Annotated in this window: 55 protein-coding genes (2 of these 55 running past the window's edge); 40 read left to right on the forward strand and 15 right to left on the reverse strand. The window is 59.2% G+C overall.

From position 1 onward, the window contains the following. The 3 genes in view from recF to dnaA are tightly spaced (at most 39 nt apart) and all read right to left on the reverse strand, a layout consistent with a single transcriptional unit that may run on beyond the window. Window positions 1–801: the 5' portion of a DNA replication/repair protein RecF gene (recF, locus tag AC1DQM_RS09050; protein ID WP_018927321.1), read on the reverse strand. Its footprint begins 303 nt before the window's first position; the window shows 801 of its 1,104 coding nt (coding positions 1–801); the start codon lies at window positions 799–801; its stop codon lies beyond the left edge, outside the window. A gap of 20 nt (window positions 802–821) precedes the next feature. Next, window positions 822–1,925, reverse strand: coding sequence for a DNA polymerase III subunit beta (gene dnaN, locus AC1DQM_RS09055; protein ID WP_007903001.1), 1,104 nt, complete (start codon window positions 1,923–1,925; stop codon window positions 822–824). A gap of 39 nt (window positions 1,926–1,964) precedes the next feature. After that, window positions 1,965–3,485, reverse strand: coding sequence for a chromosomal replication initiator protein DnaA (dnaA, locus tag AC1DQM_RS09060; protein WP_007934322.1), 1,521 nt, complete (start codon window positions 3,483–3,485; stop codon window positions 1,965–1,967). Window positions 3,486–4,053: 568 nt separating this feature from the next. Between dnaA and rpmH the strand changes: the two genes are divergently transcribed. The 26 genes from rpmH (at window position 4,054) to AC1DQM_RS09190 (ending at window position 31,646) form a co-directional block, all read left to right on the forward strand. After that, window positions 4,054–4,188, forward strand: coding sequence for a 50S ribosomal protein L34 (gene rpmH, locus AC1DQM_RS09065; RefSeq protein WP_003213577.1), 135 nt, complete (start codon window positions 4,054–4,056; stop codon window positions 4,186–4,188). Between the two features lie 16 nt (window positions 4,189–4,204). Further along, the gene (gene rnpA, locus AC1DQM_RS09070; RefSeq protein ID WP_026286513.1) at window positions 4,205–4,606 is read left to right on the forward strand and encodes a ribonuclease P protein component; all 402 of its coding nucleotides are present in this window, start codon (window positions 4,205–4,207) and stop codon (window positions 4,604–4,606) included. Next, the gene (yidD, locus tag AC1DQM_RS09075; protein ID WP_003213574.1) at window positions 4,599–4,844 is read left to right on the forward strand and encodes a membrane protein insertion efficiency factor YidD; all 246 of its coding nucleotides are present in this window, start codon (window positions 4,599–4,601) and stop codon (window positions 4,842–4,844) included. Before rnpA ends, yidD begins: the two co-directional genes overlap by 8 nt. 2 nt (window positions 4,845–4,846) lie before the next feature. Then, on the forward strand, window positions 4,847–6,532 hold the full coding sequence (gene yidC / locus AC1DQM_RS09080; protein ID WP_018927323.1) for a membrane protein insertase YidC: 1,686 nt from the start codon (window positions 4,847–4,849) through the stop codon (window positions 6,530–6,532). A 79-nt stretch (window positions 6,533–6,611) separates the two neighbouring features. Next, window positions 6,612–7,982 (forward strand): tRNA uridine-5-carboxymethylaminomethyl(34) synthesis GTPase MnmE, encoded by a 1,371-nt coding sequence (mnmE, locus tag AC1DQM_RS09085; RefSeq protein ID WP_018927324.1) that lies wholly within the window; start codon window positions 6,612–6,614, stop codon window positions 7,980–7,982. 550 nt (window positions 7,983–8,532) lie between these two features. Next, window positions 8,533–10,431, forward strand: coding sequence for a tRNA uridine-5-carboxymethylaminomethyl(34) synthesis enzyme MnmG (gene mnmG, locus AC1DQM_RS09090; protein ID WP_018927325.1), 1,899 nt, complete (start codon window positions 8,533–8,535; stop codon window positions 10,429–10,431). Continuing rightward, a complete protein-coding gene (gene rsmG, locus AC1DQM_RS09095; protein WP_064621182.1) occupies window positions 10,428–11,072 on the forward strand; it encodes a 16S rRNA (guanine(527)-N(7))-methyltransferase RsmG in 645 nt (214 codons plus the stop codon). Before mnmG ends, rsmG begins: the two co-directional genes overlap by 4 nt. An 18-nt stretch (window positions 11,073–11,090) precedes the next feature. After that, complete coding sequence (locus tag AC1DQM_RS09100; protein WP_477746047.1) at window positions 11,091–11,888, forward strand: ParA family protein; 798 nt, start codon at window positions 11,091–11,093, stop codon at window positions 11,886–11,888. A 9-nt stretch (window positions 11,889–11,897) separates the two neighbouring features. Beyond that, window positions 11,898–12,770, forward strand: coding sequence for a ParB/RepB/Spo0J family partition protein (locus AC1DQM_RS09105; RefSeq protein ID WP_007934333.1), 873 nt, complete (start codon window positions 11,898–11,900; stop codon window positions 12,768–12,770). Between the two features lie 148 nt (window positions 12,771–12,918). Continuing rightward, complete coding sequence (locus AC1DQM_RS09110) at window positions 12,919–13,326, forward strand: F0F1 ATP synthase subunit I (protein ID WP_064621181.1); 408 nt, start codon at window positions 12,919–12,921, stop codon at window positions 13,324–13,326. Between the two features lie 16 nt (window positions 13,327–13,342). After that, window positions 13,343–14,212, forward strand: coding sequence for a F0F1 ATP synthase subunit A (atpB, locus tag AC1DQM_RS09115; protein ID WP_007934337.1), 870 nt, complete (start codon window positions 13,343–13,345; stop codon window positions 14,210–14,212). A 133-nt stretch (window positions 14,213–14,345) separates the two neighbouring features. Next, the gene (gene atpE / locus AC1DQM_RS09120; RefSeq protein WP_003097235.1) at window positions 14,346–14,603 is read left to right on the forward strand and encodes a F0F1 ATP synthase subunit C; all 258 of its coding nucleotides are present in this window, start codon (window positions 14,346–14,348) and stop codon (window positions 14,601–14,603) included. Window positions 14,604–14,661: 58 nt separating this feature from the next. Continuing rightward, window positions 14,662–15,132, forward strand: a complete 471-nt coding sequence (locus AC1DQM_RS09125; RefSeq protein WP_047535495.1) for a F0F1 ATP synthase subunit B — start codon at window positions 14,662–14,664, stop codon at window positions 15,130–15,132. Between the two features lie 12 nt (window positions 15,133–15,144). Continuing rightward, window positions 15,145–15,681: a F0F1 ATP synthase subunit delta gene (locus tag AC1DQM_RS09130; RefSeq protein ID WP_064621179.1), complete on the forward strand. Its 537-nt coding sequence runs from the start codon at window positions 15,145–15,147 to the stop codon at window positions 15,679–15,681. A gap of 21 nt (window positions 15,682–15,702) precedes the next feature. Beyond that, a complete protein-coding gene (gene atpA, locus AC1DQM_RS09135; RefSeq protein ID WP_007969905.1) occupies window positions 15,703–17,247 on the forward strand; it encodes a F0F1 ATP synthase subunit alpha in 1,545 nt (514 codons plus the stop codon). Between the two features lie 50 nt (window positions 17,248–17,297). Then, window positions 17,298–18,158: a F0F1 ATP synthase subunit gamma gene (gene atpG / locus AC1DQM_RS09140; protein ID WP_007934344.1), complete on the forward strand. Its 861-nt coding sequence runs from the start codon at window positions 17,298–17,300 to the stop codon at window positions 18,156–18,158. Between the two features lie 27 nt (window positions 18,159–18,185). Next, window positions 18,186–19,562, forward strand: coding sequence for a F0F1 ATP synthase subunit beta (gene atpD / locus AC1DQM_RS09145; RefSeq protein ID WP_007969907.1), 1,377 nt, complete (start codon window positions 18,186–18,188; stop codon window positions 19,560–19,562). Between the two features lie 45 nt (window positions 19,563–19,607). Continuing rightward, a complete protein-coding gene (locus AC1DQM_RS09150) occupies window positions 19,608–20,033 on the forward strand; it encodes a F0F1 ATP synthase subunit epsilon (RefSeq protein ID WP_007934346.1) in 426 nt (141 codons plus the stop codon). Between the two features lie 117 nt (window positions 20,034–20,150). After that, window positions 20,151–21,518: a bifunctional UDP-N-acetylglucosamine diphosphorylase/glucosamine-1-phosphate N-acetyltransferase GlmU gene (gene glmU, locus AC1DQM_RS09155; RefSeq protein ID WP_477746048.1), complete on the forward strand. Its 1,368-nt coding sequence runs from the start codon at window positions 20,151–20,153 to the stop codon at window positions 21,516–21,518. A 195-nt stretch (window positions 21,519–21,713) separates the two neighbouring features. Further along, window positions 21,714–22,490 (forward strand): DeoR/GlpR family DNA-binding transcription regulator, encoded by a 777-nt coding sequence (locus AC1DQM_RS09160; protein WP_477746049.1) that lies wholly within the window; start codon window positions 21,714–21,716, stop codon window positions 22,488–22,490. Window position 22,491: 1 nt separating this feature from the next. Next, complete coding sequence (gene glmS, locus AC1DQM_RS09165; protein WP_477746050.1) at window positions 22,492–24,324, forward strand: glutamine--fructose-6-phosphate transaminase (isomerizing); 1,833 nt, start codon at window positions 22,492–22,494, stop codon at window positions 24,322–24,324. A gap of 78 nt (window positions 24,325–24,402) precedes the next feature. Continuing rightward, window positions 24,403–25,305, forward strand: a complete 903-nt coding sequence (locus AC1DQM_RS09170; protein ID WP_477746051.1) for a LysR family transcriptional regulator — start codon at window positions 24,403–24,405, stop codon at window positions 25,303–25,305. Window positions 25,306–25,436: 131 nt separating this feature from the next. Next, complete coding sequence (locus AC1DQM_RS09175; RefSeq protein ID WP_018927332.1) at window positions 25,437–26,063, forward strand: glutathione S-transferase family protein; 627 nt, start codon at window positions 25,437–25,439, stop codon at window positions 26,061–26,063. 63 nt (window positions 26,064–26,126) lie between these two features. Continuing rightward, on the forward strand, window positions 26,127–28,157 hold the full coding sequence (locus AC1DQM_RS09180) for a 2Fe-2S iron-sulfur cluster-binding protein (protein ID WP_477746052.1): 2,031 nt from the start codon (window positions 26,127–26,129) through the stop codon (window positions 28,155–28,157). A 176-nt stretch (window positions 28,158–28,333) separates the two neighbouring features. Next, a complete protein-coding gene (locus AC1DQM_RS09185; protein WP_477746053.1) occupies window positions 28,334–29,527 on the forward strand; it encodes a DUF3142 domain-containing protein in 1,194 nt (397 codons plus the stop codon). Then, window positions 29,514–31,646 (forward strand): hypothetical protein, encoded by a 2,133-nt coding sequence (locus tag AC1DQM_RS09190; protein WP_477746054.1) that lies wholly within the window; start codon window positions 29,514–29,516, stop codon window positions 31,644–31,646. Before AC1DQM_RS09185 ends, AC1DQM_RS09190 begins: the two co-directional genes overlap by 14 nt. Before the next feature lie 3 nt (window positions 31,647–31,649). On the opposite strand, the gene AC1DQM_RS09195 is transcribed toward AC1DQM_RS09190, so the two are convergent. After that, window positions 31,650–32,279 (reverse strand): LysE family translocator, encoded by a 630-nt coding sequence (locus AC1DQM_RS09195; protein WP_019651261.1) that lies wholly within the window; start codon window positions 32,277–32,279, stop codon window positions 31,650–31,652. 144 nt (window positions 32,280–32,423) lie between these two features. On the opposite strand from AC1DQM_RS09195, the gene AC1DQM_RS09200 reads away from it, so the two are divergent. After that, a complete protein-coding gene (locus AC1DQM_RS09200) occupies window positions 32,424–32,897 on the forward strand; it encodes an Lrp/AsnC family transcriptional regulator (RefSeq protein WP_019580354.1) in 474 nt (157 codons plus the stop codon). A gap of 45 nt (window positions 32,898–32,942) precedes the next feature. Here AC1DQM_RS09200 and lpdA read toward each other — a convergent pair whose 3' ends face one another. Then, a complete protein-coding gene (lpdA, locus tag AC1DQM_RS09205; RefSeq protein WP_018927339.1) occupies window positions 32,943–34,343 on the reverse strand; it encodes a dihydrolipoyl dehydrogenase in 1,401 nt (466 codons plus the stop codon). Between the two features lie 212 nt (window positions 34,344–34,555). Between lpdA and hflK (AC1DQM_RS09210) the strand changes: the two genes are divergently transcribed. The 8 genes from hflK (AC1DQM_RS09210) to cfaB all read left to right on the forward strand — a co-directional run bounded on the left by hflK (AC1DQM_RS09210) (window position 34,556) and on the right by cfaB (window position 43,872). After that, window positions 34,556–36,526 carry a protease modulator HflK gene (gene hflK / locus AC1DQM_RS09210; protein ID WP_477746238.1) on the forward strand — a complete coding sequence of 657 codons (1,971 nt, stop codon included), beginning with the start codon at window positions 34,556–34,558 and terminating at the stop codon, window positions 36,524–36,526. Continuing rightward, complete coding sequence (gene hflC / locus AC1DQM_RS09215; protein ID WP_086945235.1) at window positions 36,523–37,578, forward strand: protease modulator HflC; 1,056 nt, start codon at window positions 36,523–36,525, stop codon at window positions 37,576–37,578. Before hflK (AC1DQM_RS09210) ends, hflC begins: the two co-directional genes overlap by 4 nt. Next, window positions 37,575–38,633, forward strand: coding sequence for a protease modulator HflK (gene hflK / locus AC1DQM_RS09220; protein WP_477746055.1), 1,059 nt, complete (start codon window positions 37,575–37,577; stop codon window positions 38,631–38,633). Before hflC ends, hflK (AC1DQM_RS09220) begins: the two co-directional genes overlap by 4 nt. Further along, window positions 38,630–40,540 (forward strand): heavy metal translocating P-type ATPase, encoded by a 1,911-nt coding sequence (locus AC1DQM_RS09225; RefSeq protein ID WP_111453106.1) that lies wholly within the window; start codon window positions 38,630–38,632, stop codon window positions 40,538–40,540. Before hflK (AC1DQM_RS09220) ends, AC1DQM_RS09225 begins: the two co-directional genes overlap by 4 nt. A 119-nt stretch (window positions 40,541–40,659) precedes the next feature. After that, the gene (gene bufA2, locus AC1DQM_RS09230; RefSeq protein WP_018927345.1) at window positions 40,660–40,914 is read left to right on the forward strand and encodes a BufA2 family periplasmic bufferin-type metallophore; all 255 of its coding nucleotides are present in this window, start codon (window positions 40,660–40,662) and stop codon (window positions 40,912–40,914) included. A 65-nt stretch (window positions 40,915–40,979) separates the two neighbouring features. After that, entirely contained in the window at window positions 40,980–41,825 is an 846-nt protein-coding gene (gene bufB, locus AC1DQM_RS09235) for an MNIO family bufferin maturase (RefSeq protein ID WP_477746056.1), read from the forward strand. Further along, the gene (locus AC1DQM_RS09240; RefSeq protein WP_477746057.1) at window positions 41,816–42,616 is read left to right on the forward strand and encodes an HvfC/BufC family peptide modification chaperone; all 801 of its coding nucleotides are present in this window, start codon (window positions 41,816–41,818) and stop codon (window positions 42,614–42,616) included. The genes bufB and AC1DQM_RS09240 overlap by 10 nt, the downstream gene beginning before the upstream one ends. Before the next feature lie 71 nt (window positions 42,617–42,687). After that, window positions 42,688–43,872, forward strand: a complete 1,185-nt coding sequence (gene cfaB / locus AC1DQM_RS09245) for a C17 cyclopropane fatty acid synthase CfaB (protein ID WP_018927348.1) — start codon at window positions 42,688–42,690, stop codon at window positions 43,870–43,872. Here the strand turns inward: cfaB and cls are convergent. Beyond that, complete coding sequence (cls, locus tag AC1DQM_RS09250; RefSeq protein WP_477746058.1) at window positions 43,869–45,308, reverse strand: cardiolipin synthase; 1,440 nt, start codon at window positions 45,306–45,308, stop codon at window positions 43,869–43,871. The genes cfaB and cls overlap by 4 nt on opposite strands. 132 nt (window positions 45,309–45,440) lie before the next feature. Between cls and AC1DQM_RS09255 the strand changes: the two genes are divergently transcribed. After that, window positions 45,441–45,962, forward strand: coding sequence for a DUF3617 domain-containing protein (locus tag AC1DQM_RS09255; RefSeq protein WP_019580360.1), 522 nt, complete (start codon window positions 45,441–45,443; stop codon window positions 45,960–45,962). 78 nt (window positions 45,963–46,040) lie between these two features. Here AC1DQM_RS09255 and AC1DQM_RS09260 read toward each other — a convergent pair whose 3' ends face one another. Genes AC1DQM_RS09260 through folE2 form a run of 7 tightly spaced genes read right to left on the reverse strand, consistent with a single transcriptional unit; the run spans window position 46,041 to window position 52,177 of the window. Then, a complete protein-coding gene (locus AC1DQM_RS09260) occupies window positions 46,041–46,931 on the reverse strand; it encodes a His/Gly/Thr/Pro-type tRNA ligase C-terminal domain-containing protein (RefSeq protein WP_477746059.1) in 891 nt (296 codons plus the stop codon). 34 nt (window positions 46,932–46,965) lie between these two features. Further along, on the reverse strand, window positions 46,966–48,303 hold the full coding sequence (locus AC1DQM_RS09265) for a dihydroorotase (protein ID WP_477746060.1): 1,338 nt from the start codon (window positions 48,301–48,303) through the stop codon (window positions 46,966–46,968). A gap of 2 nt (window positions 48,304–48,305) precedes the next feature. After that, a complete protein-coding gene (locus AC1DQM_RS09270) occupies window positions 48,306–48,866 on the reverse strand; it encodes a gamma carbonic anhydrase family protein (RefSeq protein ID WP_477746061.1) in 561 nt (186 codons plus the stop codon). Next, window positions 48,863–49,738 (reverse strand): metal ABC transporter substrate-binding protein, encoded by an 876-nt coding sequence (locus AC1DQM_RS09275; RefSeq protein WP_096479338.1) that lies wholly within the window; start codon window positions 49,736–49,738, stop codon window positions 48,863–48,865. Before AC1DQM_RS09275 ends, AC1DQM_RS09270 begins: the two co-directional genes overlap by 4 nt. A gap of 11 nt (window positions 49,739–49,749) precedes the next feature. Next, the gene (locus AC1DQM_RS09280) at window positions 49,750–50,616 is read right to left on the reverse strand and encodes a metal ABC transporter permease (protein ID WP_138866549.1); all 867 of its coding nucleotides are present in this window, start codon (window positions 50,614–50,616) and stop codon (window positions 49,750–49,752) included. Next, on the reverse strand, window positions 50,616–51,284 hold the full coding sequence (locus tag AC1DQM_RS09285) for a metal ABC transporter ATP-binding protein (protein ID WP_111453097.1): 669 nt from the start codon (window positions 51,282–51,284) through the stop codon (window positions 50,616–50,618). Before AC1DQM_RS09285 ends, AC1DQM_RS09280 begins: the two co-directional genes overlap by 1 nt. Then, the gene (gene folE2, locus AC1DQM_RS09290) at window positions 51,281–52,177 is read right to left on the reverse strand and encodes a GTP cyclohydrolase FolE2 (protein ID WP_477746062.1); all 897 of its coding nucleotides are present in this window, start codon (window positions 52,175–52,177) and stop codon (window positions 51,281–51,283) included. The genes AC1DQM_RS09285 and folE2 overlap by 4 nt, the downstream gene beginning before the upstream one ends. Before the next feature lie 86 nt (window positions 52,178–52,263). On the opposite strand from folE2, the gene AC1DQM_RS09295 reads away from it, so the two are divergent. Continuing rightward, window positions 52,264–53,472: an N-acetylmuramoyl-L-alanine amidase gene (locus AC1DQM_RS09295; protein WP_086945229.1), complete on the forward strand. Its 1,209-nt coding sequence runs from the start codon at window positions 52,264–52,266 to the stop codon at window positions 53,470–53,472. On the opposite strand, the gene AC1DQM_RS09300 is transcribed toward AC1DQM_RS09295, so the two are convergent. After that, complete coding sequence (locus AC1DQM_RS09300) at window positions 53,469–53,846, reverse strand: glutamine synthetase (RefSeq protein WP_305410589.1); 378 nt, start codon at window positions 53,844–53,846, stop codon at window positions 53,469–53,471. The two genes, AC1DQM_RS09295 and AC1DQM_RS09300, sit on opposite strands and share 4 nt — an antisense overlap. Window positions 53,847–53,988: 142 nt before the next feature. Here AC1DQM_RS09300 and zigA point away from each other — a divergent pair, with 142 nt between their 5' ends. Together zigA and AC1DQM_RS09310 are read left to right on the forward strand one after the other, a co-directional pair. Continuing rightward, window positions 53,989–55,197 carry a zinc metallochaperone GTPase ZigA gene (gene zigA, locus AC1DQM_RS09305; protein WP_477746063.1) on the forward strand — a complete coding sequence of 403 codons (1,209 nt, stop codon included), beginning with the start codon at window positions 53,989–53,991 and terminating at the stop codon, window positions 55,195–55,197. Next, window positions 55,197–55,847 (forward strand): DUF1826 domain-containing protein, encoded by a 651-nt coding sequence (locus AC1DQM_RS09310; protein ID WP_477746064.1) that lies wholly within the window; start codon window positions 55,197–55,199, stop codon window positions 55,845–55,847. The genes zigA and AC1DQM_RS09310 overlap by 1 nt, the downstream gene beginning before the upstream one ends. Before the next feature lie 4 nt (window positions 55,848–55,851). Here AC1DQM_RS09310 and AC1DQM_RS09315 read toward each other — a convergent pair whose 3' ends face one another. Next, window positions 55,852–56,208 carry an NADH:ubiquinone oxidoreductase gene (locus AC1DQM_RS09315; RefSeq protein ID WP_477746065.1) on the reverse strand — a complete coding sequence of 119 codons (357 nt, stop codon included), beginning with the start codon at window positions 56,206–56,208 and terminating at the stop codon, window positions 55,852–55,854. 27 nt (window positions 56,209–56,235) lie between these two features. On the opposite strand from AC1DQM_RS09315, the gene AC1DQM_RS09320 reads away from it, so the two are divergent. After that, window positions 56,236–56,426: the beginning of a CobW family GTP-binding protein gene (locus AC1DQM_RS09320; RefSeq protein WP_477746066.1), read on the forward strand. The gene runs 775 nt beyond the window's last position; 191 of the gene's 966 nt are visible here — the first part of the coding sequence; the start codon lies at window positions 56,236–56,238; the stop codon falls past the right edge of the window.

Below are 56,426 nucleotides of genomic sequence, written 5' to 3' on the forward strand. Positions count from 1 at the left end.
GGCGTTATGTGCGCCTAATCGGAGACGCAAATCAGCCCGTTGTGGTCCGGCCTGGGTATGACCCATTTGCTGATCCCGCTGAAGGGATCCAGCGAGCACTGCACTCAACTCACGGTCTTTGTCCCAGCCTCGGTAATAGCTGAGCGTCAAGCCCTCAAGCTCAACCAGTTCGCTCAAGGTCTGTTCAAAGACTGGTTTCAAGGCTTTGATGTAAGCGCGGCGGTATTCATCTATTTCATCACTGGCCTGGCACAGTTCCCTGTCCCAAACCGCTTGCGAAACGGCGTCAAGTGTACCATGCCGCAGCCAAGAGTTTCTCTGGCGCAAGGCCTTCTGCAAGCGCTGCCACGTAGACATGAATCGCGGTTCCACGTGGAACACACCCCAGTCGAGAAACTGCCGGCGAATCTTCGGCGCGCCTTCCAGCAGGCGGAAGCTGTCCGGGTTGATCAACTGCAGCGGCAGGATCTCCGCCAGTTGTGCCGCACTACGGGCGTTCTGCCCGTCGATACGGATCTGGAACTCTCCCTGACGATCGCGAGATATCCCCAATGCGCTGTGCCCACCCTCGGCCAATTCGACCTGGCCAAATACTGTGCACGCCAATTGTTCGTACTGAATAACCGGCAACAGGCGGGTGCTACGAAACGAACGGGCAAGCCCCAGCAGATGAATGGCTTCCAGAACACTGGTTTTGCCGCTGCCGTTGGCGCCGTAAAGAATGTTGATTCGGGGGGAGGGGGAGAAGGTCACCGGGTGCAGATTGCGCACCGCGGTGACCGAGACGCGACTTAAGGACATCTAGCTTCTGCTGAGCATGATTACAGACGCATCGGCATGACAACGTAAGCCGAGTCGTCGTTGTCGGACTCTTGCACCAGCGCACTGCTGTTGGAGTCGGACAGGATCAGGCGAACCTGCTCGGTGGTCATCACGCCCAATACGTCGAGCAGATAGCTCACGTTGAAGCCGATTTCCAGAGAGCCGCCGTTGTACTCAACGCCCACTTCTTCTTCCGCTTCCTCTTGCTCCGGGTTGTTCGCCTGGATCTTCAGCTGACCGTTGGCCAGCTGCAGACGGATGCCGCGGTACTTCTCGTTGGACAGAATCGCGGTACGGCTGAACGCTTCACGCAGGGCCTGGCGATCGCCGAGTACCAGCTTGTCGCCACCTTTAGGCAGAACACGCTCGTAGTCAGGGAATTTACCGTCGACCAGTTTCGAGGTGAAGGTGAACTCGCCGGTGGTAGCACGGATGTGGTGCTGGCCCAGCACGATGCTGACGTTGCCGTCCGGTTCGGTCAGCAGACGTGCCAGTTCCAGGATACCTTTGCGTGGCACGATGACCTGATGACGATCCGGCTGACCGATATCGGCCTGCATCGAGCACATGGCCAGACGGTGACCGTCGGTCGCCACGGCGCGGATGATCCCGGCCGAGACTTCCAGCAGCATGCCGTTGAGGTAATAACGCACGTCCTGCTGCGCCATGGCGAAGCTGGTGCGTTCGATCAGGCGACGCAGTTTGCTTTGCTCAAGGCTGCAGGTCAGCGAACCCGGGCCTTCTTCCACCGTCGGGAAGTCGTTGGCCGGCAGGGTCGACAGGGTGAAGCGGCTACGGCCGGCCTTCACCACGAGCTTCTGCTCATCGACCTTGATGTCGATCAGCGCGTCGTTTGGCAGGCTCTTGCAGATGTCCATCAGCTTGCGCGCAGGCACAGTGATGGAACCCGGGTCTGCAGGCTCTTCGAGTTGCACACGACCGACCAGCTCGACTTCCAGGTCGGTACCGGTCAGCGACAGTTGCTGGCCTTCGACAACCAGCAGCACGTTGGAAAGCACCGGCAAGGTCTGTCGGCGCTCGACGACGCCTGCGACCAGTTGCAGGGGTTTCAACAGGGCTTCGCGTTGAATGGTGAAATGCATGGTCTAGTCCCTTGCCTTAATAAGCTGCGCTGGTGTTCATCAAGTGGTCAGTGTACGCAGCAGGTTCTTGTAGTCCTCGCGGATGTCCGCGTCGGATTCCTTAAGCTCGTTGATCTTGCGGCAGGCGTGCAAAACAGTCGTGTGGTCGCGGCCGCCAAACACATCGCCGATTTCCGGCAGGCTGTGGTTGGTCAATTCCTTGGACAACGCCATAGCGACCTGACGCGGACGTGCTACCGAGCGTGAACGACGCTTGGACAGCAGGTCGGAGATCTTGATCTTGTAATACTCAGCGACGGTGCGCTGAATGTTATCCACAGAGACCAGTTTATCTTGCAACGCCAACAAGTCTTTCAGGGATTCGCGAATCAACTCGATGGTGATGTCGCGACCCATAAAGTGCGAGTGGGCGATCACGCGCTTGAGCGCGCCTTCCAGCTCACGGACGTTGGAGCGAATACGCTGGGCGATGAAGAATGCCGCGTCGTGTGGCAGATCGACTTTGGCCTGGTCGGCCTTTTTCATCAGGATCGCTACACGGGTTTCCAGCTCCGGCGGCTCGACGGCAACCGTCAGGCCCCAGCCAAAGCGGGATTTAAGGCGTTCTTCAAGGCCTTCAATTTCTTTCGGATAGCGGTCACTGGTGAGAATGACCTGCTGGCCACCTTCGAGCAGGGCGTTGAAGGTGTGGAAAAACTCTTCCTGCGAACGTTCCTTGCGAGCGAAGAACTGAATGTCATCGATCAGCAACGCATCCACCGAACGGTAGAAGCGCTTGAACTCGTTGATCGCGTTCAACTGCAGCGCCTTGACCATGTCGGCCACGAAACGCTCCGAATGCAGGTACACGACCTTGGCATTCGGGTTCTTCTTTAATAGGTGGTTACCCACAGCGTGCATCAAGTGGGTTTTACCCAAACCGACGCCACCATAAAGGAAGAGCGGGTTGTAACCGTGCTTGGGGTTGTCCGCCACCTGCCAGGCCGCAGCCCGTGCCAGTTGGTTGGACTTACCTTCGACGAAGTTCTCGAAGGTGAAAGTGCGGTTCAGGTAGCTGGTGTGCTTGAGCGCACCTTCGACCTGCACCGTGCGCTGCTCGGAACGAACCGGGGCCTGTTGCGAACTGGCGCCGGCCATAGGGTCGAAGCTGTCGCGGGACGGCTCTTCACTGACCTCGGCAACTTTTTGCGTCGAACGCTTGGTCGGTGCCGCCGCCGGAGCAGGGGCTGGAGCGCTGACCGGTGCGGCCGCCGCCTGAGCCTGGGACGCCGCAGCGGCCAACGGGGCATTGGGTGCCGCACGCGGTGCCGAACTGCGTTTGCTGCCTATTAATAAGGAAAGCGCCGGCGCCATGCCATTGCCATGCTCATCCAGCAGTTCAAGGACGCGGCCCAGGTACTTTTCGTTGACCCAGTCGAGAACAAAACGATTCGGTGCGTAGACACGCAACTCGTCGCCTTCGGCTTCGACCTGTAGCGGGCGGATCCAAGTGTTGAATTGTTGGGCAGGCAGCTCATCGCGCAAAAGCTCCACGCACTGCTGCCAAAGTTCCACTGACACGGATATCCCCTAAGTTGAAAGCCGGTGAGGCAAAAACAAGCGGTCATTGTAGCGGCCAGACGCCCACTTATCCACATGCAGGTTGCGCACAGGGCATGAATTATCAACGCGTTAACCCTCAAAAAGAAGACCAACGGTATGTGCATAAGCTCTGTGGATAACCGCCCATGAGGGCACTGGACAAGTGGGGGCGAAACTCGGTGGATAACCTGCCTGTGGATAACAGACCTTTCCACACACAGCTTATCCGATAGCGCAGCACAGGCTGATCACCGTTTTCCACTGTAGTTGTCATTCTCTGTACATCACGGTTTTTAAGGGCTTAAGGCAGTTATCCACAGATGAACGCGTGCCTAGCTTTTACAAGCTTTACAGAAAAGCTTTAAATAATTCCCTTCTTTATTTCTATATCTAGCGAACGACCTGCGGACGAGCAAATCCTCTGGAGATCTATTTATAAGGAAACGTTGGTTGGAAATTGACCTAGAGGCTTGCTTTCTCTAGAATCCCCGGTCTCTTAAAACGGGGGCCATTCCGGCCCGTTGTGGACGAACCAGGTAACACGACAATGAAACGTACTTTCCAACCAAGCACTATCAAACGCGCTCGTACCCACGGTTTCCGTGCTCGCATGGCTACCAAGAACGGTCGTGCCGTCCTGTCGCGTCGTCGCGCCAAAGGTCGTGCGCGTCTGGCAGTTTGATAATCCGGCACTGGAGGTGAGTCAGGACTTCAGTCGGGATAAGCGTCTGCTTACTCCCCGGCATTTCAAGGCAGTCTTTGACTCCCCTACCGGCAAGGTTCCGGGGAAAAATCTTCTGCTCCTTGCGCGCAATAACGATCTTGATCACCCCCGTCTCGGGCTGGTTATCGGGAAAAAGAGCGTAAAGCTCTCCGTCGAGCGCAATCGCCTCAAACGTCTGATGCGCGAATCGTTTCGCCTGAACCAGGATTCACTGGTCGGTTGGGACATTGTTATCGTCGCGCGCAAAGGTTTGGGTGACGTAGAAAACCCCGAATTGATTCAGCATTTCGGCAAACTCTGGAAACGTCTGGCACGCAGCAAGCCGGTACCAGCAGTCAAAGCCGAAACTGTAGGGGTAGACAGTCCCGATGCGTAAACTGGCACTCGTTCCGATCCAGTTTTATCGCTATGCCATTAGTCCCCTGATGGCCAATCACTGTCGTTTCTACCCCAGTTGTTCCTGCTACGCGTTAGAAGCCATAGAAAATCATGGCCTTCTGCGCGGTGGCTGGCTGACCTTTCGTCGTTTAGGTCGCTGTCATCCGTGGAATCCCGGTGGTTATGACCCGGTTCCACCTATCCCTACCTCCCGTTCTTCTTCGATGGCCGAGTAATCATGGATATCAAACGCACGATCCTGATCGTCGCCCTGGCAATCGTGTCCTACGTTATGGTTCTTAAATGGAACCAGGACTATGGCCAGGCTGCCCTGCCGACTCAGAATGTTGCTTCCAGTACTACCGCACCGGGTCTACCGGATACGGCGACTGGCAATAATGCTTCCGCCAGTGACGACATCCCGCGCGCCGCAAGCGATACCAGTGCAACTGCACCTGCTGAAACGCCAGTGGCTGCAAGCAAAGACCTCATCCAGATCAAAACGGATGTGCTCAACCTGGCCATCGATCCACAAGGTGGCGATGTTGCCCAGTTGACGCTGCCGCTGTATCCACGTCGCCAGGACCATCCGGAAATTCCATTCCAGTTGTTCGATAACGGCAACGAGCGGACTTATCTGGCTCAGAGTGGCCTGATCGGCACCAACGGTCCGGACGCAAGTCCTGCCGGTCGTCCGGTTTACTCCTCCGAGAAGAAGATTTATCAACTGGCTGACGGTCAGGACCAATTGGTCGTGGACCTGAAGTTCAGCAAGGACGGCGTCAACTACATCAAGCGTTTCACCCTGAAACGTGGCCTGTATGACGTAACCGTTTCCTACCTGATCGACAACCAGAGCGCTCAGCCCTGGTCCGGTGCAATGTTCGCGCAACTGAAGCGTGACGCCAGTTCCGATCCTTCTTCCAGCACTGCCACCGGCACCGCGACTTACCTGGGCGCCGCCCTGTGGACAAGTAACGAGCCGTACAAGAAAGTGTCGATGAAGGACATGGACAAGGCTCAGCTGAAAGAAACCGTCAGCGGTGGCTGGGTTGCCTGGTTGCAGCACTATTTCGTGACCGCATGGATTCCGGCCAAGGGCGAAAACAACGTCGTCCAGACCCGTAAAGACAGCAAAGGCAACTACATCATCGGCTACACCGGTCCTTCGCTGACTGCTGCGCCAGGTGCCAAAGTTGAAACCAGCGCCGTTCTGTACGCAGGTCCAAAAAGCCAGGCTGTGCTGAAACAGTTATCCCCAGGTCTGGAACTGACCGTCGACTACGGCATTCTGTGGTTCATTGCCCAGCCAATCTTCTGGTTGCTGCAACATATCCACGCACTGGTTGGTAACTGGGGCTTCTCGATCATCTTCCTGACCATGCTGATCAAGGGGATTTTCTTCCCGTTGTCGGCCGCCAGCTACAAATCCATGGCGCGCATGCGTGCAGTGGCACCGAAACTGGCCGCGCTGAAAGAGCAACATGGCGAAGACCGGCAGAAAATGTCGCAAGCCATGATGGAGCTGTACAAGAAAGAGAAGATCAATCCACTGGGTGGCTGCTTGCCAATCCTGGTGCAGATGCCGGTTTTCCTTTCGCTGTACTGGGTTCTGCTGGAAAGTGTGGAAATGCGCCAGGCGCCATTCATGCTGTGGATTACTGACCTGTCGATCAAGGATCCGTTCTTCATTCTGCCGATCATCATGGGCGCAACCATGTTCATCCAGCAGCAGTTGAACCCGACGCCTCCGGATCCAATGCAGGCCAAGGTGATGAAGCTGATGCCAATCATCTTCACCTTCTTCTTCCTGTGGTTCCCGGCCGGTCTGGTACTGTACTGGGTAGTGAACAACTGCCTGTCGATCGCCCAACAGTGGTACATCACTCGTAAGATCGAAGCGGCTACCAAAGCAGCTGCCTGATTTACACTGTGGATAACCACTCAAAACGCCCCCTAGTGGGGCGTTTTGCTATCTGTCACTTTTGTCTGGATACCGGTTTATGAGCGTTCCTCGTGAAACCATCGCAGCCGTCGCCACCGCTCAAGGTCGCGGCGGTGTGGGCATCGTCCGTATTTCCGGGCCGCTGGCGAGTGTGGCGGCCAAAGCCATCAGCGGCCGCGAGCTGAAACCGCGGTTCGCCCATTACGGCCCGTTCCTCAGTGAAAACGAAGAGGTGCTGGACGAAGGCATCGCGCTGTATTTCCCGGGACCGAATTCGTTCACCGGCGAAGATGTGCTGGAGCTGCAGGGCCACGGCGGACCAATCGTCCTGGATATGTTGCTCAAACGCTGCCTTGAACTGGGCTGCCGTCTGGCCCGACCGGGTGAATTCAGCGAACGCGCCTTCCTCAATGACAAACTCGACCTGGCTCAGGCCGAAGCCATTGCCGACCTGATCGAGGCGAGTTCTGCACAGGCTGCACGAAATGCCCTGCGTTCGTTGCAAGGGGCGTTTTCCCAGCGTGTGCATAACCTTACCGAGCAATTAATAGGCCTGCGCATTTACGTCGAAGCGGCTATCGACTTCCCCGAAGAAGAAATCGACTTCCTCGCCGATGGCCACGTGCTGAGCATGCTGGACAAAGTGCGCGACGAATTATCCACAGTGCTTCGGGAAGCCGGGCAGGGGGCCTTGCTGCGTGACGGCATGACGGTAGTCATCGCCGGTCGGCCGAATGCCGGCAAGTCCAGCCTTCTGAATGCCCTGGCCGGACGTGAAGCCGCGATCGTGACCGAGATTGCTGGCACGACCCGGGACATTCTTCGCGAACATATCCACATCGATGGCATGCCGTTGCATGTGGTCGACACTGCCGGGCTGCGGGATACCGACGATCAGGTCGAGAAAATCGGCGTCGAACGGGCATTGAAAGCCATCGGCGAGGCGGATCGGGTATTGCTGGTGGTCGATGCCACGGCTCCCGAGGCCCTTGATCCATTTGCCTTGTGGCCTGAATTCCTCGAAACCCGCCCGGATCCGGCAAAAGTGACGCTGATTCGTAACAAGGCAGACCTGACGGGCGAAGCAATTGCCCTGGAAGTCAGTAACGATGGCCACGTCACGATCAGCCTCAGTGCCAGGTCCGCCGGCGAAGGCCTGGAGTTGTTGCGCGAGCATCTCAAGGCCTGTATGGGTTACGAGCAGACCTCTGAAAGCAGCTTTAGTGCTCGCAGGCGTCACCTGGAGGCACTGCGCCATGCGAGTGCGTCCCTCGAACACGGCCGCGCACAGCTGACGTTAGCGGGTGCCGGTGAACTGCTGGCCGAAGATTTGCGGCAAGCCCAGCAGTCTTTGGGCGAGATCACCGGGGCATTCAGCTCCGATGATCTGCTGGGCAGGATCTTTTCCAGCTTCTGCATCGGTAAATAGTCCTTCTGCGTTACCCACAGACAGGCCGTTCTGGCCTGTCTGCTCCCCTTCTTCTGAAATAGACCTCCGCTCCCGAGCAGATTTTTCTGTTCGGGCAGATTTTCCGTGCCCGGGATTTGCTCGGTCAGCCCTTTTCTGTGGATTAAGCCCTGTGAATAACTGCCGCTAAGGGCAGTTGATAACAAGGCCTCAAAACTGAAGATAACCGCCTCTGTGGATAACACCCTCTTTCATCCACAGGCTTACACCGGTTATCCAAGGGCCTCCTCGGCACATGACCACAGGGTTTTGAATCTCTGTACACATTGAAAATAAAGGCCTGTATGAATCTATCCACAGAAAGGTGGGTCAGTAGAAATAAACATAAAAACAAAGATTTAATAAATTTCTCTCTTTTTAATTTCTATAACCCCGACTTCTCCACAGCTGGTTAAATTTTGTGCAAAGGGTTCTTTAGGAAGGGCGAAGTCCCTATACTTGCCGACCAGGTCCAAGAACCTGAGCTCAAACTATTCCGGATTACCTGACTAAAGCAGGCACGAGGTGCGTGGTGGATTTCCCTTCCCGTTTTGAAGTGATCGTCATCGGCGGCGGTCATGCCGGTACCGAGGCAGCACTTGCATCAGCACGTATGGGGGCAAAAACCCTGTTGCTGACGCATAACGTGGAAACCCTCGGTGCCATGAGCTGCAATCCCGCCATTGGTGGGATCGGTAAAAGCCATCTGGTCAAGGAAATCGATGCCCTGGGCGGCGCGATGGCCATGGCTACCGATAAAGGCGGTATTCAATTTCGCGTATTGAACAGCCGCAAAGGCCCGGCCGTGCGTGCAACTCGCGCCCAGGCAGATCGGGTTCTGTACAAGGCCGCTGTCCGCGAAGCTTTGGAAAACCAGCCGAACCTGTGGATATTTCAACAGGCCGCGGACGACCTGATCGTCGAACAGGAACAAGTGCGCGGCGTTGTCACGCAAATGGGCCTGCGTTTCTTCGCCGACTCCGTGGTGCTGACGACGGGCACCTTCCTCGGTGGACTTATCCACATCGGCATGCAGAATTATTCCGGCGGTCGCGCCGGTGATCCGCCTTCGATTGCTTTGGCACGTCGTCTGCGTGAACTGCCATTGCGTGTCGGTCGCCTGAAAACCGGTACTCCGCCGCGTATTGACGGTAGGTCTGTGGATTTCTCGGTCATGACCGAGCAAGCCGGTGATACGCCGATCCCGGTCATGTCGTTCATGGGCTCCAAAGAACAGCACCCGAAACAGGTCAGTTGCTGGATTACCCACACCAACGCCCGGACCCACGAAATCATTGCCGCCAACCTCGACCGTTCGCCGATGTATTCCGATGCCGGGTTGATCGAAGGCATCGGCCCACGTTATTGCCCCTCGATCGAAGACAAGATCCACCGCTTTGCCGACAAGGAAAGCCACCAGGTCTTCATCGAACCGGAAGGGTTGACCACTCACGAGCTGTACCCGAACGGGATATCCACATCCTTGCCGTTCGACGTGCAATTGCAGATCGTGCAATCGATCCGCGGCATGGAAAACGCGCACATCGTGCGTCCGGGCTACGCCATCGAGTACGACTATTTCGACCCGCGTGACCTGAAGTACAGCCTGGAAACCAAAGTCATCGCCGGTCTGTTCTTCGCCGGGCAAATCAACGGCACCACCGGTTACGAAGAAGCCGGCGCCCAGGGTTTGCTGGCTGGAGCCAACGCCGCACTGCGAGCCCAGGGCAAAGATGCCTGGTGCCCGCGTCGTGATGAAGCGTACATCGGCGTTTTGGTTGACGACCTGATTACCCTCGGTACCCAGGAACCGTATCGGATGTTCACATCCCGCGCCGAATACCGCTTGATTCTGCGCGAAGACAACGCCGACCTGCGCCTGACCGAAAAAGGTCGCGAACTGGGTCTGGTGGATGACGCGCGTTGGGCGGCTTTCTGCAAAAAACGCGAAAGCATCGATCTGGAAGAACAACGCCTGAAAAGTACCTGGGTTCGCCCGGGCACCGAGCAGGGCGATGCGATTGCCGAGAAGTTCGGCACGCCGCTGACCCACGAATACAATTTGCTCAACCTGCTGAGCCGTCCGGAAATCGACTACGCTGGTCTGATCGCCGTGACTGGCGGGGGCGCAGAAGATCCACAGGTCGCCGAACAGGTCGAAATCAAGACCAAATACGCCGGTTACATCGACCGTCAACAGGATGAAATCGCACGCCTGCGGGCCAGCGAAGACACCAAACTGCCTGTGGATATCGATTACACGAACATCTCCGGTCTCTCCAAGGAGATCCAGAGCAAGCTCGGTGCGACCCGTCCAGAGACTTTGGGCCAGGCGTCGCGTATTCCGGGCGTGACCCCAGCGGCGATTTCGCTGTTGATGATTCATTTGAAAAAACGCGGCGCGGGCCGTCAGTTGGAGCAAAGCGCTTGAGTTCGTTGGTTACCTCGCAACATGCAGAAGAGTTATCCACAGGTGCTCGCCAGCTCGGTGTCACACTGACGGAAACCCAGCACGCTCAGCTGCTGGGTTATCTGGCTTTGTTGATCAAATGGAACAAGGCTTACAACCTGACCGCCGTGCGCGATCCGGACGAAATGGTCTCCCGTCACCTGCTCGATAGCTTGAGCGTGATGTCGTTCGTCGAAAACGGTCGCTGGCTGGACGTTGGCAGCGGCGGCGGCATGCCGGGTATTCCGTTGGCGATCCTGTTTCCTGAGTCCCAGGTGACCTGTCTGGACAGCAACGGCAAGAAAACCCGCTTCCTGACCCAGGTCAAACTCGAACTCAAACTGGATAACCTGCAAGTTATCCACAGTCGCGTCGAAGCCTTCCAGCCTGAACTGCCATTCAACGGGATCATTTCCCGGGCGTTCAGCAGCATGGAGAACTTCAGCAACTGGACTCGCCATTTGGGCGACGCCGATACACGCTGGCTGGCAATGAAGGGCGTTCATCCCGCCGATGAGCTGGTAGCATTGCCGGCAGACTTCCACCTCGATAGCGAACACGCCCTGGCCGTACCCGGTTGCCAAGGCCAACGCCATCTGCTGATACTGCGCCGCACGGCATGATTGGGAACACAAGCAAGAATGGCTAAGGTATTCGCGATAGCGAACCAAAAGGGTGGTGTGGGCAAGACCACCACCTGCATCAACCTCGCAGCTTCCCTGGTCGCTACCAAGCGTCGGGTGCTGTTGATCGATCTTGATCCACAGGGCAACGCCACCATGGGTAGCGGTGTGGATAAACACGGCCTGGAAAACTCGGTCTACGATCTGTTGATCGGTGAATGTGATCTGGCCCAGGCCATGCACTATTCCGAACACGGTGGTTACCAGTTGTTGCCGGCAAACCGCGATCTGACCGCGGCCGAAGTCGTTCTGCTGGAAATGCAGATGAAGGAAAGCCGCCTGCGCAGCGCGTTGGCGCCGATCCGTGAAAACTACGATTACATTTTGATCGACTGCCCGCCATCGCTGTCGATGCTCACGCTCAATGCGCTGGTTGCCGCCGACGGGGTCATTATCCCCATGCAGTGTGAGTACTTCGCGCTCGAAGGGTTGAGCGACCTTGTGGATAACATCAAGCGTATTGCCGAACTGCTGAACCCGAACCTGAAAGTCGAAGGCCTGTTGCGGACCATGTACGACCCGCGCCTGAGCCTGATGAACGACGTCTCGGCGCAGCTCAGGGAACACTTTGGCGATCAGCTCTACGACACCGTGATTCCGCGCAACATCCGTCTGGCCGAAGCGCCAAGCTATGGCATGCCGGCGCTGGCGTACGATAAATCATCGCGCGGCGCGATTGCCTACCTGGCATTGGCCGGTGAGATGGTTCGCCGTCAACGCAAAAATTCACGCACCGCCGCTGCCCAGGCAACTTAAGGAATCCCCATGGCCGTCAAGAAACGAGGTCTCGGACGTGGACTGGATGCACTGCTGAGTGGTCCGACTGTCAGCTCGCTGGAAGAACAAGCGGTGCAAGCCGACCAGCGTGAGCTGCAGCACCTGCCCCTGGACCTGATCCAGCGTGGCAAGTACCAGCCGCGTCGCGACATGGATCCTCAGGCGCTGGAAGAGCTGGCGCAGTCGATCAAGGCTCAGGGCGTGATGCAGCCGATCGTGGTTCGCCCGATTGGCAGCGGTCGCTTCGAAATCATCGCCGGCGAACGCCGCTGGCGCGCCAGCCAGCAGGCTGGCCAGGAAACCATCCCGGCGATGGTCCGCGATGTGCCGGATGAAACCGCCATCGCCATGGCGTTGATCGAGAATATCCAGCGCGAAGACCTCAATCCGATCGAAGAAGCGGTGGCCTTGCAGCGTTTGCAGCAGGAATTCCAGCTGACTCAGCAACAAGTGGCCGAGGCTGTGGGTAAGTCCCGCGTCACCGTGGCCAACCTATTGCGCCTGATTTCGTTGCCGGAAGTCATCAAGACCATGCTGTCTCACGGCGACCTGGAAATGGGTCATGCCCGTGCCTTGCTGGGTTTACCGGAAAACCAACAGGTTGAAGGGGCGCGACATGTTGTCGCACGGGGGCTGACTGTGCGCCAGACTGAAGCACTGGTTCGCCAGTGGTTGAGTGGCAAACCGGAGCCTGTGGAACCGGCAAAACCGGACCCGGATATCGCCCGGCTCGAGCAGCGCCTGGCCGAGCGCCTAGGCTCTGCGGTGCAGATCCGCCACGGAAAGAAGGGTAAGGGGCAGTTGGTGATCGGCTACAACTCTCTTGATGAACTTCAAGGTGTGCTCGCACACATCCGCTGAAACAATTCCTCTTGTAGCGTGAAGTCGGAAATCACTACCTGACAGTTGAATAGGGGCAGAACCGCCCCTATACTCTGCGCGCATTTTGTCGGCACAAATTATGCCAAGTTATTGAATTTCGGCAGCCGACCATTGGGGAGCAAAAGTGATGGAAAACCGCACGCCAGACCGCTTGCCTTTCCATCGATTGGCTGTTTTTCCGGTGTTAATGGCTCAATTCGTCGTTTTGCTGATTGCCGCTTTGGCGCTCTGGCGATGGTATGGAGTCGTTGCCGGGTACTCAGGACTTTGCGGAGGCCTGATAGCCTTGCTTCCCAATATTTATTTCGCTCACAGGGCATTTCGGTTTTCCGGCGCCCGAGCAGCTCAAGCCATCGTCCGGTCTTTTTATGCCGGCGAGGCGGGCAAACTGATTTTGACGGCAGTGCTGTTTGCATTGACGTTTGCAGGTGTGAAGCCATTGGCGCCGTTAGCAGTATTCGGCGTCTTCGTGCTGACCCAACTGGTCAGCTGGTTCGCTCCCCTGCTTATGAGAACAAGACTTTCGAGACCTTAGGGCGTTTGAGGCAACCATGGCAGAAACAACCGCTTCGGGCTATATCCAGCACCACTTGCAGAACCTGACCTTCGGTCAGCTACCCAACGGCGGCTGGGGCTTTGCCCACTCCGCAGCAGAAGCCAAGGAAATGGGCTTCTGGGCTTTCCACGTCGATACCCTCGGCTGGTCGGTCGCGTTGGGTCTGATCTTCGTTCTTCTTTTCCGCATGGCGGCAAAGAAGGCGACTACAGGTGTACCTGGTGCTTTGCAGAACTTCGTTGAAGTATTGGTCGAATTCGTCGATGGCAGCGTGAAAGACAGCTTCCATGGCCGTAGTCCAGTGGTTGCACCGCTGGCACTGACCATCTTCGTCTGGGTCTTCCTGATGAACGCCATCGACCTGGTACCGGTCGACTGGATTCCTCAGCTGGCCATCCTGATCTCCGGCGACCACCACATCCCGTTCCGCGCCGTGTCGACCACCGACCCGAACGCTACATTGGCCATGGCCTTCACGGTGTTCGCGCTGATCATTTTCTACAGCATCAAGATCAAGGGCCTCGGCGGCTTCATCGGCGAGCTGACCCTGCACCCGTTCGGCAGCAAGAACATCTTTGTTCAGGCGCTGCTGATTCCGGTGAACTTCCTGCTGGAATTCGTGACCCTGATCGCCAAGCCGATCTCCCTGGCTCTGCGTCTGTTCGGCAACATGTATGCCGGTGAGCTGGTGTTCATTCTGATCGCTGTGATGTTCGGCAGCGGTCTGCTCTGGCTGAGCGGCCTGGGCGTAGTTCTGCAGTGGGCGTGGGCTGTGTTCCACATCCTGATCATCACCCTGCAGGCATTTATCTTCATGATGCTGACCATCGTCTACCTGTCGATGGCGCACGAAGAAAACCATTAAGACCAGTCTCGACTGGTCTTATGTCCCACCCGGTCAAACGGGTGGGTGCCCTAACAGGGCTATGAAACGATTTGTTTTACCGCTTTAAAATCTAAAAAACCTAAACCATACGACGTAAAAGTCGGGAGGAAAGATGGAAACTGTAGTTGGTCTAACCGCTATCGCTGTTGCACTGTTGATCGGCCTGGGCGCACTGGGTACCGCAATTGGTTTCGGCCTGCTGGGCGGCAAGTTCCTGGAAGGCGCAGCGCGTCAGCCAGAAATGGTTCCAATGCTGCAAGTTAAAATGTTCATCGTTGCCGGTCTGCTCGACGCCGTAACCATGATCGGTGTTGGTATCGCTCTGTTCTTCACCTTTGCGAACCCGTTCGTTGGTCAAATCGCTGGCTAATTACTCGGATCTTCCGGGTAATTTGGTGTGATGGACAACGTAACTGCGAGGTGTTGGCGTGAACATTAATGCGACCCTGATTGGCCAGTCCGTTGCGTTCCTGATTTTTGTACTGTTCTGCATGAAGTTCGTATGGCCTCCGGTCATCACGGCTCTGCACGAACGTCAAAAGAAGATCGCTGATGGTCTGGACGCTGCCAGCCGAGCAGCTCGCGACCTGGAGTTGGCCCAAGAGAAAGCGGGTCAGCAACTGCGCGAAGCGAAAGCTCAGGCAGCTGAAATCATCGAGCAAGCCAAGAAACGCGGTACCCAGATTGTCGACGAAGCCCGTGAACAGGCTCGCGTCGAAGCTGACCGTGTGAAGGCTCAGGCTCAGGCCGAGATCGAACAGGAACTGAACAGCGTCAAAGACGCGCTGCGCGCCCAAGTGGGTAGCCTGGCCGTTGGCGGTGCTGCGAAGATCCTGGGTGCCACAATCGATCAAAACGCGCACGCAGAGCTGGTTAACCAACTGGCTGCTGAAATCTAAGCGAGGGCGATCATGGCAGAACTGACCACGTTGGCCCGACCTTACGCTAAGGCGGCCTTCGAGCACGCTCAGGCCCACCAGCAACTGGCCAATTGGTCAGCCATGCTCGGCCTGGCAGCAGCGGTGTCGCAAGACGACACCATGCAGCGCGTGCTCAAGGCCCCGCGACTGACGAGCGCAGAAAAGGCCGCCACGTTCATTGACGTGTGCGGCGACAAGTTTGATGCCAAGGCACAGAACTTCATTCACGTCGTTGCCGAAAACGACCGTCTCCCGCTTCTGCCGGAGATCGCCGCTCTGTTTGACCTGTACAAGGCCGAACAAGAGAAATCGGTAGACGTTGAAGTGACCAGTGCTTTTGCATTGAACCAAGAACAGCAAGACAAACTCGCCAAGGTTCTCAGTGCACGACTCAACCGGGAAGTGCGCCTGCAAGTCGAGGAAGACTCATCCCTTATTGGTGGTGTTGTCATCCGCGCCGGCGACCTGGTTATCGATGGCTCGATTCGCGGCAAAATCGCGAAACTTGCCGAAGCATTGAAATCTTGAGTTTGAAGGGGCAGCAGAGCAATGCAGCAACTCAATCCTTCCGAAATAAGTGAAATTATCAAGGGCCGCATCGACAAGCTCGATGTGACCTCCCAAGCCCGTAACGAAGGCACTGTCGTCAGCGTATCTGACGGTATCGTGCGGATTCACGGTCTGGCCGACGTTATGTACGGCGAGATGATCGAGTTTCCGGGCGGCGTCTTCGGTATGGCTCTCAACCTGGAGCAAGACTCTGTAGGTGCCGTTGTATTGGGCGCATACCAGACTCTGGCTGAAGGCATGAGCGCCAAGTGCACCGGCCGCATCCTCGAAGTTCCGGTTGGTAAGGAACTGCTGGGTCGCGTAGTCGACGCACTGGGTAACCCAGTTGACGGCAAAGGTCCGCTGAACAACACCGAGACCGACGCGGTCGAGAAAGTTGCTCCAGGCGTGATCTGGCGTAAGTCGGTAGACCAGCCTGTACAGACTGGCTACAAGGCTGTCGATGCGATGATCCCTGTCGGCCGTGGCCAGCGTGAGCTGATCATCGGTGACCGTCAGATCGGTAAAACCGCTCTGGCGATCGACGCGATCATCAACCAGAAAGACAGCGGCATTTTCTGCGTCTACGTAGCTATCGGTCAGAAGCAATCGACCATCGCCAACGTAGTTCGCAAGCTGGAAGAAAACGGTGCACTGGCTAACACCATCATCGTTGCAGCGAGCGCTTCGGAATCTGCAGCACTGCAATTCCTGGCACCGTACTCCGGTTGCACCATGGGCGAATACTTCCGCGATCGCGGTGAAGACGCGCTGATCGTTTATGACGATCTGTCCAAGCAAGCAGTGGCTTACCGCCAGATTTCCCTGCTGCTGCGCCGTCCACCAGGCCGTGAAGCTTACCCAGGCGACGTGTTCTATCTCCACTCCCGTCTGCTGGAGCGCGCCTCCCGCGTTTCGGAAGAATACGTAGAGAAGTTCACCAACGGCGCAGTGACCGGCAAAACCGGTTCCCTGACCGCACTGCCGATCATCGAAACCCAGGCTGGCGACGTTTCTGCGTTCGTTCCGACCAACGTGATTTCCATCACCGACGGTCAGATCTTCCTGGAATCGGCCATGTTCAACTCGGGCATCCGTCCTGCAGTGAACGCCGGTGTTTCGGTATCCCGTGTGGGTGGTGCCGCTCAGACCAAGATCATCAAGAAGCTGTCCGGTGGTATCCGTACCGCTCTGGCTCAGTACCGTGAACTGGCGGCATTCGCCCAGTTCGCTTCTGACCTGGACGAAGCGACCCGTAAGCAACTTGAGCATGGTCAGCGCGTTACCGAGCTGATGAAGCAGAAGCAATACGCGCCAATGTCGATCGCCGACATGTCGCTGTCGCTGTATGCCGCTGAGCGTGGGTTCCTGACCGACGTTGAAATCGCCAAGATCGGCAGCTTCGAGCAAGCGCTGATTGCTTACTTCAACCGCGATCACGCCGACTTGATGGCGAAGATCAACGTGAAGGGTGACTTCAATGACGAAATCGATGGCGGCCTGAAAGCCGGTATCGAGAAGTTCAAGGCCACCCAAACCTGGTAAGCCGCAGCGGGAGCCTAGCGGCTCCCGCTTGCTAACCTGATAGGTGTTACATGGCAGGCGCAAAAGAGATTCGCAGTAAGATTGCGAGCATCAAAAGCACGCAAAAGATTACCAGCGCCATGGAAAAAGTGGCGGTCAGCAAAATGCGCAAGGCACAAATGCGCATGGCTGCTAGCCGTCCTTATGCGGAGCGCATCCGCCAGGTTATTGGCCATCTGGCCAACGCTAACCCGGAATATCGCCACCCGTTCATGATCGACCGTGAAGTAAAGCGCGTTGGTTATGTCGTAGTGAGCAGTGACCGTGGTCTGTGTGGTGGCTTGAACACCAACCTGTTCAAGGCTTTGGTCAAGGACATGGCGGTAAACCGCGAAAACGGCGTCGAGATCGATCTGTGTGTCGTTGGTAGCAAGGGTGCGGCTTTCTTCCGCAACTTCGGCGGTAACGTCGTTGCAGCTATCAGCCACTTGGGTGAAGAGCCGTCGATCAATGATCTGATCGGCAGCGTCAAGGTGATGCTGGATGCCTACCTGGATGGCCGTATTGACCGCCTGTCCGTGGTGTCCAACAAGTTCATCAACACCATGACACAACAGCCTACCGTGGAGCAGTTGATTCCACTGGTGGCAACCCCGGATCAAGAACTCAAGCACCACTGGGATTATCTGTACGAACCGGACGCCAAAGAGCTGCTTGACGGCTTGATGGTCCGTTACGTGGAGTCGCAGGTCTACCAGGCGGTGGTCGAGAACAACGCGGCTGAACAAGCTGCGCGGATGATCGCGATGAAGAACGCTACCGACAACGCCGGTGATTTGATCAGCGATTTGCAGCTGGTCTACAACAAGGCGCGTCAGGCTGCGATCACCCAAGAGATCTCGGAAATCGTCGGCGGCGCTGCCGCGGTTTAACGGTTCAAATATTCAGAGGATCCAGCTATGAGTAGCGGACGTATCGTTCAAATCATCGGCGCCGTTATCGACGTGGAATTCCCACGCGACAGCGTACCGAGCATCTACGACGCCTTGAAAGTTCAAGGCGCCGAAACCACCCTGGAAGTTCAGCAGCAGCTGGGCGACGGCGTGGTTCGTACCATTGCGATGGGCTCCACCGAAGGCTTGAAGCGCGGTCTGGACGTCAACAACACTGGCGCAGCCATCTCCGTACCGGTCGGTAAAGCGACCCTGGGCCGGATCATGGACGTACTGGGCAACCCGATCGACGAAGCTGGTCCGATCGGCGAAGAAGAGCGCTGGGGCATTCACCGTCCTGCGCCAACCTTCGCTGAACAAGCGGGCGGCAACGAGCTGCTGGAAACAGGCATCAAGGTTATCGACCTGGTTTGCCCGTTCGCCAAGGGCGGTAAAGTCGGTCTGTTCGGTGGTGCCGGTGTAGGCAAGACCGTAAACATGATGGAACTGATCCGTAACATCGCCATCGAGCACAGCGGTTATTCCGTGTTCGCCGGTGTGGGTGAGCGTACTCGTGAGGGTAACGACTTCTACCACGAGATGAAGGACTCCAACGTTCTGGACAAAGTGGCACTGGTTTACGGTCAGATGAACGAGCCGCCGGGAAACCGTCTGCGCGTAGCACTGACCGGCCTGACCATGGCCGAGAAGTTCCGTGACGAAGGTAACGACGTTCTGCTGTTCGTCGACAACATCTATCGTTACACCCTGGCCGGTACTGAAGTATCCGCACTGCTGGGCCGTATGCCTTCGGCAGTAGGTTACCAGCCGACCCTGGCTGAAGAGATGGGCGTGCTGCAAGAGCGCATCACTTCGACCAAGCAAGGTTCGATTACTTCGATCCAGGCGGTATACGTACCAGCGGACGACTTGACCGACCCGTCGCCAGCGACCACCTTCGCCCACTTGGACGCCACTGTCGTTCTGTCCCGTGACATCGCTTCCCTGGGTATCTACCCTGCGGTAGACCCACTGGACTCGACTTCGCGTCAGCTGGACCCGAACGTGATCGGCAACGACCACTACGAAACCGCTCGCGGTGTTCAGTACGTGCTGCAGCGTTACAAAGAACTGAAGGACATCATTGCGATCCTGGGTATGGACGAGCTGTCGGAAGCCGACAAGCAGTTGGTAAACCGTGCTCGTAAGATCCAGCGTTTCTTGTCGCAGCCGTTCTTCGTGGCTGAAGTCTTCACCGGTGCTTCGGGTAAATACGTTTCCCTGAAAGACACCATTGCTGGCTTCAAAGGCATCCTCAACGGTGACTACGACCACCTGCCAGAACAAGCGTTCTACATGGTCGGCGGCATCGAAGAAGCGATCGAGAAAGCCAAGAAACTGTAATCCCGGCGCCCGGCAACGGGCGTTAATTTAGGTTGAGGCAATCAGATGGCTATGACAGTCCATTGCGATATCGTCAGCGCGGAAGGGGAAATCTTTTCCGGCCTGGTCGAGATGGTGGTTGCGCACGGTGCACTGGGTGATCTTGGTATCGCCCTGGGTCACGCGCCGCTGATCACCAATCTCAAGCCGGGCCCGATCCGCCTGATCAAGCAGGGCGGGGAAGAGGAGGTGTATTACATCTCCGGTGGTTTCCTCGAGGTTCAGCCGAACATGGTCAAGGTTCTCGCCGACACCGTGCAACGCGCTGCCGACCTGGACGAAGCCGCAGCTTTGGAAGCCGTTAAGGCTGCCGAGAAAGCCTTGCATGAGCGAGGCGCGGAATTCGATTACGGTTCTGCTGCCGCACGTCTGGCCGAGGCTGCAGCTCAGCTGCGCACCGTCCAGCAGATCCGCAAGAAGTTCGGCCACTAATCGGCCATCGACTTGTTGCGCGATTGATTAAAAAGGGTAGCCTCGGCTACCCTTTTTTCTTTTTCGATATTCATCACCTGGTCGCAGTTGCTGACCACCCAGGATTGGTAGCCAGTCATGTCCCTTGAAATCGTTATCCTCGCTGCCGGGCAAGGCACTCGCATGCGTTCGGCCTTGCCGAAAGTCCTGCATCCGATTGCCGGTAATTCAATGCTCGGCCATGTTATCCACAGCGCCCGGCAACTTGATCCACAGCGCATCCACGTGGTGATCGGCCATGGTGCCGAAGCGGTGCGCGAGCGTCTGGCCGCCGATGACCTGAATTTCGTCTTGCAGGACCAACAGCTGGGTACCGGTCATGCGGTGGCCCAGGCTGTGCCGTTCATCGAGTCCGATACCGTGCTGATTCTCTACGGTGACGTGCCGTTGATCGAAGTCGAAACCCTGCAACGTCTGCTCAAGCAGGCTGCACCGCAGCAATTGGGTCTGCTTACTGTCGAGTTGGATGACCCGACTGGCTACGGCCGTATTGTCCGTGATGCCGCCGGCAAAGTGACTGCCATCGTTGAGCAGAAAGATGCCAACGCGGTTGAGCGTGCGATCACCGAAGGCAATACCGGCATTTTGGCGGTGCCTTCCCAGCGTTTGGGCGATTGGCTGAGCCGTCTATCCAACAATAACGCCCAGGGCGAGTACTACCTGACCGACGTGATCGCCATGGCGGTCAGCGATGGTCTGGTGGTGGCCACCGAACAACCCCATGACGCCATGGAAGTGCAGGGCGCCAACGATCGCAAACAACTGGCCGAGCTGGAGCGTCATTATCAGCTGCGCGCCGCTCGTCGTTTGATGGCTCAAGGCGTAACCCTGCGCGACCCGACACGTTTCGATGTGCGCGGTGAGGTTACCGTTGGTCGCGATATCCTGATCGACATCAACGTGATTCTCGAGGGCAAAGTGGTCATCGAGGACGACGTGGTGATCGGCCCGAACTGCGTGATCAAGGACAGCACCCTGCGCAAAGGCGTGGTGATCAAGGCCAACAGTCATATCGAAGGCGCGATTCTCGGCGAAGGCAGCGATGCCGGCCCGTTTGCTCGTTTGCGTCCTGGCACAGTGCTGGAGGCCCGCGCACATGTGGGTAACTTTGTTGAACTGAAGAACGCTCACATGGGCGAAGGTGCCAAGGCCGGTCACTTGACGTATCTGGGCGATGCCGAGATCGGTGCGCGCACCAACATTGGCGCCGGCACCATCACCTGCAACTACGACGGTGCCAACAAGTGGAAAACCGTGCTGGGTGAAGATGTGTTCATCGGCTCCAACAACTCGTTGGTGGCGCCTGTGGATATCTCCTCCGGTGCGACCACGGCGGCCGGTTCGACCATTACCCAGAATGTGGATAACGCTCAATTGGCCGTTGGCCGGGCTCGACAGAAGAACATCGACGGCTGGAAGCGGCCTGAGAAGATCAAGAAGAGTTAAGTTATCCACAGATCAAAAGATCGCAGCCTTCGGCAGCTCCTACAGGGAATTCGTGTTCACTCTGTAGGAGCTGCCGGAGGCTGCGATCTTTTTTTGAGTTATCCACACATCTTTTTTTCTGAAGCTGGCTTGACGAAGTTTCGCCGATAGGTTTTGATTGCTTACGTTATCTTTCGAATCGAAACTTACCAAGTCATGTCAAAGCGCAACACGCCCCAACGCCGCCACAATATCCTCGCCTTGCTCAATGAGCAGCGCGAAGTCAGTGTGGACGAGTTGGCCAAACGCTTCGAAACCTCGGAAGTTACGATTCGCAAGGATCTGGCCGCGCTTGAAAGCAACGGTCTGTTGCTGCGTCGTTATGGCGGCGCGGTCACCATGCCGCAGGAGCTGGTCGCCGATATCGGCCAACCGGTTTCGAAATACAAGCAGGCCATTGCCCGCGCCGCCGTCACGCGGATTCGCGAGCATGCGCGCATTATCATCGACAGCGGCAGTACCACCGCCGCGATGATCCCGGAACTCGGCCAGCAACCGGGCCTGGTGGTGATGACCAACTCCCTGCATGTCGCCAACGCGTTGACTGAACTCGAGCACGAACCGGTGCTGTTGATGACCGGTGGTACCTGGGATCCGCATTCCGAATCCTTCCAGGGTCAGGTGGCAGAGCAGGTACTACGCTCATATGACTTCGATCAGTTATTTATTGGCGCCGATGGCATCGATCTGGTGCGCGGGACCACCACCTTCAATGAATTGCTGGGACTGAGCCGTGTCATGGCCGAGGTCGCCCGCGAAGTGATCGTGATGGTCGAGGCCGACAAGATCGGCCGCAAGATCCCCAATCTGGAGCTGCCTTGGAGCAGTGTCCATACCCTTATTACCGATGATCGCCTGCCGCTTGAGGCCCGCGATCAGATTCAGGCCCGCGGCATCAATGTGATTTGCGCCGCTGTCAGTCAGGAGAAATAGCATGTGTGGAATTGTTGGTGCAGTCGCAGAACGGAACATTACCGCCATCCTGCTCGAAGGCCTCAAGCGTCTGGAATACCGTGGTTATGACAGCGCCGGTGTGGCGGTGTACACCAATGATGAAAAACTCTTGCGCCTGCGTCGGCCGGGCAAGGTCAGCGAACTGGAACAGGCGCTGATCGAAGAGCCTCTGGTCGGCCGTCTGGGCATTGCCCACACCCGCTGGGCGACTCACGGTGCACCGTGCGAACGCAACGCTCACCCGCATTTTTCGGGCGATTTGGCGGTGGTGCACAACGGCATAATCGAGAACCACGAAGCCCTGCGCGAGCAACTCAAGGCCCTGGGCCACATGTTCACCTCGGACACGGACACTGAAGTCATCGCTCATCTGCTCAACGAAAAACTCAAAGAGCAGCCCGACCTGACCGCAGCCCTGAAAGCGACCGTCAAGGAACTGCACGGCGCTTACGGTCTGGCGGTGATCAGCGCTCGGCAACCGGATCGTCTGGTGGCGGCCCGCAGTGGCAGCCCATTGGTGATCGGTCTGGGCCTGGGTGAAAACTTTCTCGCCTCCGACCAATTGGCCCTGCGCCAGGTCACTGACCGCTTCATGTATCTGGAAGAAGGCGATATCGCCGAAATTCGCCGCGACAGCGTGCAGATCTGGGACATCAACGGCGTGCTCGTCGAGCGTGAAAGCATTCAGTACCGTGACGGTGCCGAAGCCGCTGACAAAGGCGAGTTCCGGCATTACATGCTCAAGGAAATTCACGAGCAACCGGCCGTGGTGCAACGCACGCTTGAAGGTCGCCTGAGTCAGAATCAGGTGCTGGTCCAGGCGTTTGGTTCACAAGCGGCCGAGTTGTTCGCCAAGGTGCGTAATGTACAGATCGTCGCCTGCGGCACCAGCTATCACGCCGGCATGGTTGCCCGTTACTGGCTCGAAGAACTGGCCGGCATCCCGTGCCAGGTCGAAGTCGCCAGCGAATTCCGCTATCGCAAAGTAGTGGTGCAGCCCGATACCCTGTTCGTGAGCATCTCCCAGTCAGGCGAAACCGCCGATACGTTGGCCGCGCTGCGCAATGCCAAGGAACTGGGCTTCCTTTCCAGCCTGGCAATCTGCAACGTCGGCATCAGCTCCCTGGTGCGTGAATCGGACCTGACGCTGCTGACCCAGGCCGGTCGCGAAATCGGCGTGGCCTCGACCAAAGCCTTCACCACTCAATTGGTGGGCCTGCTCTTGCTGACCCTGGCCCTGGGTCAGGTTCGCGGCACATTGGCCGCAGGTGTCGAAGCCACACTGGTGGAAGAACTGCGTCGCCTGCCGACCCGTCTGGGCGAAGCCCTGGCCATGGACAGCACTGTGGAAAAAATCGCCGAGCTGTTCGCCGAGAAGAACCACACCCTGTTCCTCGGTCGCGGTGCGCAATTCCCGGTGGCGATGGAAGGGGCGCTCAAGCTCAAGGAAATCTCCTACATCCACGCCGAAGCCTACCCGGCGGGCGAGCTGAAACATGGCCCGCTGGCGCTTGTGGATAACGACATGCCAGTGGTCACCGTGGCACCGAACAACGAGTTGCTGGAGAAGTTGAAGTCCAACCTCCAGGAAGTCCGCGCCCGCGGCGGTGAACTGATCGTCTTCGCCGACGAACAGGCCGGCATGACCAACGGTGAAGGCACTCATGTTGTGCACATGCCGCATATCCACGACATCCTGTCGCCGATCCTCTACACCATTCCGTTGCAGTTGTTGTCGTACTACGTGGCGGTGTTGAAAGGTACTGACGTTGACCAGCCACGAAATCTGGCGAAGTCGGTGACGGTGGAATAAGTTATCCACAGGTGATCGAAACAATAAAAATCGCAGCTACGGTTGCGATTTTTTTTACCTGAACGAAGGACATATCCGATGGACCGATTCCAGGAAATGCAGGTCTTCGCCGCTGTCGCCCAGGACCAGGGTTTCTCGGCGGCGGCGCGGCGCTTGGGGATGTCAGCGGCCAGCGTCACCCGGGCAGTGGCGGCGCTTGAGCAGCGCATCGGCACTCAGTTGCTGACGCGCACCACCCGCAGCGTGCATTTGAGCGAGGCGGGTCAGCGTTATCTGGAGGATTGTCGGAGAATTCTCGCCGAGGTGCAGGAAGCCGAGGATTCGGCCGCCGGGAGCCATGCCCAGCCCCGTGGGCAACTGACGATCACGGCACCGGTATTGTTCGGCGATTTGTTCGTCACGCCGCTCATGGTCGGTTACCTGACTCAATTTCCTGAAGTCAGCATCAACGCTGTACTGGTCGACCGGGTGGTGAGCATGGTCGAGGAGGGCATCGATGTGGCCGTGCGTATCGGTGAATTGCCTGACAGCAATCAGCACGCAATTCGAGTGGGCGAAGTGCGGCGAGTGATCTGCGCTTCCCCTGGATTCCTGACTGCCCATGGTCGGCCTCGGCATCCGGCAGACTTGAGCCGCGCCCCGATCATCGCCACCTCGTCCATCGGGCAGCCCAGAAGCTGGCCGTTCCTTGAGGCGGGAGAGGCGATCAGTGTTCGTCCGGAGCCACGTCTTGTGGTCTCTGCCAATCAAGCGGCGATCACTGCCGCCGCCATGGGCCTGGGATTGACCCGAGTCCTGTCGTATCAAGTGGCGAGCAAGATCGCCACCGGTGAGCTGGAAATCGTCCTGGCTGACTTCGAACTGCCGCCATTGCCCATTCATGTGGTCTACCAGGGTGGGCGCAAGGCCCCGACGCGGGTTCGCAGTTTTGTGGACTTTGCGGTGAAGGGGCTGCGCGAACACCCGGCCCTGCACGGCTGAAGGGTTATTGCACTGGATGAAATAATGGATTGCGTTTGCTGGTTATTCTGTTGCTTTGGTTGTGGATGGAAGATAGCGCTCCATCGGCGCTGATCCTTCCTGAGCGGCGCCACCACCCAGCGGAGTCGACCATGCAAGCCATCAAACTCTACAACTTCCCCCGTTCCGGCCATGCTCACCGTGTAGAGCTGATGCTGTCGTTGTTGCAACTGCCGACCGAGCTGATCTTCGTCGATCTGGCCAAGGGCGCACACAAACAAGCGGATTTTCTTGCGCTCAACCCGTTTGGTCAGGTTCCGGTGATTGAGGATCAAGGCATGGTGCTGGCCGACTCCAACGCGATCCTGGTCTACCTTGCGCAAAAATATGGCAACGGTCGCTGGCTGCCAACCGATCCGGTCGGTGCAGCCAAGGTTCAGCGCTGGTTGTCGGTCGCCGCCGGGCCGATTGCCTTTGGCCCCGGCAGGGCAAGGCTGATCACTGTATTTGGTGCGCCTTACAACGCTGAAGAGGTGATTGCCTATTCTCACACCTGGCTCAAAGTGATCGATCAGGAACTGGGCGCAACGGCCTATCTGGCCGGTAGCGAGCCGACCATCGCCGACATCGCCGCCTACAGCTACATCGCCCATGCTCCGGAAGGCAATGTGTCGCTGGACGACTACGCCAACATCCGGGCCTGGCTGGCGCGCGTTGAAGCCTTGCCAGGGTTTGTCGGCATGCCGCGCACCATCGCCGGTTTGCAAAAAACTGCCTGATGTTCACGGCCCTATTCAGTCGGGCCGTTCTTATTGCGCAATGAGCGCAGGGGAGAAGCCGTTATGGAACGTTCACCTTGGCATGCAGGCGAGAAACAGTTGCAAGCCCACGTGGGTGTCGCGGAGCGAATGGACGCATTGGGTCGTAGGGTGATTCGCGGCGAGATGCCGGACCAGCACCGCACGTTCTATCAGCAACTGCCGTTCATGCTGTACGGCGCGGTGGATGCCGACGGCAACCCTTGGGCGAGCATTCTTGAAGGGGCGCCGGGCTTTGCGAAGTCCCCCGAGCCCGGGCTGTTGCAGATCGGCAGCCTGCCCGGTCGCGACGACCCTGCACAACTGCAAGACGGGGCGGCGATCGGTCTGCTCGGTATCGAGCTGCACACCCGGCGTCGCAATCGTCTCAATGGTCGAGTCGGCGATGTAACGGCGAGCGGCTTCGAGGTGACGGTGGAGCAATCCTTCGGCAATTGCCCGCAATACATTCAATTGCGCCAGTTTCGCTCGGTGCCATTGGCGGATCCGGAGACCCGTATCGCGCAGCATCTCAATGGGCTGGATGACGCGGCCAAAGCCATGATTACCAGCGCCGATACCTTCTTTGTCGCCAGCTATGTGGACGTCGATGGCCAACGCTCGGTGGACGTTTCTCATCGGGGCGGCCAGGCCGGTTTCGTCCAGATAGAAGGCAATCGCCTGACCATCCCGGACTTCGCCGGCAACCTGTTCTTCAATACCTTGGGCAACCTGCTGATCAACCCTCGGGCTGGTTTGCTGTTCATCGATTTCGATTCGGGCGATTTGCTGCACCTCAGTGGTCGCACGCAAGTCATCCTTGAAGGCCCGCAGATCGAAGCCTTTCAAGGGGCCGAGCGGCTGTGGACATTCGAGGTGGAGCACGCGGTGCGTCGGCCCGCGGCACTGGCCTTGCGCTGGCGCTTTGACGGCGTGTCGCCCACCAGTCTGCTGACCGGCACCTGGGCGCAGGCGAATGCACGCCTGCAAGCCCAGGCGCTGGGGAATCGCTGGCGGCCGCTGCGAGTGACGCGCATCGAGCGGGAGAGCCACAACATCCGTTCGATCTATCTGGAGCCTGCCGATGGCGCCGGATTGCCGGTGTTTCAAGCTGGGCAACATTTGCCCTTGCGGTTCAACATCGCAGGCGATGTGCACATCCGCACGTACAGCCTGTCGAGCGCGCCATCCGATGACTTTTTCCGCATCAGCGTGAAGCGTGAAGGCTTGGTGTCCTCGCACCTGCATGAGCAGATTCGTGTCGGCGATGTGCTTGAAGCCCGCTCGCCTCAAGGGCATTTCACCGTGGCGCCGAATGAGCGTCGGCCGCTGGTGCTATTGGCTGCCGGCGTGGGGATCACGCCGCTGCTGTCGATGCTGCGGGAGGTGGTTTATCAAGGCCTGCGCACGCGGCGCATCCGTCCTGTGTGGTTCTTCCAGAGCTCGCGGACCTTGGCCGATCAACCGTTTCGCCCTGAGCTGGATCGCCTGCTCGACGGCCTCGGTGATGAGGTGCGGGTGCTGCGTTTGCTTAGTCAGCCGGAGGCCGATGCCCGTGAGGGTGAAGATTACGACCTGACAGGGCGCATCGACGCCGACTTGCTCAAGACCACTCTTGAGGTGGAGGACTACGACCAAGTGGATTTTGTCCTGTGCGGTCCGGGAAGTTTTACCCAGGGGCTGTACGACAGCCTGCGGGATCTGGATGTCCCTGATTCAAGGATTCATGCCGAAACCTTTGGCCCGTCGACGCTGCGTCGCAAGCCGGACCCGGACGCGGTGGTCATCGAGCAATTGCCGGCCGCTACCGTTTCGGTGCCCGTCGTGTTCCAGCGCTCTGCCAAAGAAGCGCGTTGGCAGCCGGACGGCGGCAGTTTGCTGGAGTTGGCGGAGAGCCGTGGCTTGCGCCCGGAATTCAGTTGCCGCGGCGGTTCCTGCGGGACCTGCAAAACCCGGTTGATCAGCGGAGAGGTGAATTATCCACAGCCTCCGGCGGAGGTTCCCGATGCGGGTGAGGTGCTGATTTGTTGTGCGGTGCCGGCGCAGGGTTCGCAGCCGTTGGTGTTGGATCTGTAACTGAACCAGACAACACAGAAAATCCCTCTGTGGGAGCGGGCAGTCAGGTGCTGGGTACGGTGGTTGCGAAAAGTCAGGTGATCGTTGCCCGCAAGCCAACGGCTGAGTAGGGTAGTGAGCAGAGCGACAAAGGGCCTTTGAGAGGCCCTTTTTGTATTTCAGGGATAAGGTTTCTCATGGTTTTTTTCACACGCTTGATCGTTTTGCTGGCAGCGGTGTTGCTCAACGGTTGCGAGCAACCGGACGCGCCGCCGCTCGATCAGCAACTCTATGTCTGGCAACGGCTATGGACGCCAGCCCATGACGCCGCGCTGCGCGACAGCCACACCGATTTCTCGACCTTGCGCGTGCTGGCCTTGCAGGCATTCCCACAGTCTGGCTGGAGCCGGGCGCGGATCGATCCGGCGCTGCTCAAGCGTGATGGCCGACCGCTGATTGCGGTGGTTCGTCTGGATGGCCAGCTCAATGGGCTGGACCGGGACGAGGTCACGGCGCAGATCCAGCAGGTGCTCAGCGATTGGCAAGGGCAGGGGTTGACCCTCTCCGGCGTGGAAATTGACCACGATGCGGGCAACGCCCGGCTACCGGCCTACCGCGAATTCCTCACCCATCTGCGTGGCGTTCTGCCGGCGTCCTTGCCGCTGAGCATCACCGCGTTGCCGGCCTGGCTCGACAGTTCTGAATTGCCGGCGTTGCTGGCAACGGTCGACAGCAGCGTGTTGCAGGTGCACGCGGTGAGCGATCCGCGGCGTGGGCTGTTCGACCCGGATCAGACACGGCAGTGGGCCAGGGCCTGGAGTCGCAACACATCGAAACCGTTTTATCTGGCGCTGCCGGCTTATGGCGTGGCGCTGTTGCCGGGGGCCGGGGGCGCGCCGGTGGTGGAAAGCGAAGTGCCCATTGAGCGAGGCGGCGAACGTCGGGAGTTGCTGGCGGACCCGCAGCAGTTGAGTAAGCTCGGCGCCGAGTTGCGCGCCGATCCACCAGCCCATCTGGCCGGGCTGATCTGGTTTCGCCTGCCCCTGGCCAATGATCGCAGGGCCTGGAGCCTGACGATGCTGGGCGCTGTGGCGCGCGGCGATACGCTCGACAGTCATGTGGGGCTGAAACTCTCGGCGCAGGACGGTCTCTACGACATCAGCCTCAGCAACCAAGGCAACCTCGACAGTGCCTGGCCCGAACGCCTGACGCTGGCGGTGCAGGGCTGTGAAGGCGCCGATGCGCTGGCCGGTTATGCGTTGCAACAGCGCCCGGATCTGCTTACCTTCACCCGCCTGCGTGACGGTCGAATCCCGGCCGGCGGGCAGCGCGTCATCGGTTGGGCACGCTGCGCACACATTGATCAAGGAGGTTCGAATGTTTACCCGTAACTGGCCCCGCCATGTGCTTTGTCTGAGCCTCAGCCTGCCATTGGGTTCGGCGCTGGCCTGCGGGCCGGACTTCCCCATGCGCCTGCTGGACAATCGTGGCCAGTCGCTGGCGGAACTGCCGGAAGGCAACTTCAACCTTGAGATCAGCCGCCTCGGGCATGCCATCGCGGGACTGAAAAATGTCACCGCCGCCACCAACATTCCGGGGGACGGTTACGGCGATGCGCCTGATTACACCCATCAGCGCGATACCGCTGAACAGGCCGGTCTGACGCCTGAGCAGCAAGCGCTGGTGAAACAACTGCGCAACCTGACCGATGCCCGTCAGGTTGAAGAGCAAGGCGCGAATCTGCCGGCCGAACATAGGCTCTATCTGGCTGGCGCCGTGGCGTTCAACGCCGGTGACCATGGCCTGGCCGCCGAGTACTTTCAGAAAGTGCTGGCGCTGCCGGCGGAACAACGCCCGTTGCGTAGCACCTGGGCGGCGTACTCGTTGGGCCGGGCGCTGTTTGCCATGAGTTCAGAAGCAGGCGCGACCCCTGACCTGTTGGCTCAGTCCCGCAAGGCCTTCGAGCAGACCCGTCAACTGAGCATCGACGGCTTCAACGACCCATTGGAACTGGGTGTCGCCAGCCTCGGCGAAGAAGCGCGAGTGGCCCGCACCGCGGGTGATTGGGACAACGCCATCCAACTCTACGCCACGCAGAACCTTCACGGCTCGGCGGTGGGCTACACCTCGCTGAAGCTGTTGATGGCCGATCTGGCGGCGATGCCCGACGAGCAACTGGCCGGGTTGCTCAAGGGCAAAGCGGTGCAGCAACTGGTGACGGCGTCGTTGATCAGTCGGCTGGGCTGGTCATTCGGTGATCAACCGCCGAACGAACAGAAACTGATCAAACTGCTGCAAAGCAGCACCCGTGGCAGTCTGGATAATGCCGATCGCCTGGCGGCGATGAATTATCAACAGGGCGATTACGCCAGCGCCAAAGCCTTCCTCGAACAGGCTGGTGACGGTGGCCTTGCGTGGTGGTTGCGGGCGAAGCTGGCGGTGCGTGATGGCGATAAAAACGCCGCCGCGGCAGCCTATGCCAAGGCCGCCCAGGCCTTCCCGCAGAACGAATCCTGGGGCGAGCGGCGGACGCCCGACTGGGATTACGAAACGCTCCAGCCCAAGTGCCGGGTCGAGGGTGAAAGCGCGATCCTGGCCCTGCAACGCGGGGATTACCTGCAGGCCTTCGATCAGCTCTATCGCAGCCAGGGCATCTACTGGTTCGACGCGGCCACCGTGGCTGAGCGGGTGCTGACCCTCGATGAACTCAAGCAGTACGTCGACACCCAGGTGCCGGCACCGCCACCGCTCAGCCAGCAGGATCGCGACAATTATGTGCCGTTGCCGGTGGCTGCGAGCCTGCGCAATCTGCTCGGGCGGCGTTTATTGCGTGAAGAGCGTTACGATGAGGCTCCGGCTTACTTCGACAACGCGGATTTGCAGGCCAAGGCCAAATGGTATGGGCAATTGCGCAAGGAGGCCGAGTCCAAATGGTGGCCGACCTCCAAGGCATTCGCTTACTACTACGCCGCGACGCTGGCTCGCTACAATGGGATGGAGCTGTTGGGCTACGAGATGTCCCCGGATTACGTGACCTTCGGTGGCAATTACAGCCTGGAAGCTCCGGAGCTCAAGGTCGGACCGCTGATGACCGAGGGCGAAGTGCAGCGTCAGCAAGCTACGGTGGCGCAACCTGATGAGCGTTTCCATTACCGTTATGTCGCCACGGCTCTGGCGAGTAAGGCCGCCGATCATCTGCCCCACAGCAGTCAGGCGTTTGCTTCGGTGCTATGCAAGGCCTCAGGGTGGGGCACCAACCTGCAAGAGCAAAGCGCGTTCTATCGTCGTTATGTCGAGGAGGGGCCCTATGTGGTCTGGGCCGGTGATTTCGGTCATCAATGCCAGGAGCCGGACTTCCAGAATGCCGACAAGCGCTATGTGACCCAGGTCACCGACGCTATGCGGTCCACGCTGCGGCCCTACAAAAAACCATTGCAGATCAGCGCCGTGTTGGCCGTTACGGCAGCGGCGCTGTTGTTGATCAGTCGCCGCCGTCGGAAAGCGCGATAACGCTCAAGCTTGTTGAACAAAGGTCAGCCGCACAGCAAAACCAATCAACAGGCTGCCAAACAACCACTGCTGTACCCGCTGGGCCGATGGACTGCGTTGCAGCCAACGGCCCAACGCAGCGCCGACCAGCGCGTAGGCGCTGTCGAACAGCAAGCCGACGCCGACCAGCATCATGCCCAGGGTCGCAAATTGCGCGAGCACCGGTCCGGCTTGAGGGTTGATGAACTGCGGCAGCAGCACCGAGCAAAACAGCAGCGCCTTGGGGTTGAGCAGGTTAGTCAGCAAACCGCGCTGGATCGCCTCCGGCCACCGTGGTTTAGCAGTCGTTGCGTCTGCACCGTTCAAGCTCGGCAGCATCGTGGTGCGCAGGCACTGAATGCCGATCCAGAGCAGGTACGCGGCGCCGGCCAGGCGCACCACGTCGAAGGTCCAGGGCGCAGTCCTGAACAGCGTCGCCAAACCCAATGCCGCCAATGCCACATGACAACCGCGCGCCACGCCCAGCCCCAATGCCGTGGCCAGCGCCGCGCCTTTGCCCTGACGAGCGCCGGTCTGCAACAGCAGAATCATGTCCGGGCCCGGCAACAGGTACACCACTGTCAATGCCATGAAAAACAGCCAGAGTTCTGTCATGTTGCCCCCATTCGTTGTCGATTTGGTGGGGTCAGTCTACGGCCGAGGGGCAGGGCAGGTGGTTGCGTAGTCAGCTTCTAAAGCTTCGATATTTGGCATAACCTGCCAGTTTGTGATGATCGAACCATCAGGATCTGCCAAAGCATGAAACTGGACGCCTATGACCGCAAAATCCTCACGGCGCTGCAACGGGACGGACGCCTGAGCAACGTACAACTGGCCGATGAGATCGGCTTGTCGGCCTCGCCCTGTTTGCGCCGGGTCCGGATGCTGGAAGAGGCCGGTGTGATTCGCGGCTATCAGGCCAACCTCGATCGAGATGAAGTGGGCCTTGGGCTGACGGTGTTTGTCGGGGTCAAGGTCGAACGGCATAACGATGAACAAGCCGAAGCGTTTCGTCTGGCCGTGACGGCATTGCCTGAGGTGATTTCGGCGTTTCTGGTGTCCGGGGAATCGGATTTTCTGCTGCAAGTGGTGGTACCGGACTTGCGCGCCTATGACCGTTTCCTCACCGGGCGATTGCTGAAATTGCCGGGCGTGAGCGATATCCGCAGCAATTTTGCAATTCACACGGTGAAGACGCCGGGAGCGTTGCCGTTGGGGCATCTGCCTGACTGAAAAAGCGAAAAGATCGCAGTCTTTGGCCGCGATCTTTTGATCGTTCTAAATCTGCGTCGCCATCCCTTCCACATTCATCGCCGCCTGGCGCAAGGCCTCGGAGCGGGTAGGGTGCGGATGGCAGGTCAGGGCGATGTCTTCGGCCGAGGCGCTGAACTCCATGGCCACGCAATATTCGCCAATCATTTCGCTGACGCTCGGGCCCACAAGGTGCACACCGAGAACTTCGTCGGTGCGCTCATCGGCCAGTACCTTGGCGAAGCCTTCGGTTTCGTGGTTGATCTTCGCCCGGCTGTTGGCGGTGAAGGGGAATTTGCCGACCTTGTAGGCGCGACCTTCGGCCTTCAACTGTTCTTCGGTCTTGCCGACGCTGGCCAGCTCCGGTTTGGTGTAGATCACGCTGGGGATCAGGTCGTAATTGACCTCGCCAGCCTTGCCGACGATCTGCTCGATGCAGGCCATGGCTTCGTCTTCGGCCTTGTGGGCGAGCATCGGCCCTGAGGTGACGTCACCGATTACCCAGACCCCCGCGGCTTCAGTGCGGTGGCCCTTGTTGGCGAGCATGCCGCGTTTGTCGGTGGCGAGGCCGACGTTCTCCAGCCCCAGGCCCTGGGTGTAAGGACGACGACCGATAGCCACCAGCACGTAGTCGGCTTCCAGCAGTTCGGCGGTGCCACCTGCGGCCGGTTCGACACTGAGTTGAACACCGCTCGCCGAGGAGGTGGCGCTGGTGACTTTCGAACTCAACTTGAAGCGGATGCCTTGCTTGCTCAATGAGCGCTGAAGGGTTTTACCGGCTTCAGCATCCACACCCGGGCAGATCCGGTCGAGAAATTCGACGACCGTCACCTGAGCACCCAGGCGCCGCCATACCGAACCCAGTTCCAGACCGATCACTCCAGCGCCGATCACCACCAGGTGCTTCGGTACTTCAGCCAGCGACAGCGCGCCCGTGGAGTCGAGGATGCGTTGGTTGTCGATGTCCACGCCTGGCAGGGGAGTGGGTTCGGAACCGGTGGCGATGATGATGTCTTTGGCGCTCAGCCGGGTCTTGCCACCCTGATTGTCGGTCACCGTGACGCTACCCGGCCCGTCGATGTGGCCCCACCCCTTGATCCAGTCGACCTTGTTTTTGCGAAACAGAAACTCGATGCCCTTGGTCAACCCTGTGACGCTTTCATCCTTCTGTTTCATCATCTGAGCCAGGTTGAGCACAGGTTTGACCTCGATCCCGAGGTTGGCGAATTCCGCCCCCATGGCCGCGTCGTAGAGCTCGGAGGCATGCAGCAATGCCTTGGACGGCATGCAACCGACATTCAGGCAGGTCCCGCCGAGGGTGGCGCGGCCTTCCACGCAGGCCGCTTTCAAGCCCAACTGCCCGGCGCGGATCGCTGCGTTGTAACCGCCGGGGCCGGCGCCCAGAATCACGACGTCATAGGTGCTCATGGTGCAACTCCTGGATTGAGAGGGGCGGGATCGATAAAAAGTAGTCTTCAATAAAAAAATTACGAACGTAATATGTGCGTTTCTCACCATTTCGGTCAAGGCTTCAGCTTGGCGACAGGTTCAGCGTTTTTAGATAGAACGATTCAGGACGAAAATTTCACCATTTTCGTTATATCGTAACGAATTGTGATGTGAGCAATGGCTGGGGTGGTATGCAAGTCGATCTCGATGGCGATGGGGCACAGATAGCAGGGCTGCCGCGCTTTCAGCAGGCGGTCGTTCAAGGACGTCGATTACGCCAACGGGCAATCGGTTTGGGGGCCTTGGCGGCCGCAGGGCTGGTGCTGGCGTTTTTTGTCGGGCTGTTTGCACCGCAGTCGCTCTGGCCCGCGTTGCTGGTCAATCAGAGCGCCGGTTTGCTGGTGTTGGTCGCCGGTCTGCAGTCGGCCTGGTGGGTAACGCAGTGGCGTGCACGAGCGATGAATCCGGCCGAGTTGGTGCCGGTGGCTATCACCGAAGAAGTCGTTGTCGCCGAAGGTTGGTACGAGCGGTTGCTGGACGGCATCAGTCAGCGTTGGCTGCGGTTGCTTGGGCAGATCGGTGCACCGACGCTCTGGCTTGGCGGCTGGGCGTTGTTGAGTTTGTACAGCATCGAGCAGGTCTGGAACCTCGCTTTGCCACCCGCTGCGTTGGGATTATCGGCCAGTGTCGGCGCGGCGTTGTCGTTGCTGCTGGCGTTCGGTTTGCTGGTGCTGGAGCGGCAACTGGCGCAGGAAAATGTCGCCCAATGGCCTGAAGCCGGGTCGTTGGCGCAGCTGGCGCGGGTCGCGATTATTGGCCTGGTGCTCAGCGCCTTGTGTCTGTTGTTCGGTAGTGAAACAGCCGTCTGGCCGGTGCGTCTGGCGGTGCTGATCGGCTTGTTGCCGGGGCTGGTCGCCATCGAGTTGTTGCTGCGCGCCGTGTTGTCACTGTTCAGCCCCCGTCGTGAACAGCTTGAACCGACCTTGCTGGCGCGAAGCTTCGTCGCCGATATGTTGCGCTGGCCGCCACAGCCCCTGCTCGCATTGCAGCACGAGTTGCACAATCGCTTCGGTATCGACCTGCGACAAATCTGGGCCTTCACCTACATGCGCCGGGCGTTTTTGCCGGTGCTGGCGGTGGTGGCAATCGTCGGTTGGTCGCTCACCGGCATTCATGAAATACCGCTACAGGGGCGGGGCATCTACGAACGTTTCGGCAAACCGGTGGAAGTGTTTGGGCCCGGTTTGCACGCCGGTTTGCCGTGGCCGCTGGGTCGCGTGCTGAGCGTCGAGAACGGCGTAGTCCATGAGTTGGCCACCAGCGTGGGCGAAGCATCGGCCCCGGCCCCGGTCGCGGCCGAACCTGCCGAAGGCCCGGCACCGGCCATTGCCAATCGCTTGTGGGACGCCAGCCATGTGAATGACAAATCCCAGGTCATCGCCAGCAGCCGTGCCGATAAGCAGAGCTTTCAGATCGTCAACATGGACGTGCGCTTCGTCTATCGCATCGGCCTGAGCGATCAGGCGGCTCTGGCCGCGACGTACAACAGCGCCGACGTGCCGACGCTGATTCGCAGCACCGCCAGCCGGATTCTGGTTCATGACTTCGCCTCAAGAACCCTCGACGGTTTGCTCGGCGAAGACAGGGTAGGGCTCTCTGAAGAAATCGGCCGCGCCGTGCAGGCGGATCTGCAAAAACTCGACAGCGGCGTGGAAATTCTCGCCACGGTGGTCGAGGCCATTCATCCGCCAGCGGGGGCTGCCAATGCTTATCACGGCGTTCAAGCAGCGCAGATTGGCGCCCAGGCATTGATCTCCCGCGAGCGCGGTGCCGCAGCGGAGGCGACCAACCAGGCGCAATTGCAGGCCAGCATCGCTCGCGATCAAGCCACGGCCAGTGCGCATGAGATCAACTCGAGCGCTCGGGCCGCCGACCTGAAATTTGCCGCCGAGCGAAAGGCGTACTCCAGCGCCGGCCAGGCTTTTGTACTGGAGCAATATCTCAGCCAACTGACCCAGGGTCTGGCTAACGCCAAGCTGCTGGTTCTCGATCACCGTCTGGGTGGCAGCAGCAATGCGCCGACCATCGACCTACGTACATTCACGCTGCCGGCTGACCCTGCGCCGTCGCGTAATACCGCTCAGCCAGGAGCCGCCCATTGAGCCAGTCGACGCCTACTCACGATCATCACGACCACGATGACCACGCCGGCCACGATCACGGCCATGGCGGGCATCACCACGGTCATCATCACCATCACCACCATGGTGATCCGCACGAAGCTGGCCCTTTTCCGTGGCGGCGAATGGGCTGGGCGGCGCTGCTGGTGGCCTTTGCCGTTGCGGCGGCAAGCCTGGTGCAAGTGCGCTCGGGGGAGGCCACGGTGATTACGCGCTTTGGCAATCCATCGCGGGTGTTGCTGGAGCCGGGTCTTGGCTGGCGTTGGCCGGCGCCGTTCGAGGCGGCGATTCCGGTTGATCTGCGGCTGCGTACCACCTCCAGCGGTTTGCAGGATGTGGGCACGCGCGACGGTCTGCGCATCATCGTGCAAGCCTACGTGGCCTGGCAGGTACAGGGCGATCCGGACAACGTGCAACGTTTTATGCGCGCTGTACAGAATCAACCCGATGAAGCCGCGCGGCAGATTCGTACCTTTGTCGGCTCGGCGCTGGAAACCACTGCCAGCAGTTTCGACCTGGCCAACCTGGTGAACACTGACGCCAACCAGGTGCACATCGCCGATTTCGAAGCGCAGCTGCGTCAGCAGATCGATCAGCAGTTGCTCACCACCTATGGCGTGCGAGTGCTGCAAGTCGGTATCGAGCGTTTGACTCTGCCATCGGTGACGCTCACCGCGACGGTCGATCGTATGCGCGCCGAGCGTGAAACAATCGCCACTGAACGCACAGCCATTGGCAAACGCGAAGCCGCACAAATCCGCTCCGCAGCCGAGCGTGATGCGCGAATCGTACAAGCCGATGCGACGGTAAAGGCCGCAGACATCGAAGCCCAATCCCGCGTCGAAGCCGCGCAGATTTACGGCCGGGCTTACGCAGGCTCACCGCAGCTCTACAATTTGCTGCGTTCGCTCGACACCTTGGGCACCATCGTCGCACCGGGCACCAAACTGATTTTGCGCACCGATGCGGCGCCGTTCCGGGTGTTGGTTGACGGCCCACCGACGCTCGAAAACAAGTCCGGGTCGCAGCCATGAGTTTGGTTCCACGTGGAACAAATGAATTGAGCAGCCCCTGGATTCAGGCCGGGCGCTTGGCTTTTCTCGCGCTTTACGCCGTGACCGTGCTGGCTGCTTTGGCGTGGGCATTTTCCAATGTGCGGCAGATAGACCCGCAGAATCGTGCCGTGGTGCTGCACTTCGGCGCACTGGATCGCATTCAAAACTCCGGTTTGCTGTTGGCGTGGCCGCGACCGTTTGAGCAGGTGGTTTTGTTGCCGGCAGCGGACCGGGTGATCGAGCGTCGAGTGGAAAATCTGCTGCGCACCGATGCCGCGTTGCAGGCCGACCGGGTGGCGAGCTTCGCCACACCCCTCAGCGATGCGCTCGCCGGCTCCGGTTATCTGCTGACCGGTGACGCGGGCGTGGTGCAGCTGGATGTGCGGGTGTTCTACAAAGTCACTGAGCCCTATGCCTTCGTTCTTCAGGGTGAGCATGTGTTGCCGGCTCTGGATCGACTGGTGACGCGCAGTGCCGTGGCACTCACCGCGGCGCGAGACCTGGACACCATTCTGGTGGCTCGACCGGAACTGATCGGTGCCGACAATCAGGCTGCCGAACGTCGCGAACGTCTGCGCGGCGATCTGGTGCGAGGCATCAATCAACGCTTGGCCGAACTGACGGCGACCGGGCAGGGCTTGGGTATCGAAGTGGCGCGGGTCGATGTGCAATCGAGTCTGCCCGGCCCGGCAGTGAGCGCGTTCAACGCCGTGTTAACTGCCAGCCAGCAAGCTGACAAGGCCGTGGCCAATGCGCGCACGGAAGCCGAGAAGCTGACTCAGTCCGCCAATGAACAAGCCGACCGCACGCTGCAAGTGGCTCACGCCCAGGCCAGCGAACGCCTGGCCAAAGCCTCCACCGACACCGCCACAGTATTAAGCCTGGCCAAGGCGCAACAGCAGGGCACCGATCCGCAAATGCTGCAGCGTATTTACCGTGAGCGGATGCCGAAGATTCTCGGGCAGGCCGGTTCGGTGACGACGGTCGATCCGAAAGACGATTCCCGCCTGATCATTCAGGGAGCTGCGCAATGACTGCCCAAACTGCCGCCGCGCCGAGCATGTTGTCCTCGGCTGAACAACGTAGCGCCGCGCGCCAGTTGACCCTGGCCATGCTTGCACTGGGCTTGCTTGCGCTCGGCCTGATCTGGCGCTGGTTGTTGCCGGAGCAGACCGGGGTCAGCCAATTGCTGTTGGGTTTTGCTTCGTTGCTGGTGGCCGTGCCGGTCATGCGTTCGGCGTGGTACAGCCTGCGTTATCCGAGCCTGCACGGGATCACCGATCAGTTGATTGCCCTCGCCATGCTCGGCGCTTGGGCCACTGGCGATCTGCTGACTGCGGCACTGCTGCCGATCATCATGATCTTCGGCCATGTGCTGGAAGAGCGCAGCGTGATCGGCTCACAGGAAGCGATTCATGCTCTCGGCAAACTGACCCGCAGCCATGCGCGCAAGATTCAGGCTGACGGCGCTATCGTTGAAGTCGATAACGGCACACTCAAGGCCGGCGACCTGGTGGAGGTGCGTGCGGGTGATCGCGTGCCGGCCGATGGTCGGGTGTTGTCCGGTCAGGCGAGCCTCGACACTGCATCGATCACCGGTGAGTCGGTGCCCATAGAGGCCGTTGTGGGCATGCCGGTGTTCGGCGGAGCGATCAACCTTGATGGCTTGTTGCGCATTGAAGTGACCCGCACCGGTCACGAGTCGACACTGGGTAAAGTCATCGCGTTGATGCAAAACGCCGAACGCTCCAAGCCGCCGATCACCCGTTTGCTCGAGCGCTACGCCGGCAGCTACATGGTGCTGGTGTTGCTGCTGGCTGCCGTGACCTGGTTCGTCACCAACGATGCCCAGGCGATGCTTGCGGTGTTGGTGGCGGCCTGTCCTTGCGCGCTGGTGTTGTCGGCACCGGCCACGGCGATTGCCGGGGTGGCGGTCGCAGCTCGGCACGGGATTCTGATTCGCAGCTCGGCGTTCCTCGAAGAATTGGCTGACCTGACGTCGTTGGTGGTCGACAAGACCGGAACCCTGACGTTCGGCACCTTGCGCCTGCAATCGATCGACAGTCCGCTGAAAGATCGCAGTCACGTACTGAAACTCGCCGCCAGCCTTGGCTCTGCCAGCAGCCACCCGGTGAGCCGCGCGTTGGCCGGGTTGGTCACTCAGGAACATTTTCTGCTGCTCTCCGACATCCGCGAGCGTCAGGGGCTGGGTGTAGTGGCGATGACGGAGCAGGGCGAAGCGGCCCTCGGTCGTCCGGAGCTGTTCGCGCAATTGGGCATCGTCACCTCAGCTGTTCCCGGCCACGATGGCCCGATTGCCGGGCTGGCCCTCGACGGTGAATTTCTCGCCTGGCTGTTGCTCGCCGACAGCGTCAAACCCGAGGCGCGGTTTGCCCTGAGCGAGTTGCGTGAACTGGGCCTGGGTCGTCAGTTGTTGTTGACCGGGGATCGACAAAGCGTGGCTCATACGCTGGCCCGGGATGTGGGCATCAGCGATGTCGAGGCCCAGGCCTTGCCCGAGGACAAACTCAATCGCGTGTTGAAAGAAATCGACAGCGGTTTCCGGCCGATGGTGGTGGGAGACGGCATCAACGATTCCCTGGCGCTGAAGGCCGGTGTGGTCGGCGTGGCCATGGGCGCGGGCGGCGCGGACATCGCGCTGGCCTCGGCCGATATCGTACTGATCGGCAGCGACCTGCGCCGGCTCGGAACCTGTGTGCGCCTGAGTCGCCAATGCCGGCAGACTTTACAGGTGAACGTAATCATCGGTCTGGGCTGGACCCTGGCGATTGTCGCCTTTGCCGCATTCGGCTGGCTGGGCGCGGCCGGGGCGATGATTGCCGCGCTGTTGCACAACTTGAGTACGTTATTGGTGCTCGGTAATGCTGGGCGTTTGCTGCGTTTTCAGGAGCCTTTGCTCAAGCTCAAAGATGAGGTTTGAGCGAGGCGAAAAGTTTTTTCATCGCCTCTGTAACGCCGTCAGGGCAGCGCTCTCTAGTGCTGTGTCGGGACTGAACAACCTTCCAGCCGACACCCCTGACGATTACTGAGGATATACAAATGAACTTCAAAACCGCCACCGCCGGTGCCGCTCTCGCCTTTGCCGCTGCAACAATGTTCGCAGGTGTTGCCACTCAGGCTCAGGCCGCCGACGCTGCACAGGTTCACTGCTACGGCGTGACATCGTGCAAAGGCATGAATGACTGCAAGACAGCCGAAAACGCCTGCAAAGGTCAGGCTGTCTGCAAAGGGCATGGCTTCAAGGCAATGACTCAGGCCGAATGCATGAAGGCCGATGGAAAAGTCGGCGAATAACTGACTGCCGAATGCCGTCGCGGTGGCTCTCTTGCCACTGCGGCACTTTGCGAGGAGTCCGCAAAATGTCTGCTTCCCTTTCTTGTCTGGGCTACGGCCTGGGTTTGCGCAGTGCCTACTACCAACAGATTCTTGAACAGTCGCCAGCCGTGGACTGGTTTGAAGTGGTCTCGGAAAATTTCATGGTCCAGGGCGGCAAGGCCCTGTACTACCTGGACGCCATTGCCGAACGGTATCCCGTAGTGATGCATGGCGTATCGCTGTCTATTGGCGGTCCTCATGCCCTCGATCCGCAGTATCTGCAACAGCTGAAACTTCTGGCGGAGCGAGTTGAACCGGCATGGATCTCCGATCACTTGTGTTGGAGCCGCGGCAATGCCCATCAACTCCATGATTTGTTGCCGCTGCCCTACACCGAAGAAAGTCTTTATTACGTGGTCGGCCGAGTGCGGCAGGTTCAGGACGTCTTGCAGCGTCCGCTGGTGCTGGAAAACGTCTCCAGTTACGTGCGCAGCGCTGGCGACGAATTCAGCGAATGGGAGTTTCTTGATGCGCTCAGCCGGTTGAGCGACTGCGAGCTGTTGCTGGACATCAACAACGTCTATGTCAGCTCCCGCAATCATGGCTTCGATCCGTGGACATTCATTCAAGGGCTGCCGGCCAAAAAGGTTCGACAGTTGCACCTGGCTGGCCACAGCGACCACGGCGATTACGTGATCGACACCCATGACCAGCCGGTGAGTGATCCGGTTTGGGCGCTCTATCAACAAACCCTGGAACACCTCGGGCCAGTCGCGACACTGCTGGAACGCGATGATCATTTCCCGCCTTTTGAAGAGCTACTTACCGAGTTGCAAAAGGCCCGGGCATTGGGTGATAGCGTGTTGACCCGGAGACTGAGATGCGCCTGAACGACTGGCAGCTGGCCTTTGAAACGTATCTGCTGGGTGAGCAGACAGCAGCCGATACCGCGCTAGGCGCGAGTCTTATGGGGGGGCCGACACTGGATGTGAGCACCGGGCTGGCGATCTATCACAACGCCTATCAGGCAAGGCTTCAGGAAGTTCTGCGCGGCGACTATCCGGTCATTTGGCATTGGCTGGGTGACGATGAATTCGAGCAGCTCGCGGCGGCTTACATTCGCCAGTGTCCGTCTGTTCATTACAGCCTGAGGTGGCTGGGTGAAGGGTTCGAGTCGTTTATTCGACAGCATTTAGTGCCAGAGCAAAGTGCAGCGCTGGGGGAGTTGGCGGCACTTGAGTGGGCATTCACGCTCGCGTTCGACGCGCCTGAAGGCGCGCCGCTGACGATACAGGACATGGCCGCCCTGAAGCCTGAAGACTGGCCGACGTTGCGGGTCAGCCCCAGCCCCTCTGTGCAATGGCTTGAGTGTGCTTTCAACAGTGTTGCGTTGTGGCGGGCAGTGAAGGATGAAACCGGGTTCCCCGGTAGTGCAGCGTTAGGGGCGCCCCAAGTATTGGTGATCTGGAGAGCGGGGCTGGTTTGTCATTACCGCAGCCTGGAACCTGCGGAGGCGGCAGCTCTAGACGGCTTGTTTCAGGGCGACTGGGATTTCGCTGAACTGTGCTCCGAATTAGCAGTCATCTATGGTGAGGATGCACCCCTTCAGGCTGTTACATGGCTGAAACAGTGGGTTCAGGACAGTTGGTTGCAGCCTCGAATCATAGAGAGCAGCTATTAAATCGATAGCCGGCTATTTTTCAAGGATGGACTACCCTCAAATCAGACGTCTGAAAATCAGGGGGATTATCCATGCTCGCGCAACTTCCACTGGCCTTACAGAATCTGCAGTTGCCGCTTCGCTTGCGACTCTGGGACGGCCATGAGTTCAACCTGGGGCCGACGCCCAGCGTCACCATTGTGGTCAAGGACCCGCACATGGTTACCCAGTTCACCCATCCGAGCCTGGACGCGCTGGGGGCGGCGTTTGTCGAAGGCAAACTGGAGCTGGAAGGCTCCATCAGCGACGTGATTCGTGTCTGCGATGAATGGAGTCAGGCGCTGATCAGCGAAGACGACGATGCGCAACCGGTGCGCCTGGTTCACGACAAGGAAACCGACGCCAAAGCCATCTCCTACCACTACGACCTTTCCAACGAGTTCTATCAGCTGTGGCTCGACAGCGACATGGCGTATTCCTGCGCCTACTTCGAGACCGGCAGTGAAACCCTTGAGCAGGCTCAACAAGCCAAGTTTCGCCACCTGTGCCGCAAGTTGCGCTTGCAGCCAGGGGAGTATCTGCTGGATGTCGGTTGCGGCTGGGGCGGGTTGGCGCGGTATGCCGCGCGGGAGTTCGGCGCGAAGGTGTTCGGGATCACGCTCAGTCAAGCGCAGTTGGATTTGGCTCGTGAGCGGGTGAAAGCCGAAGGCCTGGAAGACCAGATCGAACTGCAACTGCTCGACTACCGCGATCTGCCTCAGGACGGGCGTTTCGACAAGGTGGTCAGCGTCGGTATGTTCGAACACGTCGGCCACGCCAATCTGGCCGAATACTGCAAGACCTTGTTCGGCGCGGTGAAAGAGGGCGGTCTGGTGATGAACCACGGGATTACCGCCAAACACACCGACGGTCGTCCGGTCGGGCGCGGTGCTGGTGAGTTCATCGAGAAGTATGTGTTCCCCAACGGCGAACTGCCGCACCTGGCGATGATCTCGGCCGAGATCAGCGAAGCGGGGCTGGAGATTGTCGATGTCGAGAGCCTGCGCCTGCATTACGCGCGGACCCTGGACCACTGGAGCGAACGCCTGGAAGACAATCTGGAAGCCGCCGCCAAACTGGTACCGGAGCAGGCACTACGGATCTGGCGGTTGTATCTGGCGGGATGCGCCTATGCCTTCGCCAGAGGCTGGATCAACCTGCATCAAATCCTCGCGGTGAAAGCCCATCCCGATGGCAGCCATGAACTGCCGTGGACCCGCGACGACATCTACAACTAGAGAATCGGCGAAATAAGCCGGGCGATCCGCATGCCGACCTGTTGCAGGCGGTGGGTTTCCCGGCTTTCTTCTTTGGCGATTTCGTGAGCCTGGGCGAAATCGTGGTTGAGCATCTGCTCCACTTCGGCGGCAAACCCGCTGTCGACCGTCAGCAGCATCACTTCGAAATTCAGCCGGAACGAACGGTTGTCCATGTTGGCGCTGCCGATGGCGCTGATCTCGTCGTCGATCAGCACTACTTTCTGATGCAGGAAGCCGGGTTGATAACGGAACACGCGCACCCCGGCGCGTACGGCTTCGAAAGCATAAAGGCTGGAAGCGGCGTAGACGATCCGGTGATCCGGCCGCGATGGCAACAGGATCCGTACATCCACACCGCGCAGCACCGCCAGTCGCAACGCGGCGAACACCGCTTCGTCGGGGATGAAGTAAGGGCTGGTGATCCACACGCGTTCCGTCGCCGCATGGATGGCTTCGACGAAGAATAGCGAACAGGTTTCGTAGGAGTCCGCCGGGCCGCTGGCCAGTAATTGGCAGAGCACGCCGTCATCTGGATAAACGTCTGGCAGGATCAGCGGGGGCAGCGAGCGGGCTGCCCAGAACCAGTCTTCGGCGAAGGACTCCTGCATGCAGGCCACCACCGGCCCGCGAACTTGCACGTGGGTATCGCGCCAGGGCGCCAGGGGTGGTTTCTCGCCCATGTACTCGTCGCCGACATTGAGCCCGCCGACAAAGCCGACAAGCCCGTCGACCACTACGATCTTGCGGTGGTTGCGGAAATTCACCTGGAAGCGGTTGAGCCAGCCGCTGCGGGTGGCGAAGGCTTTGACCTCGATACCGGCATCTCGCAATGGTTGCACATACTCGTGGGGCAGGGAGTGGCTGCCGATGCGGTCGTAGAGCAAGTAAATCGCCACGCCCTCGGCGGCTTTCTTCGTCAGCAGGGTGTGCAGGCGTTGGCCGAGGCGGTCATCGTGGATAATGAAAAACTGGATAAGCACCGCTTCACGGGCGTTGCTGATGGCGTCGAAAATTGCATCGAACGTGGCTTGGCCGTCGATTAGCAAGCGCACATCGTTGTTTGCCAGGCATGGCATGCGTCCCAGCTTCGGCATGGCCCGCAAAGACGCGTAAGCGCTGGAGGCACGCGCAGCCAGTGCCTCTTCTACCCAGGGACGCCAGTTCAGTTCGGAGATGGCCTTGCGCATTTCCTCGTTGGCTTGCCGTCGGGCCTTGATGTAACCATCGAAGGTGCTGCGACCGAAGACCAGATAGGGGATAAGCGTGAGGTAAGGAATGAACAGCAGTGACAGGGCCCAGGCGATCGAGCCCTGAGCGGTCCGAACGGTCAACACGGCATGGATGGCGGCGATCGAGCCCAGTGTGTGCAACAGTGCGATCAGATAACCGAATACATGCGGTCCGAAATAATCCATGGGGCAGCCTTGCTCCTTGAAGATTCAATGCTTAACAGACCATGTTCCGGGCAGAATGTCGCTATTTAATTGGCCCATGAACCGAAGCCCGTGGCCGACGTCTAACGGCCACTAATGATCAGGAGTTACTCGATGAACGTTCGTCTGCTGGGTTTGGCCATGGCGTTTGGTTTGGCACTTCCTGTGGCCGCTCAGGCACAGATGCTGCAACCGGGCTTGTGGGAGTTGACCTCAAGCAACATGAAGGTCGATGACCAGAACATGCCCGATCTGCAATTGATCCTCGGCCAGCTACAAAACCAGATGACCCCCCAACAGCGGGCGATGCTGGAGAAACAAGGTATCACCATGGGCGGCAAAGGGATTCGGGCGTGCCTGACACCTGAGCAGGTGAAGAGCGACAACATTCCGCTGACGGACCCGCAATCGGGCTGCAAGCAGGAAATTACCGAGCGTACCGGTAACCAGTGGAAATTCCGTTTCAGCTGTCCGAAAGCGCAGGGCAGCGGAGTGGCCACTTTTATGAGTGACCGTGAGTTCACCACCAAGGTCAACGGCACCTTCAACGCCACCGGCATTCAGCAGAAGGGTAGCCTCGATACCCGCGCTGTGTGGTTGGGTCAGGATTGCGGCACAGTGAAGCCAAGGGCCTAAAAGCTTTGCGGGTAGGCTCGTTCCCACCAGGTCATATGTGATCCCTGTGGGAGCGGGCTCGCCCGCGAAGGTGTCCGCTCAGGCACCAGTCTTGGGCGGGTTCAACAAATCACACACCGCCTCAATCCCTTTCTCCCCGAAATCCTCCCCGCTGCCACTGCGCATGCTGACAAACCCACCGTCCTTTTCCTTCTCTCCGACCACCAACAGGTATGGCACCTTCTGGCTGTGCTGGCGAATCTTGCGGCTGATGTTCTCGTGACGCAGATCCGAGTTGGCGCGCAGTCCGCGCCGGCGCAGCGCTTCGGTCACCGAGTGCGCATAATCGCTCTGACGCTCATCGATATTCACAACCACGACCTGGGGTGGCGCTCGCCAGGTGTCCAGTTCCTGTTGGCTGGACCAACACGTGCCATAGATTCGTTGCTGCAACGTGCCGCTGATGTGGTCCAGTGCAAAGGCCTGCAACACTTTGGTGGTGGGAACATGCGGGCCTGCCGCGCAACCCTCGAAGTCCCCCAGACGATACAGCGATAGCCTTTCGGTTGGCGTTTGCTCCTGCCGGCGGATCGAATGGTTGGTCGCCGCCAATTCGCGCATACGCGCTTCGATCACTGGCAGAGCGGCCAGGGTTAACGATCGCTGGAAAGCAAACTCATAAAAGAAGCCGTCACCCAGCGCCGATCCGGCCCGCAACTGCGTATTCGGATGCAGCTGTTTTACGGCCATGGCCAGCATCAGCGCACAGGAACGCCGGAGGATCTCCAGACCGTCGGGTTCCTGGGACGTGACGATGCTGACCCGCGCATCGCACTTGATCAGAAATCCGCAGTCCACCAGCACACCGTCCACCCGACCCGCGAGCGCTGCATTAGCCAGGCCGAGGCTGATACTCGCGGCAACCTCAAACACGGACAGCGGTTGGTCATACTCACGCAATGAACCATCAGGCAGGGTGATGTGGATCATGATCGGTGTTCTCGAATGTTTTCGATAACGTGCGTCAGCGCATAAACCGTAGCGGTAAGCCCTGACAGTTATCATTAAGACGTTTGTCGTGCCACGCAATTTGTCCCGACACGACCGTGGTGCTGACGCTGTGGCGAAAGCGATGCCGGGCGAAGGGTGTCCAGCCACATTGCGAAAGGATGGGTTGCCGGGAAACGGCCACGCCATCGGGCTCGGGTTTGATCAACACCAGGTCGGCCCAATACCCTTCGCGCAGGTAGCCGCGGTCGGGGATGGTAAACAGATCGGCGACCCGGTGACTGGTTTTGGCCACAAGGGTGGTGATCGGCAGGATCTCATCAGCCACCAGTTCCAACAGTGCGGGCAGGGCGTGTTGCACCAACGGCAAACCGGACGGCGCCTGGTTGTAGGGGCGCTGTTTTTCGGCCCAGGTGTGAGGCGCATGATCGCTGCCGATCACGTCCAGTCGATTACCCGACAGTGCGTTGCGCAAGGCGTCGCGGTCGGCCTGGGTCTTGATTGCCGGGTTGCATTTGATCAGGTTGCCGAGGCTCGGGTAGTCGCGGTCGTCGAACAACAAGTGGTGCAGACAAACCTCGGCGGTGATGCGTTTCTGTGCCAGCGGCTTGTCTTCGAACAGTGCCAGTTCACGGGCGGTGGTCAGGTGCAAAACGTGCAGCCGGGTGCCGTGACGTCTGGCTAGATCGACGGCCATTGAGGAGGATCGAAAGCACGCCTCGGCATTGCGGATAAGCGGGTGAGCGGCGGGCGGAAGGTGCTCGCCGAACAGCTCTCGCAGGTTCGCCGCGTTGGCTTCAATGCTGGGCGTGTGTTCGCAGTGGGCCAATAAAAGGGTCGGCACCTCGGCGAATAACCGCTCAAGAATTCGCGGATCGTCCACCAGCATATTGCCCGTGGAGGCGCCCATGAACACTTTGACCCCGGCCACTTCGCAAGGATTGAGCGCGGCGACGGTATCGAGATTGTCGTTGCTCACGCCGAAATGAAAACCGTAATTGGCCACTGAGTGAGTTGCCGCTCGACGTTTCTTGTCTGCCAGCGCGGCGAGGGTCAGGGTGGCCGGCGAGGTGTTGGGCATGTCCATGAAGCTGGTGATGCCGCCGGCCACCGCAGCTCGAGATTCAGTATGGAAGCTGCCCTTGTCCGGTGCTCCTGGATCACGGAAATGCACCTGGTCATCGATCATGCCTGGCAGCAGCCATTGGCCGTTTGCGTCGATTTCCACGGCGGCTTTTTCACCTTCGATGCTGCTGGCGATCTTGACGATGCGACCGTGGCTTACCAGCAGATCACCGTCGAATTCCCGACCTTCGTTCACCTGTCGGGCGTTGCGAATCAGCACGCTGCTCATGGTCAGAACTCGTTCTGCAGGGCTTTGTAGCCGCGCACCAAATCGACGTTGGTGCGCGCTACGTCTTCGGAAAACTCCGAGGCGCTGACGCTGACGGGTGGGAACTGCGACAGGTCGGTGTTGGGGCCGATGCGTGTGGTGGAGGGCACGTAGAAGGCGTCAGGCAAGTCACGACCATCGACTACCGAGTTGTGCCGCACCACGCAACCGTCGCCCACCGCGCAGTTGAACAGCACGCTGTTGAAACCGATGAACACGTGATTACCGACGCTGCAGGGGCCATGGACGATGGAGCGGTGGGCGATTGAGCTGAACTCGCCGATGGTCACCGCCGCGCCGGACTTGGAGTGGATCACCACGCCGTCCTGGATGTTCGAATTGGCGCCGATGGTGATGGCTTCCATCTCGCCCGAGTCGTCCACTTCATCGGCGCGAATCACCGCGTAGGGGCCGACGAAGACGTTCTCGCCGATCACCACTTTGCCGCAGATGATTGCGGTTTTGTCCACGTACGCCGACTCCGCAATCAACGGCAGATCACCTGAAGGATTCTTGCGGATCATGGCTTGCTCAATGCCTCGTACAAGGTGTTGAGGTTGTATTCGAACAGCCCGGTGAAAGTGCTGGCCGGGCCAGTTGCAGCGAGGGCATCGGAGTACAACGTGCCACCGATATGCGCGCCGCTTTCATCAGCGATTTGCTTGAGCAGGCGTGTGTCCTTGATATTTTCCATGAACACCGCTTTGACCTTGGCCTGACGGATCTGTGTGATCAGCGCAGCGACTTCGGCGGCCGAAGGTTCGCGTTCGGTGGACAGACCTTGCGGCGCCATGAAGTTGATGCCGTAAGCCTGACCGAGATAGCCGAAGGCATCATGGGAGGTGACGATTTTGCGATTACCCGGCGGCAGCGAACCGAGCTTGGCTTTAGCCTCGGCGAGCAAGGCGTAGATCTTTTTCAGATAGGCCTGGCTGTTGTGTTCGTAGTCGGCTTTGTTTGCAGGGTCGGCGGCGATCAGCGCTTTGGTGATGTTGCTGATGTACAACTCGGTGTTCGCCAGGTTGTGCCAGGCGTGCGGGTCCGGGATGGTTTCGCCGTCTTCGTCCAGAGAGCGTGGGATGACACCGTGGCTGGCGCTGATGACCGGGGCTTTGGTCTCGGTGCTGGTCACCAGGCGGTCCAGCCATGGCTCGAAACCCAGCCCGTTCTTGATGATCAGTCTGGTGTTGAGCAATGCCTTTGCATCGTCCGGCGTCGGTTCATAGGTGTGGGCATCGGCGTCCGGACCGACCATGTTGGTGATCTGAATATGGTCGCCGCCAACCTGATGGGTCATGTCGGCGAGGATGCTGAAGCTGGTGACCACCTGGAGTTTTTCCGCGGCAGACAGCGACATCGACAGCATCAGACTGAACAGCACGAGTAAAGCGCGCATCGGATTACACCTCATTGGGATGTGAGCAAAGGCGGGCGGCGCAGCAAACCGTGTACCGGACCGAACACCACGGACAGCAGATACCAACCGCCAGCCACCAGCACGATTGCCGGGCCGCTGGGCAGCGAGTAGTAGAACGACAGCAACAATCCGAGCCAGACCGAGAGGCTGCCGAGCAACGCGGCGATGATGATCAGCACCGGCAAACGACGACTCCAGAAGCGAGAAGCGGCGGCCGGCAGCATCATCAAACCGACCACCATCAGCGCGCCGATAGCCTGGAAACCGATCACCAGGTTCAGCACCACCAACGTCAGAAATACCCCGTGAGCCAGCGGCCCGAGACGGCTGACGGTTTGCAGAAAGAGCGGGTCGAGGGTGTCCAGCAACAGTGGTTTGTAGATCAGGGCCATGGCGAGCAGGCTGAAGCCCGAGACCCAGAGCATGCCGGTCAAGGTCGGGCCATCGACCGCCAGCGCCGAACCGAATAACAGGTGCAACAGGTCCAGCCGCTTGCCGGCGATACCGAGGATCAGCACGCCGCTGGCCAGCGATATCGGGTAAATCGCGGCCAGGCTCGCGTCCTCCCGCAAGCCGGTGCGGCGGGTAATCCAGGCGGCCAGTCCGGCCATGCTCAGGCCGGCACCGAGGCCGCCAATGGTCAGCGCGGGCAGGCTCAAGCCTGCGTACCAGAAGCCCAATGCGGCGCCGGGCAAGATGCCGTGAGCCACTGCATCGCCGATCAGACTCATTCGCCGCAGAATCAGAAACACCCCAAGCGGCGCCGTACTACAGGCCAGAACAAGGCCTCCCAGCAGTGCCCGACGCATGAATACGAATTCGTGAAACGGTTGCCAAAGGTGAGCAGCGGCGATCATCAAGCCACCTGCGTCTGAGGTTGTTGGCGAATCAGCTCGGTACTGGGGCCGAGGACGCAGCCGCTGCTTTTGATCAGTAGCGCTTGTGGAATCTGTTGGCGCACGGCGGCCAGGTCATGACACACCACGACCAGGGTTCGACCGTCTGCATGCCAGGCGTGGAGGTGTTTCCAGAGCAGCGCCTGGCCGAGTTCGTCGAGCGCGGCGTGGGGTTCGTCGAGCAGCAGCAAGGGCGCTTCGGCAAGGCTCAGTCGGGCGAGTAGGGCACGTTGCAATTCGCCTCCGGAGAGGGCCATCAACGGGCGATGCTCCAGACCGGTCAGGCACCAGTCTTCCAACGCAGCCTTGAGTCGCTGGCTGCGAATTTCCGGAGTTTGCTTGCTGCCCCAGAAACCTGCGGCCACCAACTCTTGCAGGCTGATGGGGAACTGCCGGTCCAAGTGTTGTTGCTGAGGCAGGAACGAAAGGCCGCCCTTGCGTGGAACATCAATGACGACGTTGCCGGCCAGTGGCTTTTGCAGGCCGGCGATGACTTTCAGCAGGCTGCTTTTGCCCGACCCGTTGGCGCCGATGACGGCGGTCAGACTCCCCTTGGGCAGTTCGAAATCAACTGCTGGAGTGAGCGGCTGACCGGGTGCGCCCCAGCGCAAGGCTTGGCATCGGATCATGCGGCCTCCCAGTTCCAGCGGCTTTCGGCGACGGCATCGTGGGCGTGAAGGCTTTCGGCGTGGACGACTCGCACGTGAAAGGCGTTGATGCCCGGGGAGCGTTTCAATGCCAGGTTCAAGCGTCGCGCGGCATCTTCGCAGAACATCAGGTTCTGACCGTTGGCGAGGGCGAAAGCTTGTTCGTCGGCGCGTTTCACGGCGGTTTGCACAGCAGTGCCGAGAGCGGCTTCCGCGTCGTTGATCGCGGCGATCAACGGCAGGTCATCCAGATAGTCATCCAGACGCAGCTGCAATTGCGCATTACTGCGTTGGCTATGCGGCGTCGCGACGATGCCTTTCGTGGAACCGAGCCAAGCCAGAACGTCTTCGTGTTGCAATGGTTGATTGGCGAAGTCATCAACGAATTGCTGCTGAATCAACTGCCTCGAGAGCGCTGCTGAGCATGGACAGGTTGAGGAATATGGAACGTCGATTTTTAGTTCCACGTGGAACATCGCGTTTTTCAGACTCGCTTCGATGCTCACCGGATAGGTTTTCCAGCCGGCCAACGGACTGACGAGCGCGGGTCTTTTGAGCAGAAGTTCGGTGTGAATTTTTAGGTAAGCGTTGTGGGAAAGTCCTTCATGAGTCTCGAGAAAACTCAGCAAGACTCGCCGCAACAACGCGGGTGAAAGGTTTTCCTGCTCAAGCATTTCCAGCGCCAGGTACAGCCGCGACATATGGATGCCACGCGCCTCTCCATCGTCGAGGCTAACGCCAGCGTCGGCTTTTGCACTCAGTCGCTGGCCATCGAATAAAACAGGAAGAGCAATGCCGCACATGCCCACCCAATCGAGTGGCAGGGTTTGGCGTGAGGCCTGCGCGGCGATATCCGGCAGAGTCAGCGCATTCATGAGCAGGTCCATCGTGGGAGTTGATTTGGCATGTTATATTATAACAATCAAATCGACGATGCCTTTTTCGTGAACGAGCTTTCATCATGCACAGACGTCACTTGCTCAACCTGATTCTGGCCAGCGCGGCCTTTGCGTTACCTTTTGGTGTGTCGGCCACGCAAATTCGCAATGCACGACTGTGGCGTTCGGACGACAAGCTGCGACTGGTGTTCGATCTGAGCGGGCCGGTGCAGTACAAAACTTTTTCCCTGAGTGCTCCGGAGCGGCTGATCATCGATCTGAGTGGCGCCAACTTCAGTGGCGACTTCAGTCAGCTGGCGCTCGACAACTCGGTGATTCGCGCGATCCGTTCCGGGCATTTCGGTCAGGGCGATACGCGGATCGTCCTCGACCTCAGCGGTCCGGTGCAGCTCAACAGCTTCCTGTTGCCACCACAGGATGGGCAGGGGCACCGATTGGTGCTCGATCTGAAGGCCATTGCTCCGCTACAGATCGCGGCGGCGCCGTCGGAAAAACGTGAGCCCATCATCGACAAGGCTCATCCCAAGCGCGACGTCATCGTGGTGGTCGACCCTGGTCACGGCGGCAAAGACCCGGGCGCGGTCGGCGCCAAAGGTGAGCGGGAGAAAGACGTGGTGCTATCGATCGCCCAGCTGTTGGCCAAGAGGCTGAAGCGTGAAAAGGGCTTCGACGTGAAACTGGTGCGTAACGATGACTTCTTCGTCCCACTGCGCAAGCGCGTGGAGATCGCCCGCAAGCACAAGGCCGACATGTTCATTTCGGTCCATGCGGACGCAGCGCCGCGTCTCACGGCTTCAGGTGCGTCGGTGTACTGCCTGTCCGAAGGCGGCGCGACCTCGGCCACGGCGCGCTTCATGGCGCAACGTGAGAACGGCGCGGACCTGTTGGGCGCCACCAGCCTGCTCAATCTCAAGGACAAGGATCCGATGCTCGCCGGGGTGATTCTCGACATGTCGATGAACGCCACCATCGCCGCCAGTTTGCAGTTGGGCAACACGGTGCTCGGCAGCCTGGCGGGCATTACCACGCTGCATCAGAAGCGTGTGGAGCAGGCGGGATTTGCGGTGTTGAAGTCGCCGGATGTGCCGTCGATTCTGGTGGAAACCGGCTTCATCTCGAACGCCCGTGACAGCCAGCGACTGGTGACAGCGCGGCATCAGCAGGCGGTGGCTGATGGCTTGTTCGACGGCTTGCAGCGTTACTTTCAGAAGAATCCCCCAATGAACAGCTACATCGCCTGGCAGCAGGAGCAGAAGAAGGCACAGGCCTAGCAACCGGTCATCCGGCTGCAGGTGAACTTCGCGCTGCTGCCCCCGGAGCTGGAGAACCGATTGATGGTTGTCCAGCCAACCCGGCGGTTGTAGCCGACCCAGGCTTCGCCATCGGATGCGAGGCCGGTAAAGAACGTCAGTTGCCCGTAGCGGCTATTGGTCTGCGCCCAATAGCGTTTACCGGCGACTTCAAAGCCGCGCAAGTAGATCATGTTGCCGACGGTGTTAACGCTGTAGGCATTGCCGTCGGCATCCACGCAGGCCAGCAGATTGGCGCTGCGGGTGCATTTGGCCAGGCTGGGGATTTGTCCCCAGGCATTGACTGCGATCAGCAGCGAAAGGCTCAACAACGAGAATCTCAGAGCGTTTCCCATGGCATTTCTCAAGGAGCGGACAGGTTAAAGCATCGTGCTCTTTGTCGCGGTGAGCAAGAGGAGAGTGGTTTGTTTGTATTGTTATACTATAACATAAATTAAGCCCGACATTGCGACCGGGCATCCCTGTGAGGAATACCTGATGCCCAATCGTCTTCCCGTGACCGTCCTGTCGGGCTTTCTCGGTGCCGGAAAAAGTACACTGCTTAATTACGTACTACGTAATCGCGATAATCTGCGGGTCGCGGTGATCGTCAACGACATGAGCGAGATCAATATTGATGGCGGTGAAGTTCAACGCGATGTCAGCCTGAACCGTGCCGAAGAAAAACTCGTGGAAATGAGCAACGGCTGCATTTGCTGTACGTTGCGCGAAGACCTGCTCGAAGAAGTCAGCAAACTCGCCAGGGACGGTCGTTTCGATTATCTGCTGATCGAGTCCACCGGCATTTCCGAGCCGCTGCCCGTGGCGGAAACCTTCACCTTTCGCGATGAAGAAGGGCAGAGCCTGGCCGACATTGCGCGGCTCGACACCATGGTCACCGTGGTCGACGGCATGAACTTCCTGCTCGACTACCAAGCCGCCGAAAGCCTCGCTTCCCGTGGTGAAACCCTGGGCGAGGAGGACGAGCGCTCGATCACTGACCTGTTGATCGAGCAGATCGAATTCGCCGACGTGATCCTGATCAGCAAGATCGATTTGATCAGCAGCCGCGAACGCCAGGAGCTGATCGCGATCCTCGAACGGCTCAATGCCCAGGCCGAGATCATTCCGATGGTCATGGGCGAGGTGCCACTCAAGAAGATCCTCAACACTGGGCGTTTCGACTTCGAGAAGGCCGCTCAGGCACCAGGATGGTTACAGGAATTGCGCGGTGAACACGTGCCGGAAACCGAGGAGTACGGTATTGCCTCCACGGCTTATCGGGCGCGGCGACCGTTTCATCCGCAGCGTTTTTTCAGCTTCATCGATCGCCCGTGGGTGAACGGCAAACTGCTGCGTTCCAAGGGCTTTTTCTGGCTGGCCAGCAAACACATGGATGCCGGCAGCTGGTCCCAGGCCGGCGGCTTGATGCGTTACGGGTTTGCCGGGCGCTGGTGGCGTTTCGTGCCGAAAAACCAATGGCCGCAAGACGAAGAAAGCACCGCCGGGATCATGGAGAACTGGACGGCCGCCACCGGAGATTGCCGGCAGGAACTGGTGTTTATCGGCCAGAACATCGACTTTGCACAACTCACCGCCGAACTTGATAACTGCCTGCTGACGGATGATGAAATGGTCTTGGGTGTCGAGGGGTGGCGGCTGTTGCCCGATCCGTTCGGTCCCTGGCACGAAGAGGCGGCTGCCTGATGCTGGCGCCCAGTCTGAAGTTGCGACCGGTCATTGCTCAGGTTCAAGGTGAAACGCCAAAGGTGCTGACCGGGATTCTGGACGACGGTGTGAACCTCGCCCTTTGGCAGCGCCAACTGCCGGCGCACATTGCCGATTTCGGTCGCTTGCTGTTGTCCCTGAACCAGCCGCTGGCCGAGTCGCTTTCTCTTGAAATGGCCAGTGATGACGCCGAACCCAATCTCCACGGTTTAGCCTCAGGCTTCAGCGACCTTGAAGGTTACGAAGGCTTTATCGCCGACGTTTCCTGGTTGGTCAGCGCGTTCGCCTGCCTTTTGGGCGCCCAACGTATTGGTTTGCGCCTGCGGGTTCTGGACAACGCCATGTGCCCGCGTTTCCACGTCGATCATGTGCCGGTGCGGTTGATCACTACCTACGCAGGGGGCGGCAGCCAATGGCTGAAAGAAGGGGCGATGGATCGCCGCCGATTAGGCGAGCCTGACGCCGAACCCCAGGATGATTCGCTGATCCAGCGTATCTCCAGCGGCGAAGTGGCGCTGCTCAAGGGAGAGAAGTGGCACGGCAACGAAGGTTTCGGCTTGATACACCGTTCGCCGCAGCCGGCACCGGGCGAGCGTCGTTTGATCCTGACCCTCGACTGGCTGGGCTGACAGCTCAAGGTTTGAGCCAGGTTCCCTGGTTCTGGGCTTCGCAAAACGGCTTCAGATACGCCGCATCGGTGGCCACGCCGTAATAGTGAATATCCTGCCGGTAAGGCATATTGGCGACTTGAGCGTTGCTGCATACCCCGAACGCGCCGGCGGGGCATTGGTCGACGTACTGCACCTCGACTTTCTGCCCGGCCAGATTCGGCTGGCAGAAGCCGTCGGCGAACAGTTTTTCCGGGATGTTGCGGTTCTGCTGGCAGACCTTCACGTCCAGCCGCTCAGCCGTACTATGTACCACGCAGGCCTGGGCCAGCGCTTCACCCGACGTGAGCGCCAGAAGCAACGACCATCCCATCAACCGCATCCTATACCTCCTCAGAAAACTTCGACCATGTTGCAGAACATTCCCACCCACGTCATCGCCGGCCCGCTGGGTGCCGGCAAGACCAGCCTGATCAAGCACCTGCTGGCGCAGCGGCCGGCCGGTGAGCGCTGGGCGGTGCTGATCAACGAGTTCGGCCAGATCGGCCTGGATGCTGCGCTGCTGACCCAGGACGTCGATGGTATCGCACTGGGGGAAGT

The organism is Pseudomonas sp. 01L34 (assembly GCF_056400265.1).

What these genes read in the sequence shown, in the direction of transcription:
- dnaN (WP_007903001.1), bottom strand. Translation starts at nt 1,925, where the DNA reads ATGCATTTCACCATTCAACGCGAAGCCCTGTTGAAACCCCTGCAACTG.
- rpmH (WP_003213577.1), top strand. Translation starts at nt 4,054, where the DNA reads ATGAAACGTACTTTCCAACCAAGCACTATCAAACGCGCTCGTACCCAC.
- yidD (WP_003213574.1), top strand. Translation starts at nt 4,599, where the DNA reads ATGCGTAAACTGGCACTCGTTCCGATCCAGTTTTATCGCTATGCCATT.
- yidC (WP_018927323.1), top strand. Translation starts at nt 4,847, where the DNA reads ATGGATATCAAACGCACGATCCTGATCGTCGCCCTGGCAATCGTGTCC.
- mnmE (WP_018927324.1), top strand. Translation starts at nt 6,612, where the DNA reads ATGAGCGTTCCTCGTGAAACCATCGCAGCCGTCGCCACCGCTCAAGGT.
- AC1DQM_RS09100 (WP_477746047.1), top strand. Translation starts at nt 11,091, where the DNA reads ATGGCTAAGGTATTCGCGATAGCGAACCAAAAGGGTGGTGTGGGCAAG.
- AC1DQM_RS09105 (WP_007934333.1), top strand. Translation starts at nt 11,898, where the DNA reads ATGGCCGTCAAGAAACGAGGTCTCGGACGTGGACTGGATGCACTGCTG.
- AC1DQM_RS09110 (WP_064621181.1), top strand. Translation starts at nt 12,919, where the DNA reads ATGGAAAACCGCACGCCAGACCGCTTGCCTTTCCATCGATTGGCTGTT.
- atpB (WP_007934337.1), top strand. Translation starts at nt 13,343, where the DNA reads ATGGCAGAAACAACCGCTTCGGGCTATATCCAGCACCACTTGCAGAAC.
- atpE (WP_003097235.1), top strand. Translation starts at nt 14,346, where the DNA reads ATGGAAACTGTAGTTGGTCTAACCGCTATCGCTGTTGCACTGTTGATC.
- AC1DQM_RS09130 (WP_064621179.1), top strand. Translation starts at nt 15,145, where the DNA reads ATGGCAGAACTGACCACGTTGGCCCGACCTTACGCTAAGGCGGCCTTC.
- atpA (WP_007969905.1), top strand. Translation starts at nt 15,703, where the DNA reads ATGCAGCAACTCAATCCTTCCGAAATAAGTGAAATTATCAAGGGCCGC.
- atpG (WP_007934344.1), top strand. Translation starts at nt 17,298, where the DNA reads ATGGCAGGCGCAAAAGAGATTCGCAGTAAGATTGCGAGCATCAAAAGC.
- atpD (WP_007969907.1), top strand. Translation starts at nt 18,186, where the DNA reads ATGAGTAGCGGACGTATCGTTCAAATCATCGGCGCCGTTATCGACGTG.
- AC1DQM_RS09150 (WP_007934346.1), top strand. Translation starts at nt 19,608, where the DNA reads ATGGCTATGACAGTCCATTGCGATATCGTCAGCGCGGAAGGGGAAATC.
- glmU (WP_477746048.1), top strand. Translation starts at nt 20,151, where the DNA reads ATGTCCCTTGAAATCGTTATCCTCGCTGCCGGGCAAGGCACTCGCATG.
- AC1DQM_RS09160 (WP_477746049.1), top strand. Translation starts at nt 21,714, where the DNA reads ATGTCAAAGCGCAACACGCCCCAACGCCGCCACAATATCCTCGCCTTG.
- glmS (WP_477746050.1), top strand. Translation starts at nt 22,492, where the DNA reads ATGTGTGGAATTGTTGGTGCAGTCGCAGAACGGAACATTACCGCCATC.
- AC1DQM_RS09170 (WP_477746051.1), top strand. Translation starts at nt 24,403, where the DNA reads ATGGACCGATTCCAGGAAATGCAGGTCTTCGCCGCTGTCGCCCAGGAC.
- AC1DQM_RS09175 (WP_018927332.1), top strand. Translation starts at nt 25,437, where the DNA reads ATGCAAGCCATCAAACTCTACAACTTCCCCCGTTCCGGCCATGCTCAC.
- AC1DQM_RS09180 (WP_477746052.1), top strand. Translation starts at nt 26,127, where the DNA reads ATGGAACGTTCACCTTGGCATGCAGGCGAGAAACAGTTGCAAGCCCAC.
- AC1DQM_RS09185 (WP_477746053.1), top strand. Translation starts at nt 28,334, where the DNA reads ATGGTTTTTTTCACACGCTTGATCGTTTTGCTGGCAGCGGTGTTGCTC.
- AC1DQM_RS09190 (WP_477746054.1), top strand. Translation starts at nt 29,514, where the DNA reads ATGTTTACCCGTAACTGGCCCCGCCATGTGCTTTGTCTGAGCCTCAGC.
- AC1DQM_RS09195 (WP_019651261.1), bottom strand. Translation starts at nt 32,279, where the DNA reads ATGACAGAACTCTGGCTGTTTTTCATGGCATTGACAGTGGTGTACCTG.
- AC1DQM_RS09200 (WP_019580354.1), top strand. Translation starts at nt 32,424, where the DNA reads ATGAAACTGGACGCCTATGACCGCAAAATCCTCACGGCGCTGCAACGG.
- lpdA (WP_018927339.1), bottom strand. Translation starts at nt 34,343, where the DNA reads ATGAGCACCTATGACGTCGTGATTCTGGGCGCCGGCCCCGGCGGTTAC.
- hflK (WP_477746238.1), top strand. Translation starts at nt 34,556, where the DNA reads ATGCAAGTCGATCTCGATGGCGATGGGGCACAGATAGCAGGGCTGCCG.
- hflK (WP_477746055.1), top strand. Translation starts at nt 37,575, where the DNA reads ATGAGTTTGGTTCCACGTGGAACAAATGAATTGAGCAGCCCCTGGATT.
- AC1DQM_RS09225 (WP_111453106.1), top strand. Translation starts at nt 38,630, where the DNA reads ATGACTGCCCAAACTGCCGCCGCGCCGAGCATGTTGTCCTCGGCTGAA.
- bufA2 (WP_018927345.1), top strand. Translation starts at nt 40,660, where the DNA reads ATGAACTTCAAAACCGCCACCGCCGGTGCCGCTCTCGCCTTTGCCGCT.
- bufB (WP_477746056.1), top strand. Translation starts at nt 40,980, where the DNA reads ATGTCTGCTTCCCTTTCTTGTCTGGGCTACGGCCTGGGTTTGCGCAGT.
- AC1DQM_RS09240 (WP_477746057.1), top strand. Translation starts at nt 41,816, where the DNA reads ATGCGCCTGAACGACTGGCAGCTGGCCTTTGAAACGTATCTGCTGGGT.
- cfaB (WP_018927348.1), top strand. Translation starts at nt 42,688, where the DNA reads ATGCTCGCGCAACTTCCACTGGCCTTACAGAATCTGCAGTTGCCGCTT.
- cls (WP_477746058.1), bottom strand. Translation starts at nt 45,308, where the DNA reads ATGGATTATTTCGGACCGCATGTATTCGGTTATCTGATCGCACTGTTG.
- AC1DQM_RS09255 (WP_019580360.1), top strand. Translation starts at nt 45,441, where the DNA reads ATGAACGTTCGTCTGCTGGGTTTGGCCATGGCGTTTGGTTTGGCACTT.
- AC1DQM_RS09260 (WP_477746059.1), bottom strand. Translation starts at nt 46,931, where the DNA reads ATGATCCACATCACCCTGCCTGATGGTTCATTGCGTGAGTATGACCAA.
- AC1DQM_RS09265 (WP_477746060.1), bottom strand. Translation starts at nt 48,303, where the DNA reads ATGAGCAGCGTGCTGATTCGCAACGCCCGACAGGTGAACGAAGGTCGG.
- AC1DQM_RS09270 (WP_477746061.1), bottom strand. Translation starts at nt 48,866, where the DNA reads ATGATCCGCAAGAATCCTTCAGGTGATCTGCCGTTGATTGCGGAGTCG.
- AC1DQM_RS09275 (WP_096479338.1), bottom strand. Translation starts at nt 49,738, where the DNA reads ATGCGCGCTTTACTCGTGCTGTTCAGTCTGATGCTGTCGATGTCGCTG.
- AC1DQM_RS09280 (WP_138866549.1), bottom strand. Translation starts at nt 50,616, where the DNA reads ATGATCGCCGCTGCTCACCTTTGGCAACCGTTTCACGAATTCGTATTC.
- AC1DQM_RS09285 (WP_111453097.1), bottom strand. Translation starts at nt 51,284, where the DNA reads ATGATCCGATGCCAAGCCTTGCGCTGGGGCGCACCCGGTCAGCCGCTC.
- folE2 (WP_477746062.1), bottom strand. Translation starts at nt 52,177, where the DNA reads ATGAATGCGCTGACTCTGCCGGATATCGCCGCGCAGGCCTCACGCCAA.
- AC1DQM_RS09295 (WP_086945229.1), top strand. Translation starts at nt 52,264, where the DNA reads ATGCACAGACGTCACTTGCTCAACCTGATTCTGGCCAGCGCGGCCTTT.
- AC1DQM_RS09300 (WP_305410589.1), bottom strand. Translation starts at nt 53,846, where the DNA reads ATGGGAAACGCTCTGAGATTCTCGTTGTTGAGCCTTTCGCTGCTGATC.
- zigA (WP_477746063.1), top strand. Translation starts at nt 53,989, where the DNA reads ATGCCCAATCGTCTTCCCGTGACCGTCCTGTCGGGCTTTCTCGGTGCC.
- AC1DQM_RS09310 (WP_477746064.1), top strand. Translation starts at nt 55,197, where the DNA reads ATGCTGGCGCCCAGTCTGAAGTTGCGACCGGTCATTGCTCAGGTTCAA.
- AC1DQM_RS09315 (WP_477746065.1), bottom strand. Translation starts at nt 56,208, where the DNA reads ATGCGGTTGATGGGATGGTCGTTGCTTCTGGCGCTCACGTCGGGTGAA.